This is a genomic window from Streptomyces sp. NBC_00239 (assembly GCF_036194065.1).
Taxonomy (GTDB): domain Bacteria; phylum Actinomycetota; class Actinomycetes; order Streptomycetales; family Streptomycetaceae; genus Streptomyces.
The window spans coordinates 2,062,332-2,115,798 of record NZ_CP108095.1 but is presented as its reverse complement, the minus strand read 5'-3'; the positions used below and the strand labels follow the sequence as shown (position 1 = coordinate 2,115,798).

General features: G+C 70.8%; 64 protein-coding genes, 1 tRNA gene, 2 other RNA genes, 1 pseudogene and 1 riboswitch (2 of these 69 only partly in view). Of the genes and pseudogenes, 56 read left to right on the top strand and 12 right to left on the bottom strand.

The window, feature by feature from the left end; all coding sequences use genetic code 11:
- From OG764_RS09280 to OG764_RS09110, 37 genes are all read left to right on the top strand, one after another.
- On the top strand, window positions 1-252 hold the end of the coding sequence (locus OG764_RS09280) for a DNA cytosine methyltransferase (RefSeq protein WP_328967932.1). 252 nt of this gene lie to the left of the window's left edge; 252 of the gene's 504 nt are visible here — the last part of the coding sequence; its start codon lies beyond the left edge, outside the window; its stop codon occupies window positions 250-252.
- 61 nt (window positions 253-313) lie between these two features.
- The gene (locus OG764_RS09275; protein ID WP_328967931.1) at window positions 314-817 is read left to right on the top strand and encodes a DNA (cytosine-5-)-methyltransferase; all 504 of its coding nucleotides are present in this window, start codon (window positions 314-316) and stop codon (window positions 815-817) included.
- A complete protein-coding gene (locus OG764_RS09270; protein WP_328967930.1) occupies window positions 810-1,079 on the top strand; it encodes a hypothetical protein in 270 nt (89 codons plus the stop codon). The genes OG764_RS09275 and OG764_RS09270 overlap by 8 nt, the downstream gene beginning before the upstream one ends.
- Complete coding sequence (locus tag OG764_RS09265; protein ID WP_328967929.1) at window positions 1,079-1,828, top strand: phiSA1p31-related protein; 750 nt, start codon at window positions 1,079-1,081, stop codon at window positions 1,826-1,828. The genes OG764_RS09270 and OG764_RS09265 overlap by 1 nt, the downstream gene beginning before the upstream one ends.
- A gap of 74 nt (window positions 1,829-1,902) precedes the next feature.
- Entirely contained in the window at window positions 1,903-2,106 is a 204-nt protein-coding gene (locus OG764_RS09260; RefSeq protein WP_328967928.1) for a hypothetical protein, read from the top strand.
- Window positions 2,103-2,354 carry a hypothetical protein gene (locus tag OG764_RS09255; RefSeq protein ID WP_328967927.1) on the top strand — a complete coding sequence of 84 codons (252 nt, stop codon included), beginning with the start codon at window positions 2,103-2,105 and terminating at the stop codon, window positions 2,352-2,354. The genes OG764_RS09260 and OG764_RS09255 overlap by 4 nt, the downstream gene beginning before the upstream one ends.
- The gene (locus OG764_RS09250; RefSeq protein ID WP_328967926.1) at window positions 2,354-2,551 is read left to right on the top strand and encodes a hypothetical protein; all 198 of its coding nucleotides are present in this window, start codon (window positions 2,354-2,356) and stop codon (window positions 2,549-2,551) included. Before OG764_RS09255 ends, OG764_RS09250 begins: the two co-directional genes overlap by 1 nt.
- Window positions 2,551-2,745 (top strand): hypothetical protein, encoded by a 195-nt coding sequence (locus OG764_RS09245; protein WP_328967925.1) that lies wholly within the window; start codon window positions 2,551-2,553, stop codon window positions 2,743-2,745. The genes OG764_RS09250 and OG764_RS09245 overlap by 1 nt, the downstream gene beginning before the upstream one ends.
- Entirely contained in the window at window positions 2,745-3,026 is a 282-nt protein-coding gene (locus tag OG764_RS09240) for a hypothetical protein (protein ID WP_328967924.1), read from the top strand. Before OG764_RS09245 ends, OG764_RS09240 begins: the two co-directional genes overlap by 1 nt.
- Window positions 3,026-3,289 (top strand): hypothetical protein, encoded by a 264-nt coding sequence (locus tag OG764_RS09235; RefSeq protein WP_328967923.1) that lies wholly within the window; start codon window positions 3,026-3,028, stop codon window positions 3,287-3,289. The genes OG764_RS09240 and OG764_RS09235 overlap by 1 nt, the downstream gene beginning before the upstream one ends.
- Complete coding sequence (locus OG764_RS09230; protein ID WP_328967922.1) at window positions 3,286-3,522, top strand: hypothetical protein; 237 nt, start codon at window positions 3,286-3,288, stop codon at window positions 3,520-3,522. Before OG764_RS09235 ends, OG764_RS09230 begins: the two co-directional genes overlap by 4 nt.
- Window positions 3,519-3,698 (top strand): hypothetical protein, encoded by a 180-nt coding sequence (locus tag OG764_RS09225; protein WP_328967921.1) that lies wholly within the window; start codon window positions 3,519-3,521, stop codon window positions 3,696-3,698. Before OG764_RS09230 ends, OG764_RS09225 begins: the two co-directional genes overlap by 4 nt.
- Entirely contained in the window at window positions 3,695-4,003 is a 309-nt protein-coding gene (locus OG764_RS09220) for a hypothetical protein (RefSeq protein WP_328967920.1), read from the top strand. Before OG764_RS09225 ends, OG764_RS09220 begins: the two co-directional genes overlap by 4 nt.
- A complete protein-coding gene (locus tag OG764_RS09215) occupies window positions 4,000-4,407 on the top strand; it encodes a hypothetical protein (protein ID WP_328967919.1) in 408 nt (135 codons plus the stop codon). The genes OG764_RS09220 and OG764_RS09215 overlap by 4 nt, the downstream gene beginning before the upstream one ends.
- Window positions 4,404-4,610: a hypothetical protein gene (locus tag OG764_RS09210; protein ID WP_328967918.1), complete on the top strand. Its 207-nt coding sequence runs from the start codon at window positions 4,404-4,406 to the stop codon at window positions 4,608-4,610. The genes OG764_RS09215 and OG764_RS09210 overlap by 4 nt, the downstream gene beginning before the upstream one ends.
- Before the next feature lie 75 nt (window positions 4,611-4,685).
- On the top strand, window positions 4,686-7,157 hold the full coding sequence (locus tag OG764_RS09205) for a phage/plasmid primase, P4 family (protein WP_328967917.1): 2,472 nt from the start codon (window positions 4,686-4,688) through the stop codon (window positions 7,155-7,157).
- Window positions 7,154-9,082: a DNA polymerase gene (locus OG764_RS09200; protein WP_328967916.1), complete on the top strand. Its 1,929-nt coding sequence runs from the start codon at window positions 7,154-7,156 to the stop codon at window positions 9,080-9,082. The genes OG764_RS09205 and OG764_RS09200 overlap by 4 nt, the downstream gene beginning before the upstream one ends.
- 71 nt (window positions 9,083-9,153) lie before the next feature.
- Complete coding sequence (locus OG764_RS41730) at window positions 9,154-9,483, top strand: HNH endonuclease (protein ID WP_443055877.1); 330 nt, start codon at window positions 9,154-9,156, stop codon at window positions 9,481-9,483.
- Between the two features lie 111 nt (window positions 9,484-9,594).
- Window positions 9,595-10,080 (top strand): DUF7169 domain-containing protein, encoded by a 486-nt coding sequence (locus OG764_RS41725; RefSeq protein ID WP_443055876.1) that lies wholly within the window; start codon window positions 9,595-9,597, stop codon window positions 10,078-10,080.
- Window positions 10,077-10,298, top strand: a complete 222-nt coding sequence (locus tag OG764_RS09195; RefSeq protein ID WP_328967915.1) for a hypothetical protein — start codon at window positions 10,077-10,079, stop codon at window positions 10,296-10,298. Before OG764_RS41725 ends, OG764_RS09195 begins: the two co-directional genes overlap by 4 nt.
- Before the next feature lie 161 nt (window positions 10,299-10,459).
- Window positions 10,460-11,254 (top strand): sigma-70 family RNA polymerase sigma factor, encoded by a 795-nt coding sequence (locus OG764_RS09190; protein WP_328967914.1) that lies wholly within the window; start codon window positions 10,460-10,462, stop codon window positions 11,252-11,254.
- A 22-nt stretch (window positions 11,255-11,276) separates the two neighbouring features.
- A complete protein-coding gene (locus OG764_RS09185; RefSeq protein WP_328967913.1) occupies window positions 11,277-11,420 on the top strand; it encodes a hypothetical protein in 144 nt (47 codons plus the stop codon).
- Window positions 11,421-11,474: 54 nt separating this feature from the next.
- Entirely contained in the window at window positions 11,475-12,038 is a 564-nt protein-coding gene (locus OG764_RS09180; RefSeq protein WP_328967912.1) for a hypothetical protein, read from the top strand.
- 1 nt (window position 12,039) lies between these two features.
- The gene (locus OG764_RS09175) at window positions 12,040-12,333 is read left to right on the top strand and encodes a hypothetical protein (protein WP_328967911.1); all 294 of its coding nucleotides are present in this window, start codon (window positions 12,040-12,042) and stop codon (window positions 12,331-12,333) included.
- An 88-nt stretch (window positions 12,334-12,421) separates the two neighbouring features.
- A complete protein-coding gene (locus tag OG764_RS09170) occupies window positions 12,422-12,724 on the top strand; it encodes a hypothetical protein (RefSeq protein ID WP_328967910.1) in 303 nt (100 codons plus the stop codon).
- Window positions 12,725-12,803: 79 nt separating this feature from the next.
- Entirely contained in the window at window positions 12,804-12,998 is a 195-nt protein-coding gene (locus tag OG764_RS09165; RefSeq protein WP_328967909.1) for a hypothetical protein, read from the top strand.
- 91 nt (window positions 12,999-13,089) lie between these two features.
- Entirely contained in the window at window positions 13,090-13,317 is a 228-nt protein-coding gene (locus tag OG764_RS09160) for a hypothetical protein (RefSeq protein WP_328967908.1), read from the top strand.
- A 3-nt stretch (window positions 13,318-13,320) separates the two neighbouring features.
- Window positions 13,321-13,384, top strand: an RNA gene (locus OG764_RS09155) — hammerhead ribozyme type II.
- A gap of 12 nt (window positions 13,385-13,396) precedes the next feature.
- Entirely contained in the window at window positions 13,397-13,630 is a 234-nt protein-coding gene (locus tag OG764_RS09150) for a hypothetical protein (protein ID WP_328967907.1), read from the top strand.
- On the top strand, window positions 13,630-13,788 hold the full coding sequence (locus OG764_RS09145; RefSeq protein ID WP_328967906.1) for a hypothetical protein: 159 nt from the start codon (window positions 13,630-13,632) through the stop codon (window positions 13,786-13,788). Before OG764_RS09150 ends, OG764_RS09145 begins: the two co-directional genes overlap by 1 nt.
- Window positions 13,787-13,850, top strand: an RNA gene (locus OG764_RS09140) — hammerhead ribozyme type II. Before OG764_RS09145 ends, OG764_RS09140 begins: the two co-directional genes overlap by 2 nt.
- 286 nt (window positions 13,851-14,136) lie before the next feature.
- A complete protein-coding gene (locus tag OG764_RS09135) occupies window positions 14,137-14,295 on the top strand; it encodes a hypothetical protein (protein WP_328967905.1) in 159 nt (52 codons plus the stop codon).
- Window positions 14,296-14,651: 356 nt separating this feature from the next.
- On the top strand, window positions 14,652-14,849 hold the full coding sequence (locus tag OG764_RS09130) for a hypothetical protein (RefSeq protein ID WP_328967904.1): 198 nt from the start codon (window positions 14,652-14,654) through the stop codon (window positions 14,847-14,849).
- A gap of 4 nt (window positions 14,850-14,853) precedes the next feature.
- The gene (locus OG764_RS09125; RefSeq protein WP_328967903.1) at window positions 14,854-15,117 is read left to right on the top strand and encodes a hypothetical protein; all 264 of its coding nucleotides are present in this window, start codon (window positions 14,854-14,856) and stop codon (window positions 15,115-15,117) included.
- A gap of 95 nt (window positions 15,118-15,212) precedes the next feature.
- Window positions 15,213-15,506 (top strand): hypothetical protein, encoded by a 294-nt coding sequence (locus OG764_RS09120; protein ID WP_328967902.1) that lies wholly within the window; start codon window positions 15,213-15,215, stop codon window positions 15,504-15,506.
- Window positions 15,507-15,582: 76 nt separating this feature from the next.
- On the top strand, window positions 15,583-16,269 hold the full coding sequence (locus tag OG764_RS09115; protein ID WP_328967901.1) for a DUF2637 domain-containing protein: 687 nt from the start codon (window positions 15,583-15,585) through the stop codon (window positions 16,267-16,269).
- 136 nt (window positions 16,270-16,405) lie between these two features.
- Window positions 16,406-16,624, top strand: coding sequence for a hypothetical protein (locus OG764_RS09110; protein ID WP_328967900.1), 219 nt, complete (start codon window positions 16,406-16,408; stop codon window positions 16,622-16,624).
- A gap of 54 nt (window positions 16,625-16,678) precedes the next feature.
- Here OG764_RS09110 and OG764_RS09105 read toward each other — a convergent pair whose 3' ends face one another.
- Together OG764_RS09105 and OG764_RS09100 are read right to left on the bottom strand one after the other, a co-directional pair.
- Window positions 16,679-16,891, bottom strand: a complete 213-nt coding sequence (locus OG764_RS09105) for a DUF397 domain-containing protein (RefSeq protein WP_328967899.1) — start codon at window positions 16,889-16,891, stop codon at window positions 16,679-16,681.
- On the bottom strand, window positions 16,888-17,745 hold the full coding sequence (locus tag OG764_RS09100) for a helix-turn-helix domain-containing protein (protein WP_328967898.1): 858 nt from the start codon (window positions 17,743-17,745) through the stop codon (window positions 16,888-16,890). The genes OG764_RS09105 and OG764_RS09100 overlap by 4 nt, the downstream gene beginning before the upstream one ends.
- A gap of 171 nt (window positions 17,746-17,916) precedes the next feature.
- Between OG764_RS09100 and OG764_RS09095 the strand changes: the two genes are divergently transcribed.
- The 6 genes and pseudogenes from OG764_RS09095 (at window position 17,917) to OG764_RS09070 (ending at window position 21,525) form a co-directional block, all read left to right on the top strand.
- A complete protein-coding gene (locus OG764_RS09095) occupies window positions 17,917-18,273 on the top strand; it encodes a hypothetical protein (RefSeq protein WP_328967897.1) in 357 nt (118 codons plus the stop codon).
- Between the two features lie 85 nt (window positions 18,274-18,358).
- Window positions 18,359-18,449 (top strand) — tRNA-Trp (locus tag OG764_RS09090).
- A gap of 119 nt (window positions 18,450-18,568) precedes the next feature.
- The gene (locus tag OG764_RS09085) at window positions 18,569-19,024 is read left to right on the top strand and encodes a hypothetical protein (RefSeq protein ID WP_328967896.1); all 456 of its coding nucleotides are present in this window, start codon (window positions 18,569-18,571) and stop codon (window positions 19,022-19,024) included.
- 189 nt (window positions 19,025-19,213) lie between these two features.
- Window positions 19,214-19,528 (top strand): hypothetical protein, encoded by a 315-nt coding sequence (locus tag OG764_RS09080; RefSeq protein ID WP_328967895.1) that lies wholly within the window; start codon window positions 19,214-19,216, stop codon window positions 19,526-19,528.
- Window positions 19,529-19,859: 331 nt separating this feature from the next.
- Window positions 19,860-20,879, top strand: a pseudogene (locus tag OG764_RS09075) (thiamine pyrophosphate-dependent enzyme); the annotation flags it as partial.
- A gap of 253 nt (window positions 20,880-21,132) precedes the next feature.
- The gene (locus OG764_RS09070) at window positions 21,133-21,525 is read left to right on the top strand and encodes an ATP-binding protein (protein WP_328967894.1); all 393 of its coding nucleotides are present in this window, start codon (window positions 21,133-21,135) and stop codon (window positions 21,523-21,525) included.
- Window positions 21,526-21,620: 95 nt separating this feature from the next.
- On the opposite strand, the gene OG764_RS09065 is transcribed toward OG764_RS09070, so the two are convergent.
- Window positions 21,621-22,730 carry a DUF2637 domain-containing protein gene (locus OG764_RS09065; RefSeq protein WP_328967893.1) on the bottom strand — a complete coding sequence of 370 codons (1,110 nt, stop codon included), beginning with the start codon at window positions 22,728-22,730 and terminating at the stop codon, window positions 21,621-21,623.
- 206 nt (window positions 22,731-22,936) lie between these two features.
- Window positions 22,937-23,836, bottom strand: coding sequence for a (2Fe-2S)-binding protein (locus tag OG764_RS09060; protein ID WP_443055875.1), 900 nt, complete (start codon window positions 23,834-23,836; stop codon window positions 22,937-22,939).
- A gap of 96 nt (window positions 23,837-23,932) precedes the next feature.
- Between OG764_RS09060 and OG764_RS09055 the strand changes: the two genes are divergently transcribed.
- Window positions 23,933-24,586 (top strand): GntR family transcriptional regulator, encoded by a 654-nt coding sequence (locus OG764_RS09055; RefSeq protein WP_328967892.1) that lies wholly within the window; start codon window positions 23,933-23,935, stop codon window positions 24,584-24,586.
- 128 nt (window positions 24,587-24,714) lie between these two features.
- Here OG764_RS09055 and OG764_RS09050 read toward each other — a convergent pair whose 3' ends face one another.
- The 4 genes from OG764_RS09050 to OG764_RS09035 form a co-directional block, all read right to left on the bottom strand.
- Window positions 24,715-25,746 (bottom strand): terpene synthase family protein, encoded by a 1,032-nt coding sequence (locus OG764_RS09050; RefSeq protein WP_328967891.1) that lies wholly within the window; start codon window positions 25,744-25,746, stop codon window positions 24,715-24,717.
- 5 nt (window positions 25,747-25,751) lie between these two features.
- Window positions 25,752-27,095 carry a cytochrome P450 gene (locus OG764_RS09045; protein WP_328967890.1) on the bottom strand — a complete coding sequence of 448 codons (1,344 nt, stop codon included), beginning with the start codon at window positions 27,093-27,095 and terminating at the stop codon, window positions 25,752-25,754.
- Between the two features lie 164 nt (window positions 27,096-27,259).
- A complete protein-coding gene (locus tag OG764_RS09040; RefSeq protein WP_328967889.1) occupies window positions 27,260-28,018 on the bottom strand; it encodes a hypothetical protein in 759 nt (252 codons plus the stop codon).
- 157 nt (window positions 28,019-28,175) lie between these two features.
- The gene (locus tag OG764_RS09035; RefSeq protein ID WP_328967888.1) at window positions 28,176-29,840 is read right to left on the bottom strand and encodes a PucR family transcriptional regulator; all 1,665 of its coding nucleotides are present in this window, start codon (window positions 29,838-29,840) and stop codon (window positions 28,176-28,178) included.
- A 253-nt stretch (window positions 29,841-30,093) separates the two neighbouring features.
- On the opposite strand from OG764_RS09035, the gene OG764_RS09030 reads away from it, so the two are divergent.
- From OG764_RS09030 to OG764_RS08995, 8 genes are all read left to right on the top strand, one after another.
- Window positions 30,094-30,990, top strand: coding sequence for an FAD binding domain-containing protein (locus OG764_RS09030; protein ID WP_328967887.1), 897 nt, complete (start codon window positions 30,094-30,096; stop codon window positions 30,988-30,990).
- A 2-nt stretch (window positions 30,991-30,992) separates the two neighbouring features.
- Window positions 30,993-31,598: a (2Fe-2S)-binding protein gene (locus OG764_RS09025; protein ID WP_328967886.1), complete on the top strand. Its 606-nt coding sequence runs from the start codon at window positions 30,993-30,995 to the stop codon at window positions 31,596-31,598.
- 2 nt (window positions 31,599-31,600) lie between these two features.
- Window positions 31,601-34,006 carry a xanthine dehydrogenase subunit D gene (gene pucD, locus OG764_RS09020; RefSeq protein ID WP_328967885.1) on the top strand — a complete coding sequence of 802 codons (2,406 nt, stop codon included), beginning with the start codon at window positions 31,601-31,603 and terminating at the stop codon, window positions 34,004-34,006.
- Window positions 34,007-34,267: 261 nt separating this feature from the next.
- On the top strand, window positions 34,268-35,728 hold the full coding sequence (locus OG764_RS09015; RefSeq protein ID WP_328967884.1) for an NCS2 family permease: 1,461 nt from the start codon (window positions 34,268-34,270) through the stop codon (window positions 35,726-35,728).
- A 92-nt stretch (window positions 35,729-35,820) separates the two neighbouring features.
- Window positions 35,821-36,972 (top strand): XdhC/CoxI family protein, encoded by a 1,152-nt coding sequence (locus tag OG764_RS09010; RefSeq protein WP_328967883.1) that lies wholly within the window; start codon window positions 35,821-35,823, stop codon window positions 36,970-36,972.
- Window positions 36,973-37,401: 429 nt separating this feature from the next.
- The gene (locus OG764_RS09005) at window positions 37,402-38,610 is read left to right on the top strand and encodes a glycoside hydrolase family 6 protein (RefSeq protein ID WP_328967882.1); all 1,209 of its coding nucleotides are present in this window, start codon (window positions 37,402-37,404) and stop codon (window positions 38,608-38,610) included.
- Window positions 38,611-38,643: 33 nt separating this feature from the next.
- Window positions 38,644-39,867, top strand: a complete 1,224-nt coding sequence (locus OG764_RS09000; protein ID WP_328967881.1) for a GNAT family N-acetyltransferase — start codon at window positions 38,644-38,646, stop codon at window positions 39,865-39,867.
- Window positions 39,868-39,904: 37 nt separating this feature from the next.
- On the top strand, window positions 39,905-40,807 hold the full coding sequence (locus tag OG764_RS08995) for an aldo/keto reductase (RefSeq protein ID WP_328967880.1): 903 nt from the start codon (window positions 39,905-39,907) through the stop codon (window positions 40,805-40,807).
- A gap of 41 nt (window positions 40,808-40,848) precedes the next feature.
- On the opposite strand, the gene OG764_RS08990 is transcribed toward OG764_RS08995, so the two are convergent.
- Window positions 40,849-43,146, bottom strand: a complete 2,298-nt coding sequence (locus OG764_RS08990) for a terpene synthase family protein (protein ID WP_328967879.1) — start codon at window positions 43,144-43,146, stop codon at window positions 40,849-40,851.
- 227 nt (window positions 43,147-43,373) lie between these two features.
- Here OG764_RS08990 and OG764_RS08985 point away from each other — a divergent pair, with 227 nt between their 5' ends.
- Window positions 43,374-44,168 carry a hypothetical protein gene (locus tag OG764_RS08985; RefSeq protein WP_328967878.1) on the top strand — a complete coding sequence of 265 codons (795 nt, stop codon included), beginning with the start codon at window positions 43,374-43,376 and terminating at the stop codon, window positions 44,166-44,168.
- Window positions 44,169-44,244: 76 nt separating this feature from the next.
- Here OG764_RS08985 and OG764_RS08980 read toward each other — a convergent pair whose 3' ends face one another.
- Together OG764_RS08980 and cobN are read right to left on the bottom strand one after the other, a co-directional pair.
- On the bottom strand, window positions 44,245-45,045 hold the full coding sequence (locus OG764_RS08980) for a nucleotidyltransferase domain-containing protein (protein ID WP_328967877.1): 801 nt from the start codon (window positions 45,043-45,045) through the stop codon (window positions 44,245-44,247).
- Between the two features lie 39 nt (window positions 45,046-45,084).
- Complete coding sequence (gene cobN, locus OG764_RS08975; protein WP_328967876.1) at window positions 45,085-48,708, bottom strand: cobaltochelatase subunit CobN; 3,624 nt, start codon at window positions 48,706-48,708, stop codon at window positions 45,085-45,087.
- Window positions 48,709-48,761: 53 nt separating this feature from the next.
- A riboswitch (cobalamin riboswitch) is annotated at window positions 48,762-48,867 on the bottom strand.
- A 141-nt stretch (window positions 48,868-49,008) separates the two neighbouring features.
- Here cobN and OG764_RS08970 point away from each other — a divergent pair.
- The 3 genes from OG764_RS08970 to OG764_RS08960 are packed head-to-tail and all read left to right on the top strand — an operon-like array spanning window position 49,009 to window position 53,005.
- Window positions 49,009-50,781 carry a cobalamin biosynthesis protein CobG gene (locus OG764_RS08970; RefSeq protein WP_328967875.1) on the top strand — a complete coding sequence of 591 codons (1,773 nt, stop codon included), beginning with the start codon at window positions 49,009-49,011 and terminating at the stop codon, window positions 50,779-50,781.
- Window positions 50,778-51,425, top strand: coding sequence for a precorrin-8X methylmutase (locus OG764_RS08965; protein WP_328967874.1), 648 nt, complete (start codon window positions 50,778-50,780; stop codon window positions 51,423-51,425). Before OG764_RS08970 ends, OG764_RS08965 begins: the two co-directional genes overlap by 4 nt.
- Window positions 51,422-53,005 carry a precorrin-2 C(20)-methyltransferase gene (locus tag OG764_RS08960; RefSeq protein ID WP_328967873.1) on the top strand — a complete coding sequence of 528 codons (1,584 nt, stop codon included), beginning with the start codon at window positions 51,422-51,424 and terminating at the stop codon, window positions 53,003-53,005. Before OG764_RS08965 ends, OG764_RS08960 begins: the two co-directional genes overlap by 4 nt.
- 113 nt (window positions 53,006-53,118) lie before the next feature.
- Here OG764_RS08960 and OG764_RS08955 read toward each other — a convergent pair whose 3' ends face one another.
- Window positions 53,119-53,467, bottom strand: partial view of a hypothetical protein gene (locus tag OG764_RS08955; RefSeq protein ID WP_328967872.1) — the 3' portion only. It continues 320 nt past the right edge of the window; the window shows 349 of its 669 coding nt (coding positions 321-669); the start codon falls outside the window, past its right edge — the gene reads right to left on this strand; its stop codon occupies window positions 53,119-53,121.

Genomic DNA, 53,467 nt, shown 5'->3' with positions numbered 1-53,467 from the left:
GGGATCAAGGGTGAGCGCTCCGGTATCTGGTTCAACATCGCGGACGGGATACGGGTTCTTCGACCCCGACACGTCTTCCTGGAGAACGTGGGAGCACTCCGAAATCGGGGACAAGCCGCAGTGCTCCGTTCGCTTCACGAGATCGGGTACAGCGCTTCGTGGATCTCTCTACGAGCTTCCGACATCGGGGCTCCGCACCATCGGGACAGGTGGTTCGCTTACGCCACACCTTCCGACCCCGACGGTAGCTGATGCCACCCGCGGGCCGGACTTCGCCAAGCGAGACCGGGAGGGCGCCGGAGGCGACGACCTTGTGACGGCGCTTGCCCGCCTCTTCCCCCGGGACCGGGCGGAGAAGCTTTTCAAGACGCCGACGGCCAACTTGGCAAGCAACGGATCGGCGCAGCACCCAGACAAGCGCAAGGCAGGTGGACACGGTCCGACGCTGGAGGACGAGGTGTGCTTCCTCCTGAACGTCGACCCGGACGAGGTTGCCGACAACGGCCCGCACTCGCCGGCCGACTGGTGGGGACCCTTCGCTGCCTGTGTCTACCGGTGGGAAATCTTCATGGGCCGCCAGGCGCCCGTGCCGCTGATGCGCGGTCCTCGGGGCGGCTTGAAACTCGCCCCAAAGTTCGCCGAGTGGATGATGGGACTTCCTGACGGGTGGGTGACTGACGTCCCCGGGCTGACGCGGGAAGAGCAGATCGGCCGTATCGGCAACGGGGTTTGTCCGCAGCAAGCGCATCACGCCTTCGGCTTCCTGCGGGACCAGTTGCACAAAGCACTCACGGAGGAGAGCACGCAGCATGGGTAAAGCACGACTCACAGACTTCACCGGCGCGGAGATCCACGTCGGTGCCGTCATCGCGTACCCCACGCGGCAGGGGAACGTGGTCAGGAACTCCGAGGGCGTCGTCCTGGAGCTGCACAGCAACAAGTCGACCGGCCGCGTCGTCCCCATGCTGCGGGTCCGGCCGACGGGGCGGGACAGCGGGTTCATTGCACGTAAGACGCTTGCGGTGCAGACCGTCAGCGCGGAGCACGTAGTCGTCATCGGCGAGGCGGAGGAGAAGTAGTGGCTTTCAAGGTTGGCGACGAGGTGCGATTCGCCGGAGCCCGAGGTGTGGTGGATCAGGGGGCTTACGAGTCGACGGGTCTGCGCACGACGGCGTACGTGGTGCTGATGTCGGACGGGCCGGACGAGGGGCGGACGCTGGTGGCGAAGGCGTCGGAGCTGACGCCGGCTGCCTTCAGCAATGGCGACCGAGTGAGGGATGACAGCACGGAGTACACCGTCGAAGCCGGACCTTTCATGGGGCACAGCGAGTGGTACGCGGTTAAGGCGGAAGACGGCAAGGTGTTCAGCAGCGCCGGTGTGCTGCTCACCCTCGTCGAGCACGCGACGGAGACCGTCAAGGTCGGCGACCGGGTGCGTGTGGTGAAGGACGATCCGTGCTTGCGCACGGGTGAGTTCGTCGGGCTCGTCGGCACAGTGGAATCCACCACAGGCGCGGCCGGGACTCCTCGGTATCTGGTGCGATTCGGCAGCGCAGGCCACGGCTCCCGAAACGGTGAGTGGTACTGCGCGGAGGTCGAGCCCGTCGACGAGCCGCAGGCCGACACCTACGAGTACAACGGCGTGACCTACGACCTGACGGCCAGGTACCGCGACGCGGACGGCGACTACTGGTCCTTTGTGCGCGTCGGTGACACGGTGCGCGGCATGTATAGCTGCTTTGATCGTGACGCTTCTGGCGCCGTCGATGAGCACAGCACGACCCTGAGAGACGCCGTGTACAGGTACGGCCCTCTGACTCGCGTCTGACCCTCCGCCCCCGGCGCCCATGTGGCCCGGGGGCTGAGTGCGTGGAAGCCCTGTCCGGCGACGAAGGAGGAGAGATGGCGCTTTACGAGGTTGTGCGGATCGACGAGGCGGGTCCGGGAGAGTTCGTCAACGCCACCGTGATTGCCGGCGGAACGGCGCAGGCGCGCAAGGCCGTGGCGCACCTGGAGGGTGTGACGTCGACGAACGTCGTTGCCACACGGATCGACATCGCGGGCCCGGTACGGCTGCTCGCCGCGTACTGGGACGAGCGCGAGTGACCGGCGACCGAACGGAGGAGATCGTCCGCCGCATCGTCCGCGAGGAGATCCGGTCGGCGCTGGAGGTGCTTTCTGCGGAGGCATCGGACCTGCCTGGATACGGCACGGATCACATCGAAGACGTGGCAGCCCACATGATCAGTCGCGCGGCAGAGAACGCCGTGTCGACGCTGAAGCACGCTCCGACGTGCGCCAAGCGCACTGAGCGGGGCTGGACGCGGTGCAACTGTCCGACGGGTGACTACTGATGGGCGCCCTTCACGTCATCGAACTCGCCAACGCCCCCGCGCTTGGCGACGTCCGAGCGTGCGGACCTGACGACTCGATCTACATCCGGCCCGACGCAACGACGCGGAAGGACTGGCCGAAGTACTGGGATGCGGCCGGCGTGGCGCTCGCGCGCGGGGCTTTCGTGCACATCATGAATCGAGAGGGGATGCTCTGATGGCGTTCTACAGCGACGACGACGGCGCCGTGTGGGTGGACGACCACAAGGACGAAGGCAGCATGCGATGCATCGTCGACCCCGATTGCGACGAGGACCGTCCGACGGCCGGGATCCTCGTGCGCGCAGCCGACGTGCGGGAGTCATACGGTCCCCTCGTCGAGGTCCGCCCGACCGGGTGGGAGGTGGTCTGATGTCCCGACGCATGGTCGGCGACAACCAGGACGTGTTTCGGGTGCTCCTCGTTCTTCGCCGGCAGGAGAGGAACCCGGCCTACGAGCCGGGGAGCGGCGAGCGCTACTACCGCTACACCGACGAGACGTTCGAGACCTCGTACGGCCCGTACAACACCATCGGCGCGGCACGCGGGCAACTCACCCGGGAGACGTGGGACCACTACGAGGGGCGACTCCGGGACAGCGTCGTCAGCGGGCGAGTGCAGAAGGCAACGACGACGTGGGAGGACGTGAGCTGATGTCGCCTGACATGGAAGCTCAGTGCGCCCGCTATCGGGCCAAGCTGAAGTCCGAGCCGTACGCCTCCATCGTCCCCGGACGGCGCCCGGAGGTGAAGTACCACGCGGGCTTGGGCCTGGCGAAGCTTGCCGTGGGGTACCAGGGGTTCCGCGGCGCGCGGGGCGGAGAGATCTACGAGTACACGCCCGACGGTTGGACGCTGCTGTACCGCGTGGAGTCGGGGACGCCGATGGCTGAGCTGCCTTGGAGGGTGGAAGCGTGAAGGACTCATTCGGCGTTGAAGTCGGGGAGGGCGACTACGTCCTGTCTGCGGCCTCGTCGACCGGCCTCTTCAAGCTGGGCATTGTCTACTTCGCCCCTTCGGGCAGGGCGATGATGAAGGTCACCCGATCGAACTGGAATGGCGCGCAGCGGCGCAGTGAGGTCGGCTCCAACGCGCTGGTTCTCCGGAAGGCCGACGGCTCGGTTCCCCCGCACGTTGGGGAGGCGGAGTGAGGACGTACTACCGCACCACCAAGGTCCACAGCGTAGCTCTCCAGCTCACCACCGACGAGGCCGCGCGGCTGCTGGAGGAGCTGGACGACGTCGAGACCTACGGGCTCATGCCGACGTTCAGCAAGGCGCGACAGATGATGAACCGGGCGTTCGATCAACTGGAGGCGGACGCATGACGATGACCCTCGACGGCGAGGACCACGAGATCACGCTGGCCGTGTGGGAGGTCTTCGAGCGCTGGTACGGCGATAAGGCCTACCGACAGGCGGGCATGGTCGCAGAGCTGGAGGCGGAAGTTCGGCGTCAGGTGGCCGATGAGTTTGCCGCGCGGGAGCGCTCGGTAGACATGACGGTCGGCGCCATCGTCGCTCCTGGCGGTGATTGGACGCCGATCGGCCACGGCATGGAGGCGCGCACCGTTCTCTCGGATCGCCTGGGGACGTTCCGCGTCCGGTACGTGGGCGAAGGATGCCGAGGATGAGTAATCCGTCAAAGGCCAAGGGCACCGCCTTCGAATCCCTCGTCGTCGCCTACCTCCGCGAGCACCACAATCCGGCCACCCACCGGAACGTCCAGATGGGCCGGCTCGACATCGGCGATATCGACGGCTACTACCTCCACGCCCTGGAGGCGAAGGCCGAGAAGTCGATCACCCTCTCCGACTACATCGCGCAGGCGAACCGGGAAGCGATCAACGCCGGCCAGCCCTTCGGATGCGCGGTGGTCAAGCGGCGGATGAAGGGTGCGGCTGACGCCTACGTCGTGCGGGACCTGGCGACAGACGTGCGGCTGCTGAATCGGCTGCGGGAGATGGAGTTCGCGCTTCGTGGCGTGGCACCTGCGGCGTGGACGTTGATCGACAGGCAGCATCGGGAGGCAGCGTGAGACAGGCCGTCATCACCTTCACTGCCTCGCTCGTCGTCAAGGCGGACGGCGGTGAGTACGAGGGCGGGCCCCTGACCGACGACGAGGCCGCCGGATGGGCTGCTCACTGTCTCACCCGGGGCGACAAGCATGCGTGGAACTACATGGCGTACGGCGTCGACGTCACGTCAGTGACTTACGAGGATGTCCCAGACGAAGACTGATCCACAACCGAACACCACGCAAGGGGCGTCCTCCGGGGCGCCCCTCTGCATACACAAATCAAGAGGGGAGACAGCGTGCGACTGACGGACATCCTGTCCCGGCTCGACGGCGTCCAAGACGACCACGACGGCCACCTTGCGTTCTGCCCTGTGCACCGGGACCGCCGGACTCCGTCGCTGAAGCTGACGCTGAAGGACGACGGCACGCTGCTTGTGGTCTGCCGTGCCGGCTGCGAGAAGCCGAAGATCCTGGAGGCGCTTGGACTGCCGGCCTCCGCCCTTTTCGATGTCCAGACGTCCGGCGAGCGCACCGTGTCTGCGGCTGTCCCGGAGTCCGTGGGCATTGCTGAGACGGCGGCGCTGCGGATGTTCGTCGACGCCACGTCTGGTGCCCTCATGGAGTCGCGCCGCGCAACCGACTACCTGATGGACCGGTTCGGGCTGTCGCCGGAGGCGGCGGAGGATCTTGGCGTCGGATACGCGGCCGAAGGTGAGCGCCCTCAGCCGTGGCTCTCCCGCGGCTTCACTCGTTACCCTCGGCTGACCGTCCCGCTCTACGGATTCGACGGCGTGGCTCGCGGACTTCAGGGGCGCGACCTTTCCGGACGCTGCCCGGCACGGTGGATGAGTCTGACGAACGTGCCGGGGAAGGTCTGGTCGAAGTACGGCATCCTCCACGCTGGCACGGGCTACGACACGATCCTCATCACGGAGGGCCCTGGCGACGGGCTTACCTCGGTCGGCGTCGGCTACGACGCACTGATCATCCGCGGCGCCGCCATGGCCAACAACGCGGCGTTGCTTGCCGAACTCGTCGTTGGCCTCCGTGGCCGTGACGTGGTTATCGCCTTCGATCCGGACACCGCCGGCGAGCGTGGAACGCGCGCGCTGGTGGCAGCGCTGACGGCGGACGGCCAGACCGTTCGTCGGCTGGCCTTCCCCGTGCCGGAAGAGGATCTCACCGCCTGGCGGGAGCGGACGCCGACCACCTTCCCCGCGGAGCTGCACGCTGCTGTTCGCGCGGCTGCTGTCGTCGAGCTGGAGGCAAAGGAACCTGCGCAGTCACCCCGCCCGGCCGCGTCCGACGCCATCGCTACGATGGAGCCGTCCGCCCGCCAGATGTTCGACGCGACCGACGTCGGCATTGCGGTCCGCCTCAGGGACTTCATGGCACGCGACGGCGGGGGAGTACGGTACGCAACCGGGCTCGGGTTCCTCGTCTGGGACGGAACGATCTGGGTTCCCGGGCAAGCGCAGGTCCGCCGCTCCCTTCACCTTATGGGCGCGGAGCTGATCGCCACGGGCGACGACACGAACCGGCGCCTGGCGCTGAAGGCCCTGACGAACCGCAGCATCGACGCGGCAATCAAGGAGCTTCCGAGCGTCCCCGGAGTACCCGCCCGCGCCGACGAGTTTGACGCCCATGAGGAACTGCTGTCCGTCGCCAACGGCACGATCAACCTCCGCACGGGCGCACTCCACCCGCACCGGCCCGAGGACATGATCACGCGCCGCCTTGACGTGGCGTACGACCCTGCGGCTCCGGCGGAGAGGTGGTTGACGTTCCTCGACGAGGTGTTCCCGCAGCACCCGGAGATGCCCGGGTATATGCGGCGCCTCGTCGGATACGGGATCACCGGGAGCACGGCTGAACAGTGCTTCGTGTTCATGCATGGGCAGGGGAGCAACGGGAAGTCGGCGTTGCTCGACGCGCTGATCCACGCGCTCCGCGGGATCACGAAGTCGACGGAGTTCTCAACGTTCGAGCAGCGCACATCCGTCGGGCAGGCCTCTCCCGAACTCGCCTCCCTCCGCGGAGCCCGGCTCGTGACGGCGAGCGAGACAGAAAAGTACTCGCGTCTGGCGGAAGCGCTGGTCAAGCAGCTGACGGGCGGTGACCCGGTGACGTGCCGTTTCCTCCACAGCAATCCGTTCACGTACGTCCCTAGCTTCCTTCTCATGGTGGCCGGCAACTACAAGCCGGCGATTCTGTCGCAGGACACCGGAATTTGGCGCCGCGTGAAATTGATCCCGTTTGAGGCAACGTTCCGACGTGGTTCGACGGCGGACACCAGCCTTCCCGCCAAGCTGCGGTCGGAGGCGGAGGGCATCCTCGCGTGGGCCGTCCGCGGCTCGATGGAGTGGTACGAGCACGGGCTCCAGGAGCCTTCCTCCGTCGCCGGGGCTACGCAGGATTACCGCGAATCGGAGGACAGGCTCGCAGAGTTCATTGCGGCTCGCCTGGTCCAGGAGGACGGCGCCCGCGTCGCCCCGATGGCCGTCCGACGTGCCTACGCGGAGTGGACGGAGGACGCGGGGCTTTCCAGGAAGGAAGTGCTCAGCGGCTGGGCACTCGGCGTCGAGCTGGAGTCCCGCGGCTTCACGAAGCGGCGTGCGGGCGCCGGCGGTCGGTGGGGCTTTGACGGGATCCGCCTCATGACGGATGCAGAGCGAGAAGCCGCCGGGCGAATTGCGGAAGACGTCGACGACGAGCCGACGCACGGGCCCGTGGACATTTTCGGACAGGCGAAGGAGGACGCAGCATGATCATTCCCACCTTCCCCGTGCTTGGGGAACTGATACCGGTCTACGTCCCCCAGACAGTGGAGGACTTCCAGGCATTCCAGCGGTACATCATCGACCGGGCCAACGCCGGCGAACGGGTGGCGTACGACACGGAGACAACGGGGCTCGCGACGTTCAGCAAGGACTTCCGCATCCGAACGGCGCAGTTCGGTACGCCGGATCAGGCGTGGGTGCTTCAGGTGGAGAAGGGGGACGACCTCCGACGTCTGGCAGCGTGGGCCCTGCGGACTCTTCCGGCGCTGTCCATGCAGAACCGCAACTTCGACATGCTGGCGACCGACAGGCATTTGCCCGGCGCCTCCCTGGAGATGCTCGCTCCGAAGACGCTTGACGCGTACATCTACAGCCACCTCTCCGATCCTCGTCGACGGGACCAGGGCGGCGTCGGGAACGGTCTCAAGGACGCTGCTGCCCACTACGTGGATCCGTCTGCACCCGACACGGCCGCCGGACTCTACGGAGAGTTTCACGCGATCGGAGAGACGAAGGACACCGGGTGGAGCAAGATCGACATCAACAACCCGTTGTACCTGAGCTACGCCGGCGGGGATGTGATCCTGACGTCTCGCCTCCTGCCCAAGCTGGAGGAGCGCGTTCGGGAGTTGGGTATCAACCCGGGACTGATCCCCTTCGAGCACGACGTGGGCTACGTTTGCGCCCTCATCGAGCGCCGCGGAATGAGAATCGACCGGGCCTACACGACGAAGCTCTCTGCTCAGCTCCTGGAGGAGTCCGCGGAGTGGGCCGCGAAGGCTGCCCGGTACGGCGTGTCCAACGTGAACTCCACACGTCAGCTCTCTGAAGCTCTGCTGGGCATGGGGGAGGTCATTCCCGAGAGGACGGCCGGCGGAGCAGTTCAGGTGAACTCGACCGTCCTGAAGCGCCTGGCGGACGTCGACAAGGACTGGGAGCCGATCGGAAGCCGGACGGCCAATCCCTTGGCCATGGCGGTTCTCCGCAGTAAGCGGGCGTCGAAGTGGCGGACGTCGTACGCGGAGGCCATGCTCCGGACGGCCGATGAGCACGACCGGGTGCACCCCAAGATCGGCGCCTTGGCTGCGCGGACGGCGCGCATGTCGATCTCTGACCCGCCGTTCCAGCAGCTCCCGTCCGGCATGTGGGTCATCCGCCACGCCGTCATTGCCGACGAGGGACACCGGGTCATATCCGTCGACTACTCGTCCGTCGAACCGCGCGTAATGGCGGCGCTCTCCGGCGACGAGCGCATGACGGCCGCAATCCTCCGCGGCGCCGACCTCCACAACTTGACGGCGGAAAGCGTCTACGGGCCCGACTTCACCCCGGGTCAGCGCAAGGTGGCCAAGGTCGTGCAGCTCGGGGTGGCCTACGGAGGCGGAGCGAAGACGATTGCTGCGCAGACGGGACTGTCCATGCCTGCGGCGCAGGACGCTGTAAAGGGGTACAAGCGCACGTACCCGCGCCTGGCCCGGTACATCCGCAACCTTCAGGCGCAGGTCATACGCGACGGGTACACCCTCCGGACTCCGTCCGGCCGGCGTCTCATCTTCGACCGGGACGCTGCATACGCCAGCTTCAACGGAGAGATTCAGTCGACGGCCCGGGACATTTTCGCGCAAGGCCTCTTGGAGATCCACGCCCGAGGGCTCACCCCTCATGTGCTGCTTCCGGTGCATGACGAGATCGTGGCAGACGCCACCGACAACGAGGCTCCGGAAGTCGCTCGTGAGATCGGGGAGGCAATGACGATGAGCCTCCGTGGCATTCCGCTGGGCACCGATCCTGACGTGGGCGGGCGCTCGTGGGGGTCGCTCTACATGAAGAAGGCGTCGACGATGATCGAAAATGATCAGTGGTACGCGGATCACCCGCAGGAAGCCCACGCTGCTGAACTGGCGCGCGCGTGACGGCCGTCGGTGGCCTCCGTGCACGGAGTGTCACTTCGTTTCCGGCAAGGGTGGCTGAGAACCGCCCTTTCATGGCCCGCCATGCCACCCGGCCTGTCCGCATTGCTCCCCCTCTGCGACCGCCAAAGCCGACATTCGGACCCACGCGCCGCGCCGTCCTGGCGATATGGGAGGACGCCGACGAGTGGAGCTGCACCTACTGTGACTCGCCTGCGGGGCCGATGGTTGTACTCGAAATGGATCACGTAACCCCCCTCTCGCTGGGGGGCGTTCACGATTTCCACAACCTTTCGCCGGCTTGCCGAGAGTGCAATCGGCGGAAAGGTGATCTTTCTGTCGGCGCATGGGGCGCGCTTCTAGCAGCGGAGATGGGTGCGGAGTGTTGCGTTCCGGCTCCGTAGGGCGACGAAGCGGCAAACTTTGACGCTTCACACGGCCTCCACATGGTCACAGTTCGATAACGGTGGAAGTTGAAGGCTTCAGCACTCCCGCCAGTCATATGCCCAGGTGAGATGAGGAGTACTCCACAAGCCTCGGGGGTGGCGAGCGTGAGTCAAAACCGCACGATAAGGGGACGGATGAGCACTAACGAGACGTCGGTATCCGGCCGCACGGCGATTGCCCGGCCGCAGAGCGTGACGTACTGTCGCGACCACGCAGGACAACGTCTGTCCCAACTGGTCACTCAGCTTTACGCGGAACTGGCCGAGTTGCGTCAGATGTGTGCTGCTTATGACGACGCAGTTACCGCCCGCAGTCGACGACCGGGGGCGGCGCCGGACGAAACGGGTCGCTCCGCGACGAGCGGTCCATCCCGCCCCACTGAGGACATCGCGCTTGACGATCACCGTCAGGCACTTACAGACGAACTCCAGATAGGCGCCGCGCTTCTGCCCACGGCCTTGGCCTGTGTTCGCGGCGTCACCGCATCCATGGACCGCGCCCTAGCCCGATGGGAGGGGGAGGAGCCGGCCGAGCACGGGGGTGGCGCAGCATGATCGTGATAACCGGGCCGCAAGGCACGGCCGAGGAGCAAGGGGAGCTAGCGGAGATCGCGGGACTGCACGGGGCGGCGCTCGTCGGGGAGCACAACATCAAGTGGGCGTCCGTGGTCGCTCTCTATCGGATTCCAGGCTGGGAGCGCTGCCCCCTGGCTCTAGCTGACGTAGCCATGGCCGACGCCCTGGACATTCCGACGCACGACCTGACCGGCTGACCAACCCTCGGGCAGACGCCCCCGCTTGAACGTGCAAGCGGGGGCTTTGGCGTATCCGCAGCAGGGATATCCGTGTGACCCACATCACATGTAGCGGCCCTGATAATCCATGATCCATCCCCCATAACCAAGTCACACAAGCCGCTCACGGAGGTAACGACATGACCACTCCCGCAGTTACGGCCGACATGATCCGCCGCGCACAGGCCGGCGACGGGGACGCGATGTGGGAAGTGGTCTCGGCGCACGAATCGGTACTTGCGTCGATCGTCCGCAAGGCTGCTCCCTCCGCGTCCCCCGCCGAACTTGACGACCTGATGCAGGAGGCTCGCGTCGAGCTGATCGCCCGACTCCGCAGCTACGACACCTCGTCGGACGCGGCCCTCTCCACGTACACATTTCACGCGATCCGGCGGGCCGTGACGGAAGAGTGGATCCGCATGACGTGCAGTCACACCGTGGAGCCCTCCGCGGTGCTGCGGGTACGACAGGCTCTCGCGGAGACGGAGGGCAACGTCGAGGGTGCATGGATCCGCATCAGCCTCGTCGGCAAGGCCAAGCGCGGCATGTCGCGTGAGACTTTCCTGAGCGTCATGGGCGCGCTCGCCGGCACGATGTCCCTGGAAGCCCCGCAGCACGGGTCCGACGACACCACTCTTGCGGACACCATTCCCGACCCGGTGGACGCGGATGACGTCGAGGGACGGCGGGAGCTGGCGAACTGGCTCCTCGACTCGATCGCGCCGCGCCAGGCACTCACGCTCCGTTCCACGTACGGCATCCGCACGGAGGCCCTTGCGGACGAAGAAATTGCTGAGCTGCTTGGCACCACAAAGCGGGCGGTGGCCCAGTTGCGCCACACCGCCGGCCAGCGGATGCGGCAGGTGGCCGCGTCGCACGGCCTGAACATCGCTCGTGGTCTCAACGAGGCCCCTTCCGTCGCCCAAGCTGCGTAAGACACACACGAGAGGCCGTCCAATGACCCGATCCCTTCCCTCCCTTGACGCCTACGACATGCAAGGCGTGCGACTCGACGAAGCTGCGCTCTGGGGTGAGGACGTCCGCGGGGACGTCGACGACCTGGCGGAGACCCTCGTCGACCTGGACGAGCTGCTCCAGTAGCTCCGTAAGTCGACTTACGGAGCTACCCCGACCCGCGTAAAACGAGGAGAGCGCATGGCCGAGTACACCGCGCAGTGCCGCTACGACGGATCTGAGCGCATCGTGGCAAGGAAGACATCGGCCTCGGTGGCCTTTGATGGCTACATCAGTGGCGGGCTGGAGATGAACCCGTACCTTTCCGCGGCGGATGCCCGCACCTTCGCGCGCGGCATCCTCGCCCTGGCGGACGAACTTGACGGAGGAGAAGCGGGCGTCAAGCCGGACACCCGCCTGCGCATCGGGGACTGCGTGCGGGTAGTGCGCGCGGAGGAGCCGTCGGGGGGCTGGTCGTTCGTCGACCGTGTTGGAGAGCTGCGAGCCATCGACGTCCACGACCGCGACATGCCGTACCTAGTGCGTTTCGGAGGCGGTATCCACGGCGATCCCGACGGGGAATGGTGGTGTGACGAGGTGGAGCGCGTGACCAGCGACGGCACCGACGTCACGCCGGCCGACATCGACGATCAGACCGTGCCGCCCTCCCGTCTCTCACTCCTCGATGCCGCCCGGCGCCTCGTCGGCGAGGGTGCGTCCGCGGATGACCTACTGAAGATCGCCATCTACCTGGAGGGGAACTGACATGACTGTCATCAAGATTGGCGATCGTGTCCAGGGACCCTACGTCTTGGGCGTCGTAACGGACGTCGACCCGGACGACTCTCATATGCCGTACTACGTCCAGTGGGATGGCAACGACTACGGCCTTTGGGTGCGCGAGGGAAGTGTTCGGCCCATTGCCGTCGCTGCGCCCTCCGACCGTGAAGCCCTCGTCGCCCGCGCGAAGGAGCTGCTCGCCGACACTCACCACACCGGCGCCGACGTCGTCGCAATGGCCGCGTTCCTGGCGGGCGAGCCTGGTCCGGCTTCATCGTGAGCCACTAGGGACTTGTGGAGTACTCATCAAGTGTGCCATCCTGAAGTCACGCCAGGAACTCACGGAGAGTTCGGCGGGGGAGGAAGTCATGAGCCCGGAGATGTCGGCGGCAATCACCTTCATACAGTCCCTGAAGATCGGTGAGCGCGTGAAGGTCACTCGCGACGGTCGAACGAACGAAATGTTTGTATCGTCCGGCCCGACGCGGTGTGACGGCCCCTACGGCTCGTACGAGTCCATGGGCGTCACGGTCACCTTCGGCCCTGGGCGCTACTCGACTCGGGTCCAGGCCGACCACCTCGTCAGAACCCGCCGGGGACACGGGTTTATCGGGGGCGGCACCACGATGGAGCGCCTGTCTGCGGAGTCGGAAGCGCCGTCGCTGTTCTGAGCAACATCCGCCCCGGCCACGCCGAGACGGTGCCGGATCGAATCCGGCCCGGGGCACTCGAATCACATGAGGAGAGCCCATGACTTACGCAGTGTTCGCCCACAACGGCGACGTTCTCTTGAGCGGCCCGTACGCCACGCAGGAGGACGCCGACGCCGACACGGCCTACTTCACGGACAAGCACCCGGACGCGGACGCCGGGGAGATCTGCCCCGGGTGCGGGCGCCGGGCGTTTGACAGCTGCCCCGGTGACGGCGACGGCGACAACAACTAGCACCACCAGCCCCGATGGTGGCCCGCAAGGGTCGGCGGATTCGACTTCCGTCCGGGGCGCTCAAAGCACAGAGGCTGACGTAGGAGACGACATGGCTTCGCGATCGTTTGGCGCCCTCCAGTGGGACTGTGTCCGCCCCGGTTCGCATTGGACTTTTGAGGACGGATGGGGTCGCTTCGACCTGCGCCACTACAACGGCAACGGGCAGGCGGCCGGATGGTATCTGGACACCCCCAGCGGGTCGGGTGACTGGCTGGGCGAGACGCTCACGTCGGCCGCCATGGCTGCCGAACAGATCGTCGTCGACGCACAGCGCTGACACAGCCGAAACGCCCTCTGGGGCGTCGCCCGGAACTGGTCTACCGGGCCTGACGAGGCAGACCACAGGAGGAGACACCGTGTCCTACAACGTCTACATCGACGGCCCGCACACGCACCTCGTCGTCAACCGACGCGACGCGTACGAGGCCTCCGCCCTCGTGAACGCCTTCATCGACCTGGACGAGCGGTTCCACGTCGAAGCGGACCTGTGGAACAAGTACGACCGGACCGCCATGCTCACGCCAGCGCTGCTGGAGGAGTGCGGCGGGAACATCGCGAAGCTCTGCCAGTTCGCGCCGACGGAGGGCTGATGGCCGCGCGGTTTCAGGTGGTAGAGGTCCGCCACGGCTACGTCGTCAAGGACACGCGCGACGGCGCCACCTGGACGAAGACGTACACCCGCCTCGCGTGGGCCGTCCGCAAGGCAGTCCGCCTGAACGAGGCGCACGGCAAGCGCAAGTACTTCTAGCCGAAACGCCCTCCGGGGCGTCCGCGGGTGATGGCCTCCCCGCGCTGATGAGGCAGGCCGAAGGAGGAGAGATGAGCAGGTCTCTGCGTCACTGTGACGCGTGCTTCCGTCCTGCGATGTGGGCCGTGGAGCACCAGGGATGCTGGGCGCACCTCCCTGCGTGGCTCTACTGCCAGGATCACATCCCGGAAGACGTGTGGACGCTCCCTGAAGCCTTCCGTGTGCGGGCGGTCTACCACTACCGCTGACCCACCTGCCCCGCAACGGCCGGCCCTCCACCTCCCCGGAGGGCGCGCGGTTCGAATCCGCGGCGGGGCACTCCCCGCATCACCGACCACTGGAGGCTCGATGGCACAGAGTTTCACCGTCGAGACGTACGACCACAGCAACGGCGAGGAGCACGAGCAGACGTTTACTGACGCCGACGAGGCCGTCACGGAGTTCACGCGCCTCTCGGCGCTCATGGACGCCTCGTTCTCCGTCGTGCTACGCCGAGGGACGGAGTAACAACATGCCCCCGATGATCGGCCGGCGCTGCCCGAAGGGGCCGGGCGGACGTGACTGCCCGTGCTGCGGACAGCCGCCGGGCAAGGCTCGGAAGACCGCCCGCCGCACTGGCAAGCGACGTGAGCGTCAGGCGTGGCGCCGAGCGAAGGAGGACTAATGGCGACGGCGAGAGAACTGCTTGCGGCTGCACGGGCCGGAGCTGAAATCCTGCACAACGGCGCCCCCGCGGTCTATTGGCCCAGTGGGGCGCGGGACCGCAGGCCGTGGGCGGTCTACGCAGACGGACGGATTCACCGATACACGTCCGCGCAATGCTCAGCGTACTTTCCCGCCCGGTCGGGCAGGAGGGAGCAGCCGTGAACGCCCACCCCTACCCCTACGACCTCCCGCCGCTCCAGGAAATCACCCCCGAGCAGTGGAGCGGCACCGACTGCGTGTACTGCCCCGGCATCGGGGACGGCGCCATGCGGGTCGTCGGCCGGATCCGCGGCAACGTTCTCTTCGCCCACCGCGAGTGCGCCGACGATCACCGCTGGCCGGAAACGAAGGAGTGACCCGATGGGCAGACACCCGCTGAGACTCGGCGACCGCGTCATCATCACCACAACCCCGTGCGGCACCCGCGTGGGCACGCACGGCCGGCTGACGGCCGTCGACGTCCAGGCCGACTACCTGGAGCCCTACCACGTGCGCGACTGGCAGGGGCGGACCGTGTGGGCGTCGACGGTCCGTCGCTGCCGGCTTCAGTGGCCGGAGGAGTGGACGCAGCCGGCGGCCGGGTTCGTCCTCCTGGCGCTGGCCTTTGCCGTACTGCTGCTCTGAAGCTCCGTAAGTCGACTCACGGAAGGGGCTTGTGGAGTACTCATCAAGTCTGCGATAGTGGAGTCACGCAAGGAACTCACGGAGAGGACAACTAAGTGAGCATCATCGACACGTTGGAGGTAAGCGAGGTAGCGGTGGACTGGAGCCGTCCGGCGCTGATCGGCTGGAACCGTGGTGGCCAGTCGCTCCGCTCTCCTGGACTCCACGTGTGCGCCGCGTGCTTCTCGCAGACGGAGAAGTCTTTCGACGCCACAGCCGACACACACCACATCCTGAACCGCAGCAACGGCCCGTGTGGCGCCGGGCTGTGTGTGAGGTGCTGGAGCCGCCTCGTACGCCTGGTGGACGAGGCGCCGTGCGGAACGCCGGAGTGCTGCCCCGGCAACTGATCAACCCACGGGGTCCCTGCCAATTGCGGTGGTGGGGGCCCCGTTTCACGAACACACGCACACGAACGAGGAGATCATGAAAGCCAGACTCGCCCGCCTGGTGTCCCGCATCCGGCGCGACGTCGACCCCGTCCTTCTCCAGGCCGTCATCGCTGCTGCCCTCAGCTTCGCCCACATCCACGACGTGGCGCACGCTGCCGGGCAGACCGGATGGAAAGCGTGGGCGTACCCGGTGAGTGTCGACCTGCTGATGATGGCCGCGTGGCGCCGGACGAGGTCGGGGGAGAGCGGTCGGGTCGGCCGAGTCGGCGCGTGGTTCTGGTTCGCCGTCGCCCTGACTGCTTCCGTCGGCGCAAACGTGGCCACGGCGGGCTTGATGGATCTGACGAACCCGCCGGCGTACCTCCGACTCCTCGTCGCCGGATGGCCGGCGATTGCCCTCTGCGGCGGTGCATTGCTCTTCCACACGCGGCGGAAGGAGGCGCCGGAAGTGGTCTACGAGGAGCCGCCGTTGGCCGCTGAGGAGCCTGAGGAAGAGGCGTCGGAGGAAGGCGCCATGCCGTCCGTCGCAGCACCGCAGAAGCCCGTTCTCGTGACGTACGCGGACGCTGCTCAGCAACTCGGCGTGGCTGAGCCGACGGTTCGGGGCGCGGCCAACTCCGGGCGGATCGCCAAGCATCCGGCGGCTACTCCTGGACGCGTCCTCGTCGACCTGGCGGAATGCTACGCAAAGCTGCGCCATGGTAGGACCGTCGGAGCCTGAGGACGACCACGGCTAGACGTGGAGTAGGAACCGAACCTGAAGCCCCCTGTCTCACACGAGGCAGGGGGCTTTTTTTCGTTCACCCGAATGGACCGCACGTCGAGCACGCTTCCCGTACCGCGTGCAGCCTCAACATATGGCCACCTTCCCGCGCATCGTCGTCCACGCCCCCGACGCGATCGGCGGCCGAAGGGTGCACGTCGACTCGACGATCCTGGGACGGGCCACCAGCGTGCGGGATCTCGTCGAGTTTTTCCGCCGCGCAGAGATACCCATCGACGAGGACGAGATTCCGACCACGCCGCTCATTGAGTGGCGTGGCGGAGGCCCTGACGTCTGGCCGGCGGCCGAGTGACAGCGAAGCGCCCGCCTCCCGATCACGGAAGCGGGCGCTCAGAGGGTCTGACGGCTAAAGCTGGCCGGCCTTGACGGCGTCGACGAACACGCCCCACTCGGGCTCGCTGAAGGCGAGCGCGGGGCCCGCGGGCACCTTAGAGTCGCGCACGGGCGTCACGCCGACGAGCTGGCCGGCCGCCACCTCGACGCAGTTTCCGCCGTCGCCGCTGTAGCTGCTCTTCGTCCACGACAGGCCAGACGTAACGGCACTGAGGATCATGGTCATGATTGTTCCTTCTTCAGTTTCGCAATGAGGTCGGCTGACGGAGCGAACGGCAGCGCGTATGCGCGGAGCTGCTCAAACGCGCTGTTGTAAACCGCCACGTCCACAGGGGCTTCAACGTACAGCGCGGAGGCAAGTCCCTCCACGTGAACGACATCAAGATCCGCGCTCTCGGGGAACCCAAGGACGGTGAAGGGGCCGCTGATCCCAGGGTGAAGCGGAGCGTCGAAAGGGATGACCTGTATCGACACCGACGGGTACTCGATCAGGTCCAGCAAGCGCTGGTACTGACCGGTCATGATCCGCGGATCGGCAAGCTTGGGGCGGAGGGCGCCCTCGTAGATGATGGCCCACACGTCGAGAGGCTCGGGACGGGTGAGGACAGACTGTCGAGCGATACGAACCTCCACGAGGCGGCTTACGTCCTCCGCTGACGAGGTCATGTTGATCGCACTGATTGACGCACGCGCGTACGCTGGCGTCTGGAGCAGGCCGGGCAGAAGAAGCGACTGGAACGAGCGGAGACACTTGGCGTCCGCCTCCAGCGCGATCAGCTCAGAATAGGCCGGGCTGATGATGTCGCTGTAGGTCTGCCACCATCCGCGCTGCGCTCCGTCGCGTGCGAGTGACAAGAGAACGTCCCGCTTGTCCGCGTCGAGAAGGCCGTAGAGGTCCAGAATCGCGGACAACTCCGCGGGCTTGACGCCGAGCCGGGCCCCTTCGATACGCGAGAGCCATGTAGCGGTGTGGTCGCCAGGAATCCGTGCCACCACGTCTGTCTGCTTGAGGCCGGCCCGCTCCCGAAGAGCCCCGAGTTCGGCCGCCAGCCGGCGGCGGCGTACAGATGGTGCGGCCAAGGCGTCCCCCTTATCGGTGTGTAGCGGAATCCTGGCACAGAGCAGAGGGGACGCACAGTACCTCGCAGATATGCCAGTTGGCCGCGCATGCTTGCCAGCCCCTTCGGTAAGTGCCAACCTGGCATCCATAAGCACTGCGGGTAGCGACTCCATTGCAGACAGGGGCGATCCATGTCCAGTGATGTTCACGCACGTGCGGACGTGGCCGACGCCAACGCCCGCGAGGAAATAGCCGACTGCGACGTGTGCGCGGCGCTTCAGCGTGACGTCGAGCGCTATTCGGACAAGGGGTCGCCGTACTACAGCTACGCCCTTGCGTTGGAGGCGGCGGCGGAACTTCAGGAGCACAGAGCGCACGATGAGCGTGGGTACCGCTACGGTCCCCAGTTCACCGTGGAGTTGCGTGGCGCCGTTGATCGCCGGCTCACCGAACTCACCTCGGAGACGGCGTGGCTTGCGGACGCGGCAGCGTGCGCGGCGTACGTCGGCGACATTCTGGGCGAGGTACGCCCGCATCCTCCCCGCTAGACCCGCCGTCGACTGATCATCGACGCGCAGGGAGGCAGGGCCGCACCGCCATTGAGGTCGGCTACGTGTGGCCCGTGCCTCCTTTCTCTCCGTAGCTCAGTCAGGAAGAGCACCGCGCGCCAACCCCGGCATCCATCCCCGCGCGGGCGACCCCGGTTCGATTCCGGGCGGAGGGGCTCAGTGGATCTTGTGAGGTGAGAATGTCCCGCAAACGGGATCTCGGAGTGTCCGGGTGGGTCGCACTCCTGTCGTGGGTCGCAACCCTCGTCGTGCTCATGGCGAAGGGAGCCGGCGCATGAAACGGCAGACGCTCGGACGGTACGTCTGCGCCGTCAAAGCACTGGTGCCGCCGGCTACGAGGCTCCTTCTCCTCCGCGCGGCCGGCGTCGTCGACCTGGATCTCTGGGAGCACGTCATGCAGGTGCCGGTGCTGCGCTGCGGTCTGGAGACGCACGACGGCCCGCACTGGACGCTGCTGTACGAAGCCGCGGATAGCACGTGCTGCTGGCTGCGGTGGGAGGACGGGTCGCCGACCGGCAGGGTCGCGGCTCTCCCCGAGTGCCCGGCGTCGCTCGACGCCTCCACTCCCTGTGAGCTTTTCCGCATGCACCCTGGCGGCCACACGTGGGAGGTCACAGACCCGGACGACGAGCTGTGGAATGCGGTGATGCCCGTGTTCTGCGAGATGTACGGGGCTGGCCACCGTGGCCCCGTCAAGCGAGCCGAAGACGTCGATGCAGATCTAGACTGACGGCTGCCCCCATGGAAGGACTGACTCATGCGCCCCGCACGATTCCAGGAGTTCGCCGTCGACGCGCTGGCGGCAGCGCCTGATGTACAGGCGGTAGAGCCCTGGCAGGAGGCGGACGGAAGTCGGCCCTTTGGCCTCTGCGTCCGATTCACATCCGGCGCGCAGCTTTGGGTGGCGATCACGCACGTCTTGGCGCCTGGTGAGAAGCTCACCGACTCGGAGGCGCCCGTCAAGGGCGACCCGGCCCCGATCCTCGACTATCCGGCGCTGTACGACGACAAGATGATCTCCCCAGCCCGCGCGGAGGCCTACCTCGTAGCTGCCCTCACGCACGCGCAGTCGGAGGAGATCAGCTCTGCCTACGCGTACGGCGAGCAGCCCCAGAATCCAGGGTTCGGCGTGCACTTCCACAACGAGTCCAAGATCTACTGCCCCTTCGTCTTCACCGCGCGACAGGGGCAGAGCCGAGGCAGCCGAGCATTCGACTTGCAGGCTGCATTCTGAGTCTCCGCCCGCGCGTTGGCGGAGAGGTACCGCACCACCGGCACCACCTATCACTAGGAGGACTGGAACATGTGCGCAACGAACTCGTCTACGCGGCGGCCCGCGGCTGTCCGCTTCGACCCCGCTCAGTGCGACGGCAGCTGTGGCGTCTGCGGCCTGATCGTCGGAGCTGCTTCGGGTGAGCCGGTAGCCATGCACCAGCGGGGTGGAACGGGCACGGAGACGTGTCCCGGAAGCGGCACACCGGCGGTCTAGCAGCAGAGCAAGGGAAGCCCCGGTCACCGTTTGGTGGCCGGGGCTTTCGCTTGGCGGCGACATACGCAGGTAGTTCCAGTACGACAACCCGTACGACGTCGGCATGAGCGGGCTGCTCGGCTACGGCGCCGCCTACGAGGCCACCCACGAGTGCGACCTGCTGATCCTGCTCGGCACGGACTTCCCGTACAACGCCTTCCTCCCCGACGACGTGAAGATCGTGCAGGTGGACGTGCGGCCCGAACACCTCGGCCGCCGCACCACGCTGGACCTCGCCGTGTGGGGCGACGTACGGGAGACCCTGCGCTCCCTGACCCCGCGGGTGCGCGCCAAGACCGACCGGCGGTTCCTCGACCGGATGCTGAAGAAGCACGCCGACGCGCTCGAAGGCGTCGTGAAGGCCTACACCCGCAAGGTCGAGAAGCACACCCCGATCCACCCCGAATACGTCGCCTCGGTCCTCGACGAACTCGCTGCGGAGGACGCTGTGTTCACCGTGGACACGGGAATGTGCAACGTATGGGCGGCGCGTTACATTTCCCCGAACGGCAAGCGCCGCATCATCGGTTCCTTCAGCCACGGCTCCATGGCCAACGCCCTGCCGCAGGCGATCGGAGCCCAGTTCACCGACCGCGGGCGTCAGGTGATCTCCATGTCGGGCGACGGCGGCTTCTCGATGCTGATGGGAGATTTCCTCACCCTCGTGCAGTACGACCTGCCCGTCAAAGTGGTCCTGTTCAACAACTCGTCCCTCGGCATGGTCGAACTGGAAATGCTCGTCGCCGGACTGCCTTCGTACGGAACCACCAATCACAATCCGGACTTCGCGGCGATCGCCCGCGCCGCCGGCGCCTACGGGGTGCGGGTCGAGAAACCCAAGCAGCTCGCGGGCGCGCTGAAGGACGCCTTCCGCCACAAAGGTCCTGCTCTCGTGGATGTCGTGACCGATCCCAACGCCCTGTCCATCCCGCCCCGGATCAGCGCCGACATGGTCACCGGCTTCGCCCTTTCGGCGAGCAAGATCGTGCTGGACGGCGGGGTGGGGCGGATGCTCCAGATGGCCCGGTCCAACCTGCGGAATGTGCCCAGGCCATAAACCGATCCGTAAACACCGCCCGGGGCGCCTTCGGCCTGCCGTGATACGGCCGTGACCGGCAGGAATGCCGCCGCCCGGGCGGGGCATCATCCCGTAGACCTGTTCGAGGAAGGGGGTGTGAGTCGCCGTGCGGGTGGGGGCGAAAGCGATGCAGCCAAGGCGAACACGACCGTCAGCGCGAGGGGCGGCCGAGGACGAGGACACCGAAGTGGAGGCGATACCGGGCAGTCGCGGAACGCACACCGGCCACCGGATGAGCCGCTCGTTACGGCGGGCCGATCTGAGGGCGGTGGGCGAAGTCCGCCGGGCACTGCGCGACCTGCTGAGGCACTGGGGCCGTCCCGACTCCGCCGCCGTGGCGGAACTGCTCACCACGGAACTCGTCACCAACGCGCTCGTCCACACCGACCAGGGCGCCGAGGTCACCGCCAGCCTCGCAGCCTGCCGACTGCGGGTGGAGGTGCGGGACTTCACCTCCCGGCATCCCCGACCGTACGTACCGACCGCCGACGACGGTACGCACGGCAGGGGGCTCCTGCTGGTCCAGGCGCTCTCCGACGCCTGGGGCGTGGTCAGTGCGCACGGGGCCGGGAAGGTCGTCTGGTTCGAAATCGACGGGCGGGAACCGGACGGGGGCCCGGCCTGAGCGTGTGCTCGGGCCGGGCCCCCGTCGGGTCGGCCGGTGTCCGGCCGGTCCGCCGGTGTCCGGCCGGCCTGCCGCTGTCCGGCGGACCGGTGCGATCAGCCGAACTGCTGCTCCAGGTCCTTGAGTTTGCGCTCCAGCGAGTCGAGCCGCGGGATCGTCTGGGTGTCGTCCTCGGCGGTGAGGTCCACGGTCCGCGGCCCGTCCGCGCCCGCGCCGCCGAATCCCGAACCGCCGTTACCCGTGCCGCCGTTCAGCGCCTGTAGGGAGGGCCGCCCGGGGGCGCCCCCGGACGGGATCTGGGATACCAGGGGCAGTTGTCCCGGCTCGGTTATGGCGGGCTCCGCGCCGACCGGCGCGGAGCCCGCTCCCGTCCCGAGTTCCGGCAGGTCCAGCTGCCGGCCGCGCTGCCGCCCGAAGGCCCGGTGCTGCCGGCCGAGCGCCTTGATGCGCGCCCGGTCCAGCCGGTGCTGATCGCGCCGCCGGTGCCGGTCCTGCTCCTTCTCCCGCTTGTCCTCGCGCACTTCCTCGACGGCCTCGTCGAGGGTGCGGACGCCCTCCAGGAGCATCAGCGACCAGGCGCCGAAGGTCTCGCGCGGCGCCCGGAGCCAGCGGACCATCCGGATCTGCGGCAACGGCCGCGGAATCAGGCCCTGTTCGCGCAAGGCGGCCCGGCGGGTCTGCTTGAGCGCGCGGTCGAAGAGCACGGCCGCCGACAGCGACATCCCGGCGAAGAACTGCGGGGCGCCGTCGTGGCCCATCCCGCGCGGCGCGTGCACCCAGTTGAACCAGGCCGCGGCGCCCGCGAACATCCAGACCAGCAGTCGGGAACCGAGGGCCGCGTCGCCGTGGCTGGCCTCGCGGACGGCGAGCACCGAGCAGAACATGGCGGCGCCGTCGAGGCCGAAGGGGACCAGGTACTCCCAGCCGCCGGAGAGGTTGAGGTTCTGCCGGCCGAAGCCGACGAGGCCGTGGAAGGAGAGCGCCGCGGCGACCGCCGCGCAGCAGAACAGCAGGACGTACGAGGCGGTGCCGTAGATCGCCTCCTTGCGCCGCCGCCGCTCCTCGCTGCGCTCCCAGCTGTCCTCCGCCGCCGCCTTCTCCCCTTCGCGCTTGCCGCGGGCCAGCACCGCCACTGCCGCAAGCACGCCCAGGATCAGCAGGCTGCCGGGCAGCAGCCAGTCCAGCGATATGTCGGTCAGTCTCATCCGGTGTCCCTTTGCCTCGCGACTGCGGCTTTCCGGGCGCCATAGTGGCGGATCCCGTCCGGCCCGCACGCGGGTTTCGGGTCAAGTGGACGCCTTCGGGGGGCGCGGCCCTCCGGATAGGGTGATCTGAGTCGAACTCCCGCGCGACCATGCGTAGTTGAGTTCGAATACGGCCACCCGGGCGGGTGGCGTGAGGCGGCTGGGGTCTAGGAGGCCGCGGCGGCGGACAGTCGTGCGACGCGGTCCGCGTCACAGGTGCGCGGGCAGGTGATGCAGGTGTCGTCGGGCCGGATCGTGTAGAAGAGGCAGCAGCCGGCCCGGTCGCGGGTGGGCAGCTCCTCGCCCCGCGGGCCGGTGAGCGTCCGGAAGGCCGCGCCGCCCGTGTACGGGGCGGTCGCGCCGGGCATCAGCAGCTCCAGCTCCGCCATCGCCCGCGGCTCCTCGCCCAGCAGGTGCCCGACGTACCACAGGCTCTCCACGACCTCGTCGGTCACCATGGCCCACAGGGCCCGCCGGCCGCGCCGCATCCGGGGGCCGAATCCTTCCAGCAGCGGGCCGAGGTGCGCGGCCACCGCCGCGCGCACCTCCGCCCGCAGGGCCTCCTCGTCGGGCACGACCCGGGCTCCGGGCAGGTCCGCGGCCGGGTCGGACGGCAGGCAGGCGAAGCTCTCGACGACGACCGACATGCGTCCGGCCGTCCGGTGGAACGCGACCCCGTCCGCGGGGATCCGCGGGACCCGGCGCGCCAGGAACCAGGGCACCGTGACGAGCAGGCAGGCAGGCCAGGCGTACCGGTGCAGCCCGAAGCCGGCGACCACGTCCGGCCGGGCGGTCCGGCCGTAGTCCCGCAGGACCTGTGCGTGGTCCCAGGCGAGGAAGGCGTCGAGGGCGGTCCCGCCGGCCGCCAGCTCGCCCGCGCCGACCCAGCCCGCACCGCGCGGCGCCGGCTCGCAGGCCGTGCGCTCCCGCACCCGCAGCCCCGGGAACGCCTCGGCCATACGTGCGTACGCGTCGGCCACCGGGGAGCCGGCCGGGGTGCACGGGCCCGTGCCGCCGGAAGCCGGGCCGGCGGCGGGGGCGACGGGAAGCAAAGCCGGGACGGTCATGGCGGGGACCACCGAATCGAGCGATCGTTAACAGGTTAGCCTTACCTTACCCACATGGAGGCAGGTCCTATCAACGGTGTCCCATATCCTCGGAGCGTGCACAGCGAAGCATCCCTCCCGCCCCAGAAGGTGGTCCGCCACTCGGTGCGCGGGCAGATCCTCGATGCCCTGCGTGCCGCGCTCGTCGACGGCGACCTGGTGCCCGGAGAGATCTACTCCGGCCCGGCGCTGGGGGAGCGCTTCGGCGTCTCGGCCACGCCGGTGCGCGAGGCGATGCAGCAGCTGGCCCTCGAAGGCGCCGTCGAATGCCTGCCCAACCGCGGCTTCCGGGTGGTCGTGCGCACCGCGCGGGAGCTCGCCGAACTGGCGGAGGTCCGGGCGCTGCTGGAGGTGCCGGTGATGCTGCGCCTGGCACGTACTACCCCGGTGGACGCCTGGACGGCGCTGCGGCCCGCCGCCGCGGCCACCGCGACCGCCGCCGCGGCCGGCGACGTGCCCGGCTACGCGGACTCCGACCGGGCCTTCCACCGCGCGGTGCTCTCGCTGGCGGGCAACGAGCAGCTGGTCCTGGTCGCCGACGACCTGCACCGGCGCGCCCAGTGGCCGGCCCCGGACTCCCCGCGGATCCGCCGGGCCGACCTGGTGGCGGACGCGGCGGAGCACTCCGCCCTCCTGGAGGCCCTGATCGCCCAGGACCTCCAGGTCGTCGAATCACTCGTACGGGAGCACTTCACCGGCGCCCCGCGCTGACGCCGCGCCCCCTCCGGACCGGCCCTCCGACCCGCCGGCCGGGCCCTCACCGGCGGGTCTCCGGCGCCCGGCCGCGGCGCCCTGACGGGGGCTTCACCGACGCCTCATCGCAGCGCCCGGCGGCAGGCTCACCACAGCGCCCGGTAGATCCGCGCCCACGGCCGGGGCCGCTCGGCCTCCCGCACGCCGGCTTCCGAGTACCTCCCGGTCAACAGGGACCAGTCGCGGGTCGCCCGCATCCAGTCCTCCATGCAGCACACCAGCCGGTGGACCGCCTCCTCTCCGCCCGCCGTCAGCCGGTGCTCGCGGCGGACCTCGTCGATGCCGGCGGCGAGCCGCCGGAACTCTCCGACCCGCTCGGCGACCATGCGGACCGCCTCGCGGGCGGCCTCCTCCGCCGTGCACCCGGTCGCGGACTGCAGCACCGGCACGATGTTGTGGAACTCGCCCGAGGCCAGCTCCTTGCCCAGGGACGCCAGGTCGTTGGTGAGCGCCACGACCTCGCTGCTCAGATCGGCCATGGTGGTGAGGCGCTCGCACGCACGGGCCTCCGGCGGGATCTCCATCCCGGTCAGCCGTTCCACCAGGTCGAAGCAGGAATCCGTGCCGATGGTGGCCCGGCGCACGGTCATGTACCGCGCCGGTGCCGGCGGGCCGGAGGCGTCCCGGTCCGCCGCCTCGCCCGCGTACCCGCTGATGAAGCGGGTCCAGCTGTCCCGGTGCCGGCGCCGCCACGCGGGTGACATGCCGGCGGCCGAGCGCTCCCACAATTCGCGGAAGGTGTCCTTCAGCGGGTCCGGCGGTCCGGTGCGCGGCCCGCCGTCCATGACGTCGACGGTTGCGGCCGCGATGGCCGCGACGCGCCCTGGATCCCGGCCCAGCGGGCTGTCGAACTGGTCGTCGAACACGAAGAACCAGCCCATCCAGTCCGTCATCAGGTCCAGCGCCTCCCCGGTGGCGAACGGGTAGGCGCGAGCGGCCAGTTGGTCCAGCCGCAGTACGTCGTAGGCGGCCAGGTCGCGCGAGGACAGCAGCCCGCGGTCGTGCATCCACCGCAGACTGCGCCGGCGGGCCCGTTCGACGTCCGGACTCACCCGCTCAGGGAAGGGCAGGTCCAGGTCGTGGAGGTGGCCCCGGGTGTCCACCGTGTCTCTGCGCATCGTGCTCACCGCGCACGCAGCCGTATGCCCAGCCGCCGCGGACGCAGGATGGTCGCGAGCCTGGCCGGCCGGAGGTCGGCGCCGGGGGCCACCTCCAGGTGCCACCGGCTCACCACGCTGGCCAGCGCCACCGCGGTCTCCCCGAGGGCGAAGGTGTCGCCGATGCACTTGCGGGCCCCGCCTCCGAAGGCCGCGAAGGCGCCCCGGGGAAGTCCGGCGGCACGCTCGGGCAGCCACCGGTCCGGGTCGAAGGCGTCCGGCCGCTCGAAGAGGTCGGCCCGGCGCTGGACGACGTACGGGCTGAAGACCACGGTGCTGCCGGCCGGGATGGGGTGTCCGGCCAGCTCGGCCCCGGGGCCCGTGGTGATCCGGGTGAGCAGCCACCCCGCGGGGTAGAGCCGCATCGTCTCGGTGAGCACCCGACGGGTGAATTCGAGCCGCGGCACGTGCTCCCAGCGGGCCTGGTCGCCGTCGAGGACCTCGTCCACCTCGGCCCGCAGCCGCTCCTGGAGCTCCCCGTCCTGCGCGAGCAGCAGGCAGGCCCAGGTGAGGGTGGCCGCCGAGGTCTCGGAGCTGGCGGCGAGCAGGGTGACCATCTGGTCGTGCAGTTCGGTGGGGGTGGGCTCGCGGCCCATCCGGCCGCCGGAGGCGAGCACGACGGAGAGCACGTCCCCGTGGTCCTCGCCGGTCTCGCGGTACCGGTCGATCAGCTCGTCGATGGCGCCGTGGAGGTCGGCGATCGCGCCGGCGTAGCGGCGCCGGCCGGGAGTGGGCAGTTTCTGCAGCGGGCCCGGCACCAGCATCCGGGCGAAAATGTTGCCGAGCATGACGTCGAACGACCGCTCGATGCGGCGGGCCGTCGTGTCGGCTATGTCGGTCGAGAACAAGGCGCGAACAGCTGTTCCCAGCGTGAAGTGGTACCAGGTGCTGAAGGCGTCGATGACACATCCGTCGTACCAGGACTCCTGCAACGGGCCCAGCCGATGCTCCATCGCCGCCCCGTACTGCGCGAGCCGCTCGGGCCGGAAGGCCGGCTGGAGCAGCCGCCGCTGCGCCCGGTGTTCCGCGTGTGGGCAGCTGCCGAGGCCGTTGCCGAGGAAGTCCCGCGCCTTCTCGTAGAGCAGGCCTCCTTTGTCGAAGGTCCGGTCGTCCGCCAGGACTTGGTGCAGAAGGTCCTGGTGGCACGGCACGTAGGCGGTCTGCGGGCCCAGCCTGATCTCCACCAGGTCACCGTATTGGGGCAGTTCCGAAAGGAACTGCAGGGGACGGCGCAGCAACTGCCGTCCGTGGCCGACAAGCGGGAGCGCCCCTGGTGCGGTCCCCGCCGTGAACTGCGTCTTCACTGACATGCCTGGCAGGGTGCCCATCAGGGCCGGAGCCACAAACACTGATCTTGCGGCGCATCGGCGCCCGGTGCGGAGCACGGTGCACCGGAGCGCCCCCGCGGTCACGGGGGCGCTCCCCGCCCGAGCTGTGCTTCCGCTCGCGCCCGCGAGCGGGAACCGCGGAGCGGTCAGGCCGTGGCGGGCGTGAGGCTCGCCGCCAGCCAGGTCGGCACGCCCCCCAGCAGCTGGACCAGCCGCCGGGCCTCGGCCCGCAGCCGTCCGGCTTCCGGTTCCTCCGCCGCGTCGGCGAGCGCCGCGAGCGCCGGGGCCGTTCCGATCAGATACCCCAGCTCCTCGCGGAGCAGTAGCGACTGGGTGAATCCGTTCCGGGCCTCGGTGATCTCGCCGTCCCGCAGGGCGAGCCCCGCCAGGTGCCGCCAGGTGAAGGACAGCAGCAGGGTGTCCCCGTGCGCCGCGGCCGCGGTGTGCGAGCGGTCGTAGGCCGCCCTGGCCGCCTGGGGTGAGCCCGCGATGTTCTCCGCGACCAGCCCGCGGCGGAAGTCCAGCAGTGCCCGCCGGGGCGAAGAGAGCGAGATCAGGGCGGCTGCGCGGCCCAGTGCGGAGCGGGCCTCGTCGGCCCGGTCCCGTACGCCCAGCCGGGTGGCGGCGTACGCCAGGTAGCCGCGCTCGCAGGCGGCCTCGCCGCGTTCGTCGTCCGTCCCGGCGGCGGCTTCGGCGACACGCAGTGCCTCCTCGGCCTCCGTCCAGCCGGCCTCCGTGTACAGGCACCGCTCGATCAGCAGGGACGCGCGCTGCAGTGCGGCGCCCGGAGCCGCCGCGTGCGGTTCGAGCAGCGCCGCCGCATCCGTCCAGCAGCCGCGGGACCGCAGCCGCCATATCGCCCGCTGGAGGGGGTCGTCGCCCCCAGCCGTTCCGGTTTTCGACATGGCGGTGTCCGCCACATTGCCCTCCCCAAAGCGCGCCATTGAGCCCTGGGGCGAATCCCAGCACACACCGGCGTGATCGGCCAAGGGGTCAGGTGAACCCTTTCACAAAGTCTGGAACAGACTATGTGATCATCAGTCAGGTTGTGCCAACTCTTCGTCAGCTCATGCGCAGGGCAAGGAAGAAGTCGAGCTTGTCCTCCAGCCGGGACAGGTCCCGGGCCGTCAACTGCTCGATTCGCCCGACCCGGTAGCGCAGGGTGTTGACGTGCAGGTGCAGACGCGTCGCACAGCGGGTCCAGGAGCCGTCGCAGTCGAGGAACGCCTCCAGGGTCGGGATCAGCTCGGCGCGGTGGCGCCGGTCGTAGTCCCGCAGCGGGTCCAGCAGCCGCGCCGTGAACGCCCGGCGGACGTCGTCCGGGACGAACGGCAGCAGCAGCACGTGCGAGGCCAGCTCGTGGTGGCCCGCGGCGCACACCCGGCCGGGGCGGGCGGCGGCGACCCGGCGTGCGTGCCGGGCCTCCTCCAGCGCGCCGCGCAGCCCTTCCGCGGAGTGCACGGCGGCGCTCACGCCCAGGGTCAGCCGCCCGTCGTCGGCCAGTCCCGCCGCGAGCGGCTCCCGTACGGTCGCCAGCAGGGCGTCGGCATGCAGGGCGGAGTCCGGCTCGCCCTCGGCGGCCAGCGCGGCCAGCGGCACCAGCGCGATGGCCTCGTCACCCGCGTGCGCCACCGCGATCCGGTCCGAGGGCTCCGGGCCCGAGACGCCCGGGTCGACCAGGATCTCCTCCAGCAGGGACTGCGCCACCGGGCCGCCGGGGATGTCCCCGCCGTCCCAGTCCACCCGGGCCACCACGACCTGCCAGTGCGGGGCCGTGCCCAGCCCCGGCAGCAGCACGGGCGCCGCGACCCGCAGGCGGGCCGCGATCTCGGCCGGCGCCGCACCCGTCTGGACCAGTTCCAGGACCTCCTGGGCCAGCCGGCGGCGCACCGTGCGGGCCGCGTCCCGGCGGTCCCGCTCGACGGCGATCAGCTGGGTCACGCCCTGCAGCAGGTCGAGCCGCTCGGCCGGCCAGTCGCCGGCGTCCGCCTCGACGGCCAGCAGCCAGTCCGAGAGGACGCTCTCGCGCACGTCGCGGACGGCCGGCGCGGCCCCCCGGGCGTGACCCTTGATCGGGAAGAGCGAGTACGTAATACCCTGGATGGAGATCCGGTGCGGGCCCCTGCGGCCGGTCCGGACCGCTGCCAGGTGCTCACTGGCGAGCGCCGCGCACACGCCCGGCGCCAGGGGCTCTCCGGCCCCGGCGATCTGCCGGCCCGTGGGGGAAAGCACCCACGCGCGCAGATCGAGGTCCGTGGTGAGCAGATCGAGCACGACGTCCGGTCCGCCCCCGGCGGGGCCCGACGTCATCAGTCGGCGGTGCCGGTCCACGACGGCCGCGAGGTCCCCGGCGCGCTCCCCGGACACCTGCCGGACCACGTATTCCGTGATGGTGGCGAATGCAACGTCCTCGTTCACCGCGAACAGCGGCAGGCGGTTGCGGCGGCAGGCCGAAACCAGATCGTCGGGGATGTCGCCGAGTTCCGCTTCGCCGGCCGCGAGGCCCGCGACACCCGCGCTCGCAAGGATTCGTACGAATGGCTCGGAGTCGGCTGAATTCTTTCGCCACGCGAGCCCTGTCAGCACCAATTCGCCGCCGGAGAGGTATCGGCTGGGGTCCCGCAGGTCGGTCGTCATCACGCCACGGACCGTACGGTCGAGCTCCTCTTCGCCGCCCAGGAGCCGCAGGCCCAGTGCCTCGGTTTCCAGTAGTGCGCGCAGCCTCATGGGGTCGCCGCCGATCTGTCTCGATGTTGCCGTTGAAAATCGGAGAGGCTGCTCGGCCTCGCCTTTTATACGAATCTACAAGACGAGGGAGGCGCCCAGCCAACTCCTTCATGGTTTCGGTGACTGCACCCGGGGGACGCGCGGCTTGTGTACTGACTCCACACCGCGTTAACAGCACGTGAACGACCAGTCGAGGGACTTCGGCCCTCCTGGCTTGAAGTGAACGACTCGATGAAGAAGAAGAGAGCCGCACATGGACTTCCTTCGCCCCGCCAGCTGGGAGGAGGCGCTCGCCGCTAAGGCCGAGCACCCCACAGCTGTGCCGATTGCGGGTGGCACCGATGTGATGGTCGAGATCAACTTCGACCACCGTCGTCCGGAGTACCTCCTGGACCTGAACCGCATCGGTCTGCTGCGGGAGTGGGAGGTCGGTGAGGACGTCGTGCGCCTGGGCGCCTCCGTCCCGTACACGCAGATCATGGAGAACCTCCGCACGGAGCTTCCCGGTCTCGCGCTCGCCTCGCACACGGTCGCGTCCCCGCAGATCCGCAACCGCGGCGGCGTCGGCGGCAACCTCGGTTGCGCCTCGCCGGCCGGTGACTCCCACCCCGCACTGCTCGCCGCGGGCGCCGAGGTCGAGGTGGAGTCCGTACGCGGCTCCCGCCTGATCCCGATCGACGAGTTCTACACCGGCGTGAAGCGCAACGCGCTCGCCGCCGACGAGCTCATCAAGACCATCCACGTCAAGAAGGCGGACGGTCCCCAGCAGTACTCCAAGGTCGGCTCCCGCAACGCGATGGTCATCGCGGTCTGCGCGTTCGGTCTGGCACTGCACCCCGAGACCCGGACGGTCCGCACCGGCATCGGTTCGGCCGCGCCGACCCCGATCCGGGCGAAGGCCGCCGAGGAGTTCCTGAACGCCGCGCTCGAAGAGGGCGGCTTCTGGGAGTCCGGCAAGGTCATCACCCCGTCGATCGCCAAGCAGTTCGGTGACCTCGCCTCCGGCGCGGCCAACCCGATCGACGACGTCCGCGGCACGGCGAAGTACCGCCGGCACGCGGTCGGCATCATGGCTCGCCGCCAGCTCGTCTGGACCTGGGAGCAGTACCGCGGTACCGGCAACGGCCGCTCGCTTGAAGGGGCTGCGTAATCATGCGCGTCAATTTCACTGTCAACGGTCGTCCGCAGGAAGCCGACGATGTGTGGGAGGGCGAGTCCCTCCTCTACGTCCTGCGCGAGCGCCTCGGCCTGCCGGGTTCGAAGAACGCGTGTGAGCAGGGCGAGTGCGGTTCCTGCACCGTCCGTCTCGACGGCGTGCCGGTCTGTTCCTGCCTGGTCGCGGCCGGTCAGGTCGAGGGCCGCGACGTCGTGACCGTCGAGGGCCTGGCGGAGTTCGCCAAGCAGCGCGAGGAGCACGGCCACGGCGGCGCCTGCGGCACCGGCGGCGGCTGCGGCGGCAAGGGCGTGTCCCTGGACGCGGCCAAGCAGTGGCAGCCCAAGCCGGGCGACTCGCAGACCGGCGAGGGCGTCGAGCTCTCCAACATCCAGCAGGCGTTCATCGACGCCGGCGCCGTCCAGTGCGGTTTCTGCACCCCGGGCCTCCTGGTCCAGGCCGACGCGCTGCTGGAGGAGAACTCCTCCCCGTCCGACCAGGACATCCGTGAGGCCCTGTCCGGCAACCTCTGCCGCTGCACGGGCTACGAGAAGATCCTCGACGCGGTCCGCCTCGCGGCCGCCCGTCAGGGAGAGGCGGTCTGACCATGGCTCAGAACACCCGCACCACTCCGGCCGGTACCCCGACCAACGTCACCCAGAAGCACAACAAGGGCGGCATCGGCGAGTCCACGCTCCGCCCGGACGGCACCCTGAAGGTCACCGGCGAGTTCGCGTACTCCTCGGACATGTGGCACGAGGACATGCTGTGGGGCCAGACCCTGCGCAGCACCGTCGCCCACGCCGAGATCGCCTCGATCGACATCTCCGAGGCGCTCGCCATGCCCGGCGTCTACTCGGTGCTGACGTACGACGACCTGCCGGCCGAGATGAAGAACTACGGCCTGGAGATCCAGGACACCCCGGTGCTGGCCAACGGCCGGGTACGCCACCACGGTGAGCCGGTCGCCCTCGTGGCCGCCGACCACCCGGAGACCGCCCGCCGCGCGGCCGCCAAGATCAAGATCGACTACCGCGAGCTGCCGGTGGTCACGGACGAGGCCTCGGCGCTCGCCGCCGACGCGCCGCTGATCCACGAGGGCCGCGACGACCACCACTCCGGTCACGTCCCGCACCCGAACATCGTGCACCGCCAGCCGATCATCCGCGGCAACGTGGAAGAGGCCCGCAAGCGCGCCGACGTCATCGTCGAGGGCGAGTACACCTTCGGCATGCAGGACCAGGCCTTCCTCGGCCCGGAGTCCGGCCTGGCCGTGCCGTCGGAGGACGGCGGTGTCGACCTCTACGTCGCCACCCAGTGGCTGCACTCGGACCTCAAGCAGATCGCCCCCGTCCTCGGCCTGCCCGAGGAGAAGGTGCGCATGACGCTCTCCGGCGTCGGCGGTGCCTTCGGCGGCCGCGAGGACATCTCGATGCAGATCCACGCCTGCCTGCTGGCCCTGGCCACGAACAAGCCGGTCAAGATCGTCTACAACCGGTTCGAGTCGTTCTTCGGTCACGTGCACCGTCACCCGGCGAAGCTCTACTACGAGCACGGCGCCACCAAGGACGGCAAGCTCACGCACATGAAGTGCAAGATCGTGCTCGACGGCGGCGCCTACGCCTCGGCCTCCCCGGCCGTCGTCGGCAACGCGTCGTCCCTCTCGGTGGGTCCGTACGTCCTGGAGGACGTGGACATCGAGGCGATCGCGCTCTACACGAACAACCCGCCCTGCGGCGCGATGCGCGGCTTCGGCGCCGTCCAGGCCTGCTTCGCGTACGAGGCCCAGATGGACAAGCTCGCGGCGAAGCTGGGCATGGACCCGGTCGAGTTCCGCCAGCTCAACGCCATGGAGATGGGCACGATCATGCCCACCGGCCAGGTCGTGGACTCCCCGGCGCCCGTCGCCGAGCTGCTGCGCCGGGTCAAGGCCCGTCCGCTGCCGCCCGAGCGCCAGTGGGAGACCGCCGGCGAGGGCGCGGACGTCCGCGCGCTGCCCGGCGGCCTCTCCAACACCACGCACGGCGAGGGCGTCGTCCGCGGTGTCGGCTACGCGGTCGGCATCAAGAACGTCGGCTTCTCCGAGGGCTTCGACGACTACTCCACCGCCCGGGTCCGCCTGGAGGTCATCAACGGCGAGCCCGTCGCGATGGTCCACACGGCCATGGCGGAGGTCGGCCAGGGCGGTGTCACCGTGCACGCCCAGATCGCCCGTACGGAGCTGGGTGTCACGCAGGTGACCATCCACCCGGCCGACACGCAGGTCGGCTCCGCCGGTTCCACGTCCGCCTCGCGGCAGACGTACATGACCGGTGGCGCCGTGAAGAACACCTGTGAGGCCGTCCGCGAGGCCGTCCTGGAGATCGGCCGCCGCAAGAAGGGCTCCTACCACCCGGCGTGGGCCACCGCCGAGCTGCTGCTCGAAGGCGGCAAGGTCGTCACCGACGGCGGCGAGGTCCTCGCGGACATCGCGGAGGTCCTGGAGGGCGAGGACGCGATCGACCTCGAACTCGAGTTCCGCCACCGCCCGACCGTCCCGTTCGACCTGAAGACCGGCCAGGGCGACGGCCACGTCCAGTACACGTTCGCCGCGCACCGCGCGGTGGTCGAGGTGGACACCGAGCTCGGCCTCGTCAAGGTCGTCGAGCTGGCCACCGCCCAGGACGTCGGCAAGGCGCTGAACATGCTCTCCGTGGTCGGCCAGATCCAGGGTGGCACCACCCAGGGCCTCGGCGTGGCGATCATGGAAGAGATCATCGTGGACCCGAAGACCGCGAAGGTGCGCAACCCCTCCTTCACGGACTACCTGATCCCGACCATCCTCGACACCCCGACCATCCCGGTCGACGTCCTGGAGCTCGCCGACCCGAACGCGCCGTACGGCCTTCGCGGTATGGGCGAGGCGCCGACCCTGTCGTCCACCCCGGCCGTCCTCGCGGCGATCCGGCAGGCGACCGGTCTGGAGCTCAACAAGACGCCGATCCGTCCGGAAGCCCTCACCGGCACCCTCTAGGACGGCGCGCTCCGGGGGCCGCGAGGCCCCCGGACCCCGGACTCTCCGGGCGGTGCGGGACGGGAACGTCACACTTCACGCCCACACCGCCCGGAGTATCGAAGTACCGCACCGCTCGCGGTCCCTTCACCCCCACGCACCATCCACGAACGCTTCGTCTCGGGCCGTCACCCCGGGTCGTGCAGCCAAACGCAGCATCCCAAATCCCGCGATCTCCAATCTTCATGCGGGTGCCCCTTTGAACCTTGGGAGTTAGGCACCATGACCCAGTCGTCAGTGGAGTCCAAGACCACCGCGGAAGATGCGGGCTCCGGCTCGCTCAACCCCGCCGGACGGTCCTGGCTCGACCGGTACTTTCACATAACCCACAGAGGATCCAACGTCGGCAACGAGGTTCGTGGCGGTATCACGACCTTCATGGCGATGGCGTACATCCTTCTTCTCAACCCCCTGATCCTCTCGGGGAAAGACGCCGCCGGTGACACCCTGAGCCAGAAGGCTCTCATCACGGCCACCGCCTTCGCCGCGGCCGTGACCACGCTCCTCATGGGCTTCGTGGGCAAGGTTCCGCTCGCCCTGGCCGCCGGACTCTCGGTGTCCGGTGTGCTCGCCTCCCAGGTCGCCCCCGAGATGACCTGGCCGCAGGCCATGGGCATGTGCGTGATGTACGGCGTCGTGATCTGTCTCCTGGTCGTCACCGGCCTCCGCGAGATGATCATGAACGCGATCCCGCTCGCCCTCAAGCACGCGATCACCATGGGCATCGGCATGTTCGTCGCCCTGATCGGCCTGGTGAAGGCCGGATTCGTGCACGCTTCCCAGGGTGGCGGTCCCGTCACCCTCGGTCCCGCCGGCGAGCTCGCCGGCTGGCCCGTCCTGATCTTCTGCGTGACCCTGCTGGCCATCTTCATGCTGCAGGCGCGCAAGGTGCCCGGCGCGATCCTGATCGGCATCGTCGGCGGAACCATCCTCGCCACCCTCCTCAACGTCGTCGCCGACATCGACCCGAAGGCCTGGCGCAGCGGCCCGCCGGAGCTCGCCGGCTCCGCGGTCTCGATGCCCGACTTCTCGCTCTTCGGCGACGTCGAGTTCGGCGGCTGGGGCGAGGTCGGCGCCATGACGATCGGCATGATCGTCTTCACCCTGGTGCTGGCCGGCTTCTTCGACGCGATGGCCACCATCATCGGCGTCGGCACCGAGGCCAAGCTCGCCGACGACAAGGGCCGCATGCCCGGCCTGTCGAAGGCCCTGTTCATCGACGGCGCAGGCGGTGCCATCGGCGGCGTCGCGGGCGGCTCCGGCCAGACCGTGTTCGTCGAGTCCGCCACCGGTGTCGGCGAGGGCGCCCGTACGGGCCTCGCCTCCGTGGTCACCGGCCTGTTCTTCGCCGCCTGCATCTTCTTCACCCCGATCACGCAGATCGTCCCGGGTGAGGTCGCCTCCGCGGCCCTGGTCGTCATCGGCGCGATGATGATGCAGAACGCCCGCCACGTGGACTGGGCCGACAGCTCGGTCGCGATCCCGGTCTTCCTGACCGTCGTGATCATGCCCTTCACGTACCAGATCACCGCCGGTGTCGCCGCGGGCGTCATCTCGTACGTCGCCATCAAGGTCGCGCAGGGCAAGGCCCGCGAGATCGGCGGCTTCATGTGGGGCCTCACCGCGATCTTCGTGGTGTTCTACGCTCTGCACCCGATCGAGGGCTGGCTCAACATCCACTGAGCACGGGCGCCGTCCGGGCCCCGCGAAGGGCCGGGGCGGCGCTTTCCCCTTCACCCGTCCGATACTGGAACCGATCCTCCGAGGAGGCCGACATGCTGGACATCGCCGAAGAGCTGAACCGGTGGGTCGAGCAGGGACGAGACTTCGCCGTCGCCACGGTCGTGGCGGTGGGCGGCAGCGCGCCCCGGCAGCCCGGCGCCGCGCTCGCCGTCGACGCCGACGGCACGGCCATCGGATCGGTCTCCGGCGGGTGCGTGGAGGGCGCCGTCTACGACCTGTGCCGGCAGGCGCTCGACGACGGCGAGAGCGTCCTGGAACGCTTCGGCTACAGCGACGACGACGCCTTCGCGGTCGGCCTGACCTGCGGCGGCATCATCGACATACTCGTCACCCCGGTGCGCGCCGGCGCCCCCGGGCGCGCCGTCTTCGAGGCCGCGCTGGCCGCCGCCGCACAGGGCGAGCCCGCCGCCGTGGCCCGGATCGCCGCCGGCCCGGCCGAGCTGATGGGCCGCGCCGTGCTGGTCCGCGCCGAGGGGCCGTACGAGGGCGGACTCGGCGGTCACCCCGAGCTCGACCGCACGGTCGCCGAGGAGGCCCGCGCCATGCTGGACGCCGGGAAGACCGGCGTGCTGGAGATCGGCGCCGACGGGCGGCTCTGCGGCGAGCCGCTCACGATCCTCGTCGAGTCCAGCGTGCCCGCGCCGCGCATGATCGTCTTCGGGGCCATCGACTTCGCGTCCGCGCTCGTGCGGATCGGCAAGTACCTCGGCTACCACGTCACGCTCTGCGACGCGCGGCCGGTCTTCGCGACCCGGGCCCGCTTCCCCGACGCCGACGAGATCGTCGTCGACTGGCCGCACCGCTACCTCGCCGGGGCCGCCGTCGACGGCCGCACCGTGCTGTGCGTGCTGACGCACGACGCCAAGTTCGACGTGCCGCTGCTCGAACTCGCGCTGCGGCTGCCGGTCGCGTACGTCGGCGCGATGGGGTCCCGCCGGACCCACGAGGACCGCAACAAGCGGCTGCGCGAGGTCGGTGTCACCGAGCTCGAACTCGCCCGGTTGCGCTCTCCGATCGGCCTGGACCTCGGTGCGCGCTCCCCGGAGGAGACGGCGCTCTCCATCGCCGCCGAGATCGTCGCCAACCGGCGGGGCGGCAGCGGGTCCTCGCTGACCGGTGCGCACACCCCGATCCACCACGACGCCTCCGCCACCACCGTCACCCGCATCGGCGTGGTCGCCTAACCACCCCCGACCCCCCAGCCGTGCCGGCGACCCCGCGCAACCTCAGCCCTGGCGGGCCTCCCCCAACCTCGCCGCCTGCCCGAGGGGCAACCCCCTGCCTGGACGGCAACCTCCAGCCTCGCCGACCTCGCGGGCGCGAAACCCCGGCCTCGCCCGCTGCCCGAGGGGTCACTCCAGCCTCGCCGGCGTTTGAGGCGCTGGTCCGGGCGGAGCCCGGTGCCCGGCGGAGCCGGGTTGTCCTTGGGGCTCCGCCCCAAACCCCGCGCCTCAAACGCCGGCGAGGCTGAGGGGTGTTGCGCCCAGCGCGTCGGCGGGGCTGGTGGGGCGGGCAAGGGCGGTGACGGGGGCAACCCGTGCGGGTTGTGGGTTTGCGCCGGGCGGGTAACGCGGCTTGACCCGCCCACGGACCCTGCACCAGCGTCGGCTGCCGTGCACCACCGACACCTCGTACGGGCCCTGCTGCCCGCCGCCGCCCTCGCGGCCGTCCTGCTCCCCGGCGCCCCGTCCGTACCCGCCCTGCCGGCGGTCCACCGGCAGGCCGCCGTACCCGAACTGCCCCTCTACGTCCCGGCCGCCAACCCCGCGGCGCACGCCCAGGCCCGGCAGCTCGGTGCCGCCGGCCGGGGCCGCGAGGCGGAAGCGATCACCGCGATGGCCGCCACCCCGCACGCCGTGTGGCTCGGCGACCAGACACCGGCCCAGGCGGAGGCCGAAGCCCGCGCGACCACCCTGGACGCGGCCCGGCAGCAGTCCCTGCCGGTCCTCGTCCTCTACAACGTGCCGGGCCGGGACTGCTCCCAGTACTCGGCGGGCGGCGCCTCCGGCACGGCCGCGTACCGCAACTGGATCGACGCCGTCGCCCGCGGCATCGACGACCACCGCGCGATCGTCGTCCTGGAACCCGACTCGCTGGCCCTGCTGCCGCGCGAGTGCCCGGCGGACGTGGCCGGCGGCGACGAGGCGGCCGGCACCCGGACCGCCGCCCGCTACACCGAGATCGACTACGCGGTACGGGCCCTGGAGGCCAAGCCGGCCACCGACGTCTACCTCGACACCGGGCACGCCGGCTGGCACACCGTCAACAGCATCGTGCCCCGGCTGCGGCAGGCCGGCATCGACCGGGCCACCGGCTTCGCCGTCAACGTCTCCAACTACAACACCGACGCCGCCAACGTGTGGTTCGCCTACCTGGTCTCCGTCTGCCTCGCGTACGCCGAGTCCGGCGGTGACAGCGCCCACTGCCCCGACCAGTGGCGCCCGCACGCCGAAGCGCAGGCCTGGATCGACGCCCGCGCCCGGGTACTGGATCCGGCCAGGATGAAACACTTCGTCACCGACACCAGCCGCAACGGCCGCGGTCCGTGGAAGGCCCCCGCGGGCAAGTACCGCGAGCCGCAGGACTGGTGCAACCCGCCCGGTCGGGGCCTGGGCGTCCGGCCCAGCACCCGCACCGGGTACGTCCTCCACGACGCCACCCTCTGGATCAAGACCCCGGGGGAGTCGGACGGCTCGTGCCTGCGCGGCACCCGCGGCCCGCGCGACCCCGAGCGCGGGGTGGCCGCACCGAAGGCCGGCGAATGGTTCCCCGATCAGGCCCTGGAACTGGTACGACTGGCAAATCCGGCCATTATGCGGTGACCCGTCCCCCAATGAGGGTTTAGGGTCCGGGACATGGTGGACATCCGTGACGTACCCGAGGACGAGATCGACCGCGCGCTGGAACTCGCCTACCTGGTCTTCCACGACCGGCCCGAGGAAGAGGAACGCGCCCACCACCACGATCTGCTGGCCGGCTGCGAACGCATCGGCGCCTACGACGGCGCCGCGCTGGTCGGCTTCATGGCCGCCCACCCGTTCCGGCTGTCCGTCCCCGGGGCCGATCTGCCCTGCCCGTGCCTCACGTTCGTCTCGGTGGCGCCCACCCACCGCCGCCGCGGGGTGCTCAGCGCGCTGATGGCGGAGCAGTTGGACCGGGCGGCCCGCGCGGGCCGCCCGATCGCCGCGCTGTGGGCCTCCGAGGCCGCCATCTACGGGCGGTTCGGCTTCGGCGCGGCCACCCACGGTCTGACCGTGGAGATCGACTCGACGCGGCCGCTCGCCCTGCGCGTCACCCCCGACGGGCGGCCGCTGCGGCTCGTCGACCCGGCCGACGCCCCGGCCCTGCTCGGCCCGTACTACGAGCGCACCCGCGCGGGCCGGGCCGGCCGCACCACCCGGGACGAGGAGCGCTGGCGCACCGAGTGGCTGCGCGAGAAGGACAGCGAGGACGAGCAGCTGAGCCCGCCGCGGATCATCACGCTCGGCGACCCGCTCGCCGGGTACGTCGTCTACCGCACCAAGGCCGAGGACGACGGCGGCCCGGTACGGGTCCCCGGGCTGGTGCGCGTCGACGAACTGGAGGCCGACACCCCGCAGGCCGCCGCCGCCCTGTGGAACTGCGTCGCCTCCCTCGACCTCACCGGCAAGGTGAGCGCCTGGGGCCGGCCGGCCGACGACCCGCTGCTGCACTTCGCCGCCGACCGCGACCAGGTCAAGGTCACCTCGCAGTTCCCGGCGCTGTGGGTCAGGCTCGTCGACGTGCCCGCCGCGCTGACCGCGCGCGGCTGGGCCGCCCCGGTGGAGATCGTCCTGGAGCTGTCCGACGCCCGGCTGCCGGCCAACGCCGGCCGGTTCCGCCTGAAGGCCGGACCGGACGGCGCCTCCTGCGAACCGGCCCGCGCCCCGGCGGACCTCGGCCTCGACGCCCGCGACCTGGCCGCCTGCTACCTGGGCGGCACCGCCGCCGCCGCACTCGTACGGGCCGGGCTCGCCGTCGAGCACACCCCGGGCGCGGCCGCCGCCCTCGACGCGGCGCTGCGCACGGAACTGCTACCGCACACCCTCGACGAATTCTGACCCCGCTCACCCGCCCCGGCCGTGTGATCATTCCCGGATGACCTCAGCGATGATCAACGCGGCGGCGGCGGGCACCTGGACGCTCGGCGACCTGACCGTCAACCGGATCGGCTTCGGCGCGATGCGCCTCACGCAGAAGGGCGAGGCGTTCGCACTCGACGCCGTGCCGAGCGACCGCGCGCAGGCGGTGGCCGTGCTGCGGCGCGCCGTCGAGCTCGGCGTGAACCACATCGACACGGCCTCGTTCTACTTCTCCTCGCTGCGCTCCGCCAACGAGCTGATCAACCAGGCCCTTTCGCCGTACGCGGGCGACCTGGTCATCGCGACCAAGGTGGGGCCGGGCCGGGACCCTTCGGGCGAATGGAGCCACGCCGGACCCGCGCAACTGCGCGGCCAGGTCGAGGAGAACCTGCGCCAGCTCGGCCGGGACCACCTCGACGTGGTCAACCTGCGGATCCTGGGCACCGCCTCGATAGCCGAGCGGTTCGGCGTCCTGGCCGAGCTGCGCGAGGCCGGGCTCATCCGGCACCTCGGACTGTCCAACATCGGGGCCGCGCAGCTCGCCGAGGCGCAGGCCATCGCGCCGGTGGTCTGCGTACAGAACCCGTACGGGATCGGGCGGCCCGCCCAGGACGACCTCCTGCGGATCTGCGGCGAGCAGGGCATCGCCTTCGTGCCGTTCTACGCCATCGCCGGCGCGGGGCGGGAGGGCGGCGCCCCCGCCGAGGAGGCGCCGGAACTGGTCACCGTCGCACGCGCCCACGGGGTGAGCACGGCCCGGGTGCGGACCGCGTGGACCCTGCACCGCGGCCCGCACGTGCTGGCCATTCCCGGCACCGGCAACCCCGCCCACCTGGAGGACAACATCGCCGCCGGCGCCCTGCGGCTGTCGGCCGACGACCTGGCCGTCCTCGACGCGCTGCACCTGCGCGGCTTCTGAGGGGAAGGGGCGGGCCCGGCAGGTGCCGGGCCCGCCCCGGCTCAGCCGACCAGCGCCGTGCCCGCGCCGTCGCCGGTCCGGGCCGGCGCGGCGGCCGCTCCCGGGGGCCCGGCCGGCGGCGCGCCCGGGGACAGGAACGGGAGGCGGGCCGCGGCCATGCCGAACTCGGGGCCCAGCGCGCCGGCGGCCAGCCCGGTGGGCTCCCGGCGGAGGTCCTCGTCCCGGTAACGGCGGCACTTGCGGTGCCAGTTGAGGATGCCCGCGAGCCAGTCCTGGAGCTCGCCCACGTAGGCGTCGAGGCCGGCCCGGGCCTCGCCGCCCAACTGCCAGTCCTCGTACAGCAGCGGCAGCTCGGTGGCCACGATGTGCTCGAACTCCTCGACGCGCTGGGTCATCAGCCGGTGGCAGATGTGCAGTGCCTCGGGGTAGCCGATGTCGAAGAAGTTGCGGGTGACCAGGACGTGGTTGTGGACCTCGCCCTCGACCTCGATCTCCTTCTGGTAGGAGAAGATGTCGTTCATCAGGCAGGCGGCGTCGGCGGCCGCGTTCTCCAGGGAGCGGATGGTCCCCGACCGGTAGATCTCGTCCGGGATGCCGCGCCCCTCGTGGCCGAGGCGGCACAGGTACATGGTGAGCGGGGAGCCGAAGGTCCGCCGGCGCATCTCGGCGTAGTCCACGGGGTCGGGGATGCGGTTCAGGGCCTGGTTCTCCACCTCCCACAGCCAGCTCTCCAGCATGTCGACGAGGGTGGCCCGGAACACCTCGCGGACGGCGGAGCCCATGTCCGCGCTGGTGCGCACCCACAGGTCGGCCAGGCTCCGCTCCATCGCGGTCACCGGCACGGCGGCGTCCGCGTGGTCCACGGGGATCATGGCGACGAGCCGCTCGGTGGTCTGCTTGGCGCCGGCGAGGTTCCTGCCGCGCCCGAACATCGGGTAGTAGTCGTCGCCGTACGTGCCCCAGGTGAGCCAGCACGCGTTGAGGACGAGCGCCTCGGGGGTCGCGTCCGGGTCGATGCCGGCCGAGCACAGCGCGAAGTCGTAGCCGCGGAGCTTGCGTTCGTTCCAGATCGCGGATCCGGGGTCGCCCGGCTGCGGCTCGGTGAGGCCCATCCGGCGGGCCCAGGCGACGGACTCCTCCAGGGCGTGGGCGTGGTGCGGGCTGAGGGCGAGGGGGAACGGCATGTAGACGTCCGGGATCACGGACGGGCCGGTCTTCTCGAACGGCACGTGCGTGAACGAGCGGCGGCGCAGGGCGTCGGAGCGCGGCGTGAACACCGAGCGGACGTCCAGGGCGGTGCTGCCGAGGCCCGACGGCATGAACGGCAGCGTCAGCGGGGCGGTGGGCCGGGCCTCCTCGTTCATGTAGCGGCTGGAGACCATGTGCCACTCGTGGCCGCCCGACTGCCAGTCCTGGAGGCCCTTGGCGTAGGCGAGGACGGCCGCCATCTCGGCCGGGTCCGCGGCCTCGTCGGCGAACAACTGCGGGAGTTCGGCGAGTGCGGTGTGCTCGAACTGCTGGAGCCGGGAGGTCAGCAGGTCGTTGGAGGCGTCGGCGGCCTCCTGCGTGGAGCAGCCGAGGAAGGTCTCCAACACCAGGATGGCGTTGGAGAGTTCACCCTCGTCGGCGACCTCGCGCTGGTAGGAGAAGATGTCGTTCCTGATGTGCACGGCGTCCGCGAAGGCGTCGCGCAGGACGCCCAGCGGGCGGGAGTGCGCGAACCGGGCCGGGACCTCGGCGGACACGTACTCGATCAGGCCTGCCGACCAGGGGGCGCCGCCCACCTTGCGGCGCATCTCGATGTACTCCAGCGGGTTGGCGACCCGCCCGATGTTGATGTTCGCGAGCTCCCACATGGACTCGTTGAGGAGGTTGCGGGTGCTCTCGGAGAACCGTTCCCTCCAGTCCATGGTCATGGCCGGGACGGTACGGGTCCACAGGTCGGCGAGGCCCGCCTCGACCGGGTTGGTCACCTCCGGGAAGCCGTCCGCGAGGTCCATCGGCATGAAGCCGGCCAGCCGGTCCAGATAGGCCTTGGCGCCCGCGCGGTCCTGGGTCCGCTTGTACATCTCCAGGAAGTGGTCGTCGAAGAAGAAGACCCACACGTACCAGTCGGTGACCAGGGACAACGCGTCGGAGCCGCAGTCGGGGTGCGTGTACGAGCACAGCAGCGCGTAGTCGTGCGATTCGAGGTCCTCGCTGGTCCAGACCCCGGAACCCTCCAGCATCCCGAAGTCGCGTGCCCATTGCCTCGTGTGTGTCCTCGCCTCCTCCAGGTGAGGGTTCAGGCGCGCCGGATAGGGCACGTAGAAGTCCGGCAGTTGGAACGGCTGCGTCACGGAGACCGGCCTTTCGTCTGAGAGCGCGGGAAACCGTACCCACGGCCCCCGCACGAGATCAGCAGGGCATTACCCCTCGGCCGCCCCGGACATGGGGGAGTTCACCGCATCAGGTGACGGCGGGGCGGTTCCGCGCCACCACCCGCCGATCCGGGATAAGGGGCGGGCTCCGTCTCCCGGCCGGAATCCGCTCGACGGCACCGCGCGCCGCGTCCTAGCCTCACGGCGTGCAGCCACTCACCGTCCCCGAACTCTCCCTGGGCGCCGTCGCGATCCCGTACACCGTGCTCGCGCTGCGGTGGGCGGTCCGCCGCCTGCGCCTGCACACCCTCGTGACCCGGCTCGCCTCCTACGAGCCCGACCCGTACTACGCCCACATGGCGACGGCGCCGGAGCCGGGCGAGTTCGTCGCGGTCGCCGACCTGGTGCGCCTAGGGTTCGTCGAGGTGGACCCGTACGGGGAACTGCACCTCACGGCGGCCGGACGGGACCCGGACCGCAGCCCTCGGCACCCGGTGCCGGCCGGTGTGCTCGACTGGCTGCGCAGCCGGCCGGCGCCGGGCTCGCTGAGCCAACTCCGCTCGGACGAAGTGCAGTTCCGGGCGATCCGGGACTGGCGCTGGGCCCACCACGAGGCGCTGCCGCGCTGGATCCGGCGCGGGGATTCCAGCAGTTGCTGCTTTCTGGTGGCCTTCATCTTCTTCGCGGCGATCGCCGCCGGGATGATCCTGGGCCTGACCTACGACCTCGCCCCGTTCGGCCTGCGCGACGCGATCACCGGCCTCGGCGGCCTGACGGCCCTGGGCCTGATCGCGGCGCTGCCCCCGGTCTGGAACCGGATCCGCCCCACCAAGAGCCGCGGCGAGCACGTCCGGCTCAAGCTCGCCGCGGTCCACCATCCCGCCCTGACGTCCCTGAGCGCCGACGACCACTTCCGCCTAACGGTCAGCCAGGACGACCCGGAGTGCCCGGAGTGCGCGGTGGTCCCGTCCTGGGTCCACCCGGACCGCCCGCTGCGGTAGGCCGTGCCGTCACGGTCCCGCCCGGCCGGCGGGGTCCGGCACGCGCCTCGCCGGGCGCGGCGGGGCCGGGGGCGGGTCAGGCGCAGCGGGTCAGGACGTCCTCGGTCAGTTCTGCGGCCGCCTTGAGATCGTGAGTGGTGAAGAGGGCGTGGGCGCGGGCCGCGAAGTCCGGTGGGGCGCAGGGCAGTTCACCGGCGGCGGCGATGATGCCCTTCTCGTTGACCGGCCAGCTGCCGGCCTGGGCGTGCAGGGCCTGGGCGAGGACGCCCACCGCCCGGAACAGGCAGCCCGCCACGTAGAAGGAGTCACCGCGGGCCGCGCCCTTGGCCGCGCCGGCCAGCACGAAGTCCGGCTCCCAGCGGGCCGCGTCGACCAGGGCCTTGCGCAGGGCCGCCGGGTAGTGCGCCATGTCGCCCTGCAAGACGGTGAGTTCGCCGGTCGGGTCGGCCAGGATGCGGCCCGTGGCGAGCTCGCCGGGGTAGGAGTGCGAGTAGACGCCGAGAGGGTGGCCCGGCTGCGTGCCGATCTCGTAGCGGCCCTCCCGGCAGTCCTCCCAGAGGCGGGATACCCGGTCCACGTCACGGTAGAGCCAGTCCACGCGCGCCCCGCCGACCGTCAGCCAGGCACCGCCGTCCACCCACGGGCCCCAGGCGCCCGGCTCGGTCACGTCGACCTCCGCGCCGGTCAGCTCCTTCGCCAGGGCGCGCAGCGCCGCGGTGTCGGGCCGGCCGCGGTAGTACAGGCCGAAGTCGTAGTCCGAGTCGGGCCGGTGGGTGCCGCGGGCCCGGCTGCCGCCGAGGCAGACGCCCACGACACCGCCGACCCCGGCCAGGCGCTGCGCCAGCTGCTCCGTGTCGAGATGCACATCAAGATCCATCAGAGCATTGTGCGACAGCGTCCGGCCGGGGTTCCACTGCTATTCGGCGTCGCCTTCGAGGTCGCCCTCGGTGTCCAGGAACACCTGGCGCAGCGCCGCCAGCGTCTCCGGGTCGGGCTTCTCCCACATGCCGCGGGACTCGGCCTCCAGCAGGCGTTCCGCGATCCCGTGCAGGGCCCACGGGTTGGCCTCCTGGAGGAAGGCCCGGTTCTCGGCGTCCAGGACGTACGTCTGCGTCAGCTTGTCGTACATCCAGTCGGCGATCACGCCCGTCGTCGCGTCGTACCCGAAGAGGTAGTCGACGGTCGCGGCGAGCTCGAAGGCGCCCTTGTAGCCGTGACGGCGCATCGCCTCGATCCACTTCGGGTTGACCACCCGGGCCCGGAAGACCCGCGAGGTCTCCTCCACCAGCGTGCGGGTGCGGACCGTCTCCGGCCGCGTCGAGTCCCCGATGTACGCCTCGGGGGCCGTGCCGCGCAGCGCCCGTACGGTGGCGACCATGCCGCCGTGGTACTGGAAGTAGTCGTCCGAGTCCGCGATGTCGTGCTCGCGGGTGTCGGTGTTCTTCGCGGCGACCGTGATCCGCTTGTACGCGGTCTCCATCTCGGCCCGCGCCGGGCGCCCGTTCAGCTCGCGGCCGTACGCGTAGCCGCCCCACACCGTGTAGACCTCCGCGAGGTCGGCGTCGGTGCGCCAGTCCCGGCTGTCGATCAGCTGGAGGATGCCCGCGCCGTACGTGCCGGGGCGGGAGCCGAAGATGCGGGTGGTGGCCCGCCGCTCGTCGCCGTGCTCGGCGAGGTCCGCCTGGGCGTGCGCCCGCACGTAGTTGGCCTCGGCGGGCTCGTCGAGCGAGGCGGCCAGCCGCACCGCGTCGTCGAGCAGCCCGATGACGTGCGGGAACGCGTCCCGGAAGAAGCCCGAGATGCGCAGCGTCACGTCGATGCGCGGCCGGCCCAGCTCCTCGTACGGGATCGGCTCCAGGCCGGTGACCCGGCGCGAGGCCTCGTCCCACACCGGGCGGACGCCGAGCAGCGCCATGGCCTCGGCCACGTCGTCGCCGGCGGTGCGCATCGCGCTGGTGCCCCACAGCGACAGGCCGACGGACGCCGGCCACTCGCCGTTGTCGGTGCGGTAGCGCTCCAGCAGCGAGTCCGCGAGGGCCTGGCCGGTCTCCCACGCGAGGCGCGAGGGCACGGCCTTGGGGTCGACGGAGTAGAAGTTGCGGCCGGTCGGCAGCACGTTGACCAGGCCGCGCAGAGGCGAGCCCGACGGGCCCGCCGGTACGAAGCCGCCGTTCAGAGCGTGCACCGCGTGGTCGATCTCGTCGGTGGTCGCGGCCAGCCGCGGCACCACCTCGCGCGCGGCGAACTCCAGGACGTCCGCCACGCCAGCCGGGTGCCCCTCGGCGACCGCGGCGACGGCGGCCGGGTCCCAGCCCGCAGCCTCCATGGCCTCGACCAGCGCGCGGGCCGTCTCCTCGGCCGCGTCGGCCGTGGTGCGCGTGGCCGCGGACTCGTCAAGGCCGAGCGCCTCGCGCAGGCCCGGCAGCGCGGTCGTGCCGCCCCAGATCTGGCGGGCGCGCAGGATCGCCAGGACCAGGTTGACGCGCTCGGGGCCGGTCGGCGCGCCGCCCAGCACGTGCAGGCCGTCGCGGATCTGCGCGTCCTTGACCTCGCACAGCCAGCCGTCGACGTGCAGCAGGAAGTCGTCGAAGCCGTCGTCGTCCGGGCGTTCGGCGAGACCGAGGTCGTGGTCCAGCTTCGCGGCCTGGATCAGCGTCCAGATCTGCGCGCGGATCGCCGGCAGCTTCGCCGGGTCCATCGAGGAGATCTGCGCGTACTCGTCGAGGTGCTGCTCCAGCCGCGCGATGTCCCCGTAGGAGTCGGCGCGCGCCATCGGCGGCACGAGGTGGTCCACGAGCGTGGCGTGCACCCGGCGCTTGGCCTGGGTGCCCTCGCCCGGGTCGTTGACCAGGAAGGGGTAGACCAGCGGCAGGTCGCCGAGGGCCGCGTCGGGCGCGCACGCGGCGGACAGGCCGGCGTTCTTGCCGGGCAGCCACTCCAGGTTGCCGTGCTTGCCCAGGTGGATCATGGCGTCGGCGCCGAAGCCGCCGTCCTCGGCCGCGGCCTGGATCCACCGGTAGGCGGCCAGGTAGTGGTGCGAGGGCGGCAGGTCCGGGTCGTGGTAGATCGCGATCGGGTTCTCGCCGAAGCCGCGCGGCGGCTGGATGAGGATCAGCAGGTTGCCGCGGCGCAGCGCCGCGAGGACGATGTCGCCGTCCGGGTCGCCGCCGTGGCCCACCCGTGAGCGGTCGAGGAACATCTCGCCCGGCGCCGGGCCCCAGTGCCGCTCCACCGCCTCGCGCAGCTCGGCCGGCAGCTGGGCGAACCAGCGCCGGTAGTCGGCGGCCGGGATCCGGACCGGGTTCGCGGCGAGCTGCTCCTCGGTCAGCCAGTCCTGGTCGTGGCCGCCCGCGTCGATGAGCGCGCGGATCAGCTCGTCGCCGTCGCCGGAGACCAGGCCGGGGATCTCTTCCTGCGGCCCGAAGTCGTAGCCCTCGGCGCGCAGCCGGCGCAGCAGCGCCACCGCGCTCGCCGGGGTGTCCAGGCCGACCGCGTTGCCGATCCGGGAGTGCTTGGTCGGGTACGCGGACAGCACCAGCGCGATGCGCTTGTCGGCGTTCGGGGTGTGGCGCAGCCGGGCGTGCCGCAGGGCGATGCCCGCCACCCGGGCGGCCCGCTCCGGGTCGGCGACGTACGCCGGCAGGCCGTCCTCGTCGATCTCCTTGAAGGAGAACGGCACGGTGATCAGGCGGCCGTCGAACTCCGGCACCGCGACCTGGCTGGCGGCGTCGAGCGGCGAGAGCCCCTCGTCGTTCTCCTCCCAGTTGGCGCGCGAGCCGGTCAGGCACAGCGCCTGGAGGATCGGCACGTCGAGCGCGGCCAGCGCGCCCGCGTCCCAGGACTCGTCGTCGCCGCCGGCGGAGGCGTCGGCCGGGCGGGTGCCGCCCGCGGCGAGCACGGTGGTGACGATGGCGTCGGCGTGGGCCAGTTCGGCCAGCAGCTCCGGCTCGGGGGCGCGCAGCGAGGACACGTACAGCGGCGCGGGCGTGCCGCCTGCCTCCACGACGGCGTCGCACAGGGCGTGCACGAAGGCGGTGTTCCCGCTCATCTGGTGGGCGCGGTAGTAGAGCACCGCGATCCGCGGGCCGTACGGGCGCACCGGCGTGCGCTCCAGGTGGCCCCAGGTCGGCGCGGGCGCCGGGGAGTCGAAGCCGTGGCCGGTGAGCAGCACGGTGTCGGAGAGGAAGCGGGCCAGCTGCTCCAGGTTGGCCGGGCCGCCGTGCGCCAGGTAGGCGTGGGCCTCGGCGGCGATGCCGATCGGCACCGTGGAGGCGGCCATCAGCTGGGCGTCGGGGGCCTGTTCGCCGGTGAGGACGACCACCGGGCGGTCCTGGCCGGGAGCCAGCAGCACGTCGAGCCCCTCCTGCCAGGCGCGCAGCCCGCCGAGGAGGCGTACGACGACCAGGTCGGCGCCGTCGAGGAGGGCGGGCAGGTCGTCGAGCGGCAGCCGGGACGGGTTCGCGAAGCGGTACGGAACCGGGCCCTCCGCAGCGCGGGCGCTCAGCAGATCGGTGTCGGACGTCGACAGCAGCAGGATCATGCGGCGGCAGGCCTTCCTCGGGGTTTCCGCGCCCCGGGCAGTGTGGACGGCGGGAGTTCCTGACTCACCCGGCTGCCGCGAGGGCAGCGGCCGGGCTCACAGTGGCGGGACCGCGCCGGAGTCTCACCGGGCTTCCTCCCATGTCGCCGTCCTCGGCGATGACGGGCCAGGCGGCCCGCCGAGGGGCATCCTATGTGCCGCCGGTCCGGTGCGGGAGAGGGGGTTCTCCCAGGTCCCGGGCGGCGGCAGGTGGCGACGGCCACAGGCCGGGCCCCAGCAATCGTGGGTATGCTCGCCGCCATGCCACCGCCCCCCTCCGCCGCATCCCGGGACGAACCCCACATACGGGAATCCGTCGTGGGGGCGTTCGCCGTACCGGAGACCGCGGCGGGGCCCGTCGTGGCGGGGTCCGCGGCGGAGGCTGCGCTGCCGGAAGGCGTCGTGGCGGACCCCGGCGTACAGGGCATCGCGGCGGACCCCGGCGTGCAGGGCATCGCGGCGGACCCCGGCGTGCGGTCGGCTGTCGCGGAACCTGCCGTACGGGAGCCCGTAGCGGCGGGGTCCGCCGCGCCGGGGCCCGGCCGGACGGAGCGCGTCGTGCGGGAGCGGGGGGACGCGTGTCCCGGGGCGCTGCGGCTGCACGCCGCGGACGACGGGTTCCTGGCCCGGGTCCGGATCCCCGCGGGACTGCTCGACGCCCGGCAGGCGCGCCTGCTGGCGCTGGCCGCCGACCGGTTCGGCGACGGCCGCCTCGACCTCACCTCGCGCGGCAACGTGCAGCTGCGCGGCCTCGCGGACGGCTGCGGCAGCGAACTCGCCGCCCTGCTCGACGGCGCCGGGCTGCTGCCCGCGCCCGGCCACGAACGGGTCCGCAACATCGTGGCGACCCCGCTGTCGGCCCCCGGCGACCGGCTGCGGCCCGCGGTCCGGCCCTGGGCGCTGGAGCTCGACCGGCTGCTGTGCGCGAACGCCCGGGTGACCGCCCTGTCCGGCCGCTTCCTGTTCGCCTTCGACGACGGCCGCGGCGACGTCGCCGCGCTCGGCCCCGACGTGACCGTGCTCGGCCGGCCGGGGCGGCGCGCCCTGGTGCGGCTGGGGCCCGCCGCCGACGCCGTGGAGGTGGCCGGGACGGACGCGCCGCGGGCCGCTCTGCTGGCCGCCGAGTACTTCCTCGACGCCGCCGACGCGGCCGGTACGCGGGCCTGGCGGGTCCGCGAGCTGCCGGCCGAACACGCCCTGGACGCCGGTGAGTTCGCGGGCCGACTGGCCGCCGCCGGGATGGCCGCGGAGCGGGTTGCCGAGGTGGCGTGGCCGTACGCCGCCCCGCCGCTGCCAGGGTTCGCGGGTGCGGGTGCGGGTGCGGGTGCGGGTGAGGGCGTGGGTGCGGGTGCGGATGCCGGCACCGGTGTCGCTTCCGGGTCCGCCGGGGCGGGCGGGCCGCTGTGCGTGCTGGTGCCCCTCGGCCGGCTCACGTCCGGCCAGCTGCGCGCGCTCGCGGACGCCGCCGTGCGGCGCGGGAGCGCCGAGCTGCTGATGACCCCGTGGCGCAGCGTCGTCCTGCACGCCGGCCCCGGGTCCGGCCGCGAGTCCGGCCCCGCCTCAGCCCCCGCCTTCGCGACCGGGTCCGGTCCCGGGTCCGGCCGCGGGCCCGCCTCCGGGTCCGGCCCCCGGCCCGGCCGCCCCGGTGACGACGCGGCGGTGGCCGACGGGCTCGCGCGGGCCGGGCTGGTGGTCGCGGCCGGCAGCGCCTGGCAGTCCGTCACCGCCTGTACGGGCCAGCCCGGTTGCGCCAAATCGCTGGCCGACGTGCGCGCCGACGCGGCGGCCGTCGCCGAGGCCGCGCGGGGGCCGCTGCCCGTGCACTGGTCCGGCTGCGAGCGCCGCTGCGGGCACCCGCAGGGCACCGCATGGGTGGACGTGGTGGCCACCGCCGCCGGCTACGCACTCTCCGTCCACGGGCGCGAGAGGCCCGCCGTGGGCCGGGACGGCCTCGCGGCGGCCCTCGCGGACGCCCGCCACACCGACGACTTCCGCAGTTCCGCAGAATCCGAATCCGACGCAGTGCAGAAATGAGCGAGTACACAGTGTTCGAGTACGAGAAGGACGGCGCGGCCATCTACCGCCAGTCCTTTGCCACGATCCGCGCCGAGGCGGACCTCGCCGGGCTGCCCGCCTCGGTGGCCCAGGTCGCCGTGCGCATGATCCACGCCTGCGGAATGACGGACCTCACCCGCGACCTCGGCTACACCCCCGACGTCGTGCTGAACGCCCGCGCCGCCCTGCATGCCGGCGCGCCCGTCCTGTGCGACGTACAGATGGTGGCCAGCGGGGTCACCCGCAAGCGGCTGCCCGCCGACAACGACGTGCTGTGCATGCTCTCCGACCCGGCCGTGCCGGACCTCGCCGCGAAGATGGGCACCACGCGCAGCGCCGCCGCCCTCGAACTGTGGCGCGACCGCGGCCTGTTGGAGGGCGCGGTGGTCGCCGTCGGCAATGCGCCGACCGCCCTGTTCCGGCTCCTGGAGATGATCGAGGAGGGCGCCCCGCGTCCGGCCGCCGTCATCGGCGTCCCGGTCGGCTTCATCGGCGCCGCCGAGTCCAAGGACGCCCTGGCCGACCACCCGTCCGGCCTCGAGCACATGATCGTGCGCGGCCGGCGCGGCGGCAGCGCCATCGCCGCCGCCGCCGTCAACGCGATCGCGAGCGAGGAAGAATGAGCGACCGTCAGACGAGCGGCGCCCAGGACGCGGGCCGGGACGCCGGCCGGGAATCGGGCCGGGGAGCGAGCCGGGACGCCGGCCGCCTGTACGGGGTCGGCCTGGGCCCCGGCGACCCGTCGCTGATGACCCTGCGCGCCGTCGAGGTCATCGCGGAGGCGGACGTCATCGCCTACCACAGCGCCCGGCACGGCCGGTCCATCGCCCGGTCCATCGCGGCGAAGCACCTGCGCGCGGACCACATCGAGGAGCCGCTGGTCTACCCGGTGACCACGGAGACCACCGACCACCCCGGCGGCTACCAGGGCGCCATGGACGAGTTCTACGCCGAGGCCGCCGCCCGCCTGGCGGTGCACCTCGACGCGGGACGCACGGTCGCGGTCCTCGCCGAGGGCGACCCGCTCTTCTACGGCTCGTACATGCACATGCACAAGCGGCTCGCGGACCGGTACGCGACCGAGGTGATCCCCGGGGTCACCTCCGTCAGCGCCGCCGCCGCCCGCCTGCAGACCCCGCTCGTCGAGGGCGAGGAGGTGCTGACGATCCTGCCCGGCACGCTGCCGCAGGAGGAGCTCACCGCCCGCCTGGCCGCGACCGACTCGGCCGTGGTGATGAAGCTCGGCCGCACCTTCCCCGCCGTACGGCAGGCCATGGCCGACTCCGGCCGGCTGCCGGAGGCCCGGTACGTGGAGCGCGCCACCATGGCGGGCGAGCGCACCGGCATGCTGGCGGACACCGACCCCGAGTCCGTCCCCTACTTCGCGGTCGCGGTGCTGCCCAGCCGGATCGGCAACCCCGGCTCCGCGCCCGCCCGTTCGGCCGACGCGGCCCGCGGCGAAGTGGTGGTCGTCGGCACCGGGCCGGCCGGTCCGCTGTGGCTGACCCCGGAGACCCGTCGGGCGCTGGCCGACGCCGAGGTGCTCATCGGCTACACGACGTACCTGGACCGGGTGCCGAAGCGGCCCGGACAGGTCCGCCACGGCTCCGACAACAAGGTGGAGTCCGAGCGCGCCGAGTACGCGCTCGACCTGGCCCGCCGCGGGCAGCGGGTCGCCGTGGTCTCCGGCGGCGACCCGGGCGTGTTCGCGATGGCCACCGCCGTGCTGGAGGTGGCCGCGCAGGACGCGTACCGCGACGTGCCGGTACGGGTGCTGCCCGGTGTGACGGCGGCCAACGCGGCGGCCGCCGCGGCCGGCGCCCCGCTCGGCCACGACTACGCGACGATCTCGCTCTCGGACCGCCTCAAGCCGTGGGAGGTCATCGCGGAGCGGCTGGCCGCGGCGGCCCGCGCGGACCTGGTGCTCGCCCTGTACAACCCGGGCTCGCGCAGCCGGACCTGGCAGGTGGAGAAGGCCCGCGACCTGCTGCTGGAACTGCGGCCGCCGCAGACCCCGGTGGTCGTCGCCCGGGACGTCGGAGGCCCGGAGCAGTCGGTGCGGATCGTCACGCTGGCCACGCTGGAGCCGGCCGAGGTGGACATGCGCACGCTGCTGCTGATCGGTTCCTCGCAGACGCAGGTCACCGAGCGCGGCGACGGCACCAGGGTCACCTGGACGCCGCGGCGCTACCCGGAGGCCTGAGCCGCGGACCGGTTGCCGGTGCCGGGTGCCGGGCGGTACGCGCTACCGCCCGGCGCCCGGCACCCGGCGCTCGGCGCTCGGCCGGTCGTCGGCGCCGCCTGCCGCGGCCGGTGTCAGCACTGCCAGAGGAACGCCGCCCGGCCGCAGGGTTCGCAAGCGTGCGCATAGGCGCTGCCCGAACCGAAGTTGGGGGCGGTGACGTGGTCCGGACCCTCCTCCAGGGTGGCCACGTGCGCCATCGCCAGGCCGCAGCCGGGGCAGTCGGGCGTCTCGTCGTACTGGAGCCAGTCGGGGACGCCGCCGAGCTGTCCGAGGATCTCGTTCCGGGCGCGGCCGGTCCGCTCCGACCACGCCTTGGCCGCCTGCCGGTAACCGGAACCGGCGACCGCCACCCGCTCGACGGTCCGTACGGCCCCCAACTGCCGTACGTCGTCGTCCGGGTCCACCTCGTCGCCCTCGTCG

Bases quoted from the DNA above. Each gene is read 5' to 3' on its own strand.
- OG764_RS09245 (WP_328967925.1), top strand. From the start codon at position 2,551: ATGGCGTTCTACAGCGACGACGACGGCGCCGTGTGGGTGGACGACCAC.
- OG764_RS09105 (WP_328967899.1), bottom strand. From the start codon at position 16,891: ATGACCATGATCCTCAGTGCCGTTACGTCTGGCCTGTCGTGGACGAAG.
- OG764_RS09185 (WP_328967913.1), top strand. From the start codon at position 11,277: ATGACCCGATCCCTTCCCTCCCTTGACGCCTACGACATGCAAGGCGTG.
- OG764_RS09000 (WP_328967881.1), top strand. From the start codon at position 38,644: ATGGTGGACATCCGTGACGTACCCGAGGACGAGATCGACCGCGCGCTG.
- OG764_RS09045 (WP_328967890.1), bottom strand. From the start codon at position 27,095: ATGTCAGTGAAGACGCAGTTCACGGCGGGGACCGCACCAGGGGCGCTC.
- OG764_RS09035 (WP_328967888.1), bottom strand. From the start codon at position 29,840: ATGAGGCTGCGCGCACTACTGGAAACCGAGGCACTGGGCCTGCGGCTC.
- OG764_RS09175 (WP_328967911.1), top strand. From the start codon at position 12,040: ATGACTGTCATCAAGATTGGCGATCGTGTCCAGGGACCCTACGTCTTG.
- OG764_RS09070 (WP_328967894.1), top strand. From the start codon at position 21,133: ATGAGCCGCTCGTTACGGCGGGCCGATCTGAGGGCGGTGGGCGAAGTC.
- OG764_RS09010 (WP_328967883.1), top strand. From the start codon at position 35,821: ATGCTGGACATCGCCGAAGAGCTGAACCGGTGGGTCGAGCAGGGACGA.
- OG764_RS09215 (WP_328967919.1), top strand. From the start codon at position 4,000: ATGAGTAATCCGTCAAAGGCCAAGGGCACCGCCTTCGAATCCCTCGTC.
- OG764_RS08970 (WP_328967875.1), top strand. From the start codon at position 49,009: ATGCCACCGCCCCCCTCCGCCGCATCCCGGGACGAACCCCACATACGG.
- OG764_RS09195 (WP_328967915.1), top strand. From the start codon at position 10,077: ATGATCGTGATAACCGGGCCGCAAGGCACGGCCGAGGAGCAAGGGGAG.
- OG764_RS09165 (WP_328967909.1), top strand. From the start codon at position 12,804: ATGACTTACGCAGTGTTCGCCCACAACGGCGACGTTCTCTTGAGCGGC.
- OG764_RS09110 (WP_328967900.1), top strand. From the start codon at position 16,406: ATGGCCACCTTCCCGCGCATCGTCGTCCACGCCCCCGACGCGATCGGC.
- OG764_RS09235 (WP_328967923.1), top strand. From the start codon at position 3,026: ATGTCGCCTGACATGGAAGCTCAGTGCGCCCGCTATCGGGCCAAGCTG.
- OG764_RS08965 (WP_328967874.1), top strand. From the start codon at position 50,778: ATGAGCGAGTACACAGTGTTCGAGTACGAGAAGGACGGCGCGGCCATC.
- OG764_RS09030 (WP_328967887.1), top strand. From the start codon at position 30,094: ATGGACTTCCTTCGCCCCGCCAGCTGGGAGGAGGCGCTCGCCGCTAAG.
- OG764_RS09200 (WP_328967916.1), top strand. From the start codon at position 7,154: ATGATCATTCCCACCTTCCCCGTGCTTGGGGAACTGATACCGGTCTAC.
- OG764_RS09270 (WP_328967930.1), top strand. From the start codon at position 810: ATGGGTAAAGCACGACTCACAGACTTCACCGGCGCGGAGATCCACGTC.
- OG764_RS09170 (WP_328967910.1), top strand. From the start codon at position 12,422: ATGAGCCCGGAGATGTCGGCGGCAATCACCTTCATACAGTCCCTGAAG.
- OG764_RS09065 (WP_328967893.1), bottom strand. From the start codon at position 22,730: ATGAGACTGACCGACATATCGCTGGACTGGCTGCTGCCCGGCAGCCTG.
- OG764_RS09085 (WP_328967896.1), top strand. From the start codon at position 18,569: ATGAAACGGCAGACGCTCGGACGGTACGTCTGCGCCGTCAAAGCACTG.
- OG764_RS09160 (WP_328967908.1), top strand. From the start codon at position 13,090: ATGGCTTCGCGATCGTTTGGCGCCCTCCAGTGGGACTGTGTCCGCCCC.
- OG764_RS09095 (WP_328967897.1), top strand. From the start codon at position 17,917: ATGTCCAGTGATGTTCACGCACGTGCGGACGTGGCCGACGCCAACGCC.
- OG764_RS09040 (WP_328967889.1), bottom strand. From the start codon at position 28,018: ATGTCGAAAACCGGAACGGCTGGGGGCGACGACCCCCTCCAGCGGGCG.
- OG764_RS08980 (WP_328967877.1), bottom strand. From the start codon at position 45,045: ATGGATCTTGATGTGCATCTCGACACGGAGCAGCTGGCGCAGCGCCTG.
- OG764_RS09190 (WP_328967914.1), top strand. From the start codon at position 10,460: ATGACCACTCCCGCAGTTACGGCCGACATGATCCGCCGCGCACAGGCC.
- OG764_RS08995 (WP_328967880.1), top strand. From the start codon at position 39,905: ATGACCTCAGCGATGATCAACGCGGCGGCGGCGGGCACCTGGACGCTC.
- OG764_RS41725 (WP_443055876.1), top strand. From the start codon at position 9,595: ATGAGGAGTACTCCACAAGCCTCGGGGGTGGCGAGCGTGAGTCAAAAC.
- OG764_RS09125 (WP_328967903.1), top strand. From the start codon at position 14,854: ATGGGCAGACACCCGCTGAGACTCGGCGACCGCGTCATCATCACCACA.
- OG764_RS09260 (WP_328967928.1), top strand. From the start codon at position 1,903: ATGGCGCTTTACGAGGTTGTGCGGATCGACGAGGCGGGTCCGGGAGAG.
- OG764_RS09015 (WP_328967884.1), top strand. From the start codon at position 34,268: ATGACCCAGTCGTCAGTGGAGTCCAAGACCACCGCGGAAGATGCGGGC.
- OG764_RS09240 (WP_328967924.1), top strand. From the start codon at position 2,745: ATGTCCCGACGCATGGTCGGCGACAACCAGGACGTGTTTCGGGTGCTC.
- pucD (WP_328967885.1), top strand. From the start codon at position 31,601: ATGGCTCAGAACACCCGCACCACTCCGGCCGGTACCCCGACCAACGTC.
- OG764_RS09060 (WP_443055875.1), bottom strand. From the start codon at position 23,836: ATGACCGTCCCGGCTTTGCTTCCCGTCGCCCCCGCCGCCGGCCCGGCT.
- OG764_RS09145 (WP_328967906.1), top strand. From the start codon at position 13,630: ATGGCCGCGCGGTTTCAGGTGGTAGAGGTCCGCCACGGCTACGTCGTC.
- cobN (WP_328967876.1), bottom strand. From the start codon at position 48,708: ATGATCCTGCTGCTGTCGACGTCCGACACCGATCTGCTGAGCGCCCGC.
- OG764_RS08960 (WP_328967873.1), top strand. From the start codon at position 51,422: ATGAGCGACCGTCAGACGAGCGGCGCCCAGGACGCGGGCCGGGACGCC.
- OG764_RS09250 (WP_328967926.1), top strand. From the start codon at position 2,354: ATGGGCGCCCTTCACGTCATCGAACTCGCCAACGCCCCCGCGCTTGGC.
- OG764_RS09115 (WP_328967901.1), top strand. From the start codon at position 15,583: ATGAAAGCCAGACTCGCCCGCCTGGTGTCCCGCATCCGGCGCGACGTC.
- OG764_RS09135 (WP_328967905.1), top strand. From the start codon at position 14,137: ATGGCACAGAGTTTCACCGTCGAGACGTACGACCACAGCAACGGCGAG.
- OG764_RS41730 (WP_443055877.1), top strand. From the start codon at position 9,154: ATGGCCCGCCATGCCACCCGGCCTGTCCGCATTGCTCCCCCTCTGCGA.
- OG764_RS09180 (WP_328967912.1), top strand. From the start codon at position 11,475: ATGGCCGAGTACACCGCGCAGTGCCGCTACGACGGATCTGAGCGCATC.
- OG764_RS09220 (WP_328967920.1), top strand. From the start codon at position 3,695: ATGACGATGACCCTCGACGGCGAGGACCACGAGATCACGCTGGCCGTG.
- OG764_RS09050 (WP_328967891.1), bottom strand. From the start codon at position 25,746: ATGCGCAGAGACACGGTGGACACCCGGGGCCACCTCCACGACCTGGAC.
- OG764_RS09025 (WP_328967886.1), top strand. From the start codon at position 30,993: ATGCGCGTCAATTTCACTGTCAACGGTCGTCCGCAGGAAGCCGACGAT.